A 41,291-nucleotide genomic window follows, 5' to 3' on the forward strand; every position below is an offset into this window, starting at 1 on the left:
CCGAGTGTTGAGTGTTCTTCCGTTATGGGGTCGTAGACTGCGTTCAGTGAGTTGAAGGCCCCCTTCACGACGTTCGAGAGGCGTTCGCGACGTGCAGGACCCGGCTGCTTCGACAGGCGGGAGGTCCGGAGCGTGGCTACTCTCCGAGCGTGCTCCGCAAGATTTCGCGCCTGGTCTCCAGGTTCATCGAGGGTTCGCTCGTCATCCTGGGCATCGTCATCGCGGTCGTGAACGACGAACTGCTCTACCTCGCGCTGTGGGATCTGCTCGCCGTCGTCTACCTGGCGATCCGCGTCGGCCATCTCCGCGCGGGCAAACGGCAGGCCGGGGAGCCCAGCGAATGGCTCAAGGATCTGCCCGACCGCCGCAGCGCCCTGCTGTTCACGTTGTTCGCCAGTTTCACCGGCGTCGGCGCGGCGCTGACGATCGTGGTCGGCGGGGACACCGCCGAGGAGGCCACGGCGGCGAAGGTCTTCGCCGTGCCCGCGGTGCTGCTCGCCTGGGCGATCCTGCACTTCGGCTACGCGGAACGGTACGCGCGCGACTACTACGCCGCCCTGCCCGAGCGGATCCTGGACTTCCCGGGCACGGAACGCCCTGCCTACCCGGACTTCGTCTACTTCTCGTTCACCCTCGGCACTTCCTTCGCCGTCTCGGACGTCGAAACGCTGACCACGAAGGTGCGGCGGCGGGTGCTCGCGCACACCGTGCTCGCGTTCCTCTACAACACCGCGACGCTTGGCGTCGCGGTCGGCGTCATCACCGGGAAGTAGTCGCGCCGGTCACCTGGGCACGCACCGCGCGCAGCGCCTCATGGTCCACAGTGGACGGTTCGGCCGACAGCCAGGCGCCGATCTCGTGCAGGAACGCCTCCGGCGTCATCGGCGGGGAGGGGAGGTCACCGGGGTCCTCGGTGGTCAGCTCGCCGGAGCGGCTCGGATAGACCACCATCGCGCCGCGCAGGGTGATCCCCGGCAGGAGGTCGCGGTAGGCGGCGAGGCTTTCGGCGAGCCTGCTGCCGCCGCCGAGGAAGGTCCGGCCGTTGCGCAGCAGCCGTCCGTCGTCGTCGGTCTCGTAGTGCCCCGGCAGCCACGTCTTCGACTCGATCAGCACCAGCCGTTTCCCGCACAGCACGGCGTGGTCGACGTCGGCGAACACCGATCCCGGCCACGCGAGACCGTGGAAGATCCGCGCGCCGGGCAGCCGGGTGAAGTACCGCGCGAGCAGGTCGGCGGTGAGCCGCTGGGCGAGTTCGTCCGGTTCGCCGCCCGGCGTGCCGAACACCAGCCGCCCGCCGAACTCCTCGGCGTACGCCTCCCGCGCGCGGGACACCCGCAGGTAGCCGCGGGCGAGGTGACCGATGAGCACCGCGGTGCCCGCGGTCAGCAGCAGCCACACGATCAGCATCGGCGCCGAGAACTCGACCCCCGTCAGCAGGGGGAGCAGGACCAGCACCATCCCGCCCACCGCGAGGACCACCGGCGTGTGTCCCGGCCCGCGACGGCGGCCGTGCCGGACACGGGCGTCCTGACCGGCGAAATCCCACCAGTCCAGCTCTTCCGGGGCGAGATCGGGGGTTTCCGGGACAAACCCGGGCTCCTCGCCGAACCGGCGTCGCGGCCGGGGCCGCGCGGGAACGCGGATCGTGCGCGCCACGGCGGCGCCCGCGTCGTACCCGGCGCGCAGGGCGGGGTCACTCAGCGTGTCGTAGGCCTCCCGGAGCATCCGGAACGTGCCGACCGTGCCGCCCGCGTCGGGGTGCATCGTCTTGGCCAGCCTGCGGTAGGCGCTCTTGATCTCCGTGGGCGACGCCGTCCTGCCCACGCCGAGCACGTCGTAGTAGTCGACCTCGGGCACGTTTCGGGTTCACCTCCGGGTGGCAGCCGCGAAAACCCTATGGGGTCACCGAAACCGGGCGCCAACCGCCTCCTCGGCACGCCGGGGTGAAATCTCCCGTGCTACGCCCCGCGCGCGGCGCGGCGTTGTTCGCGCCGGTCGAAGACGAGGTCGCGCGCGGTGTCCAGCGCGGTCGCGATCGCCCCGGCCAGCACGGCGTCCTCGCCGAGCTGACCCGCCACGATGTCCGGGGCGAACGGCGTCGTCGCGGCGAGCGCCTCGCGCATCGGCCCGGCGAGCAGATCGGCGTTGCCGCCGATGCCGCCGCCGAGCACGATCAGCCCGGGATCGAGCACCGCCGTCACCGAGGCGACGACGTAGGCCAGCTTGACCGCCTCCTGCTCGACCACCTCCAGCGCGGCCGGGTTCCTGGCGCGGGCGAGCGCGAAGACGTCCTTCGCGCTGCGAGCCTTGGCGAGACCGCGTGCCTGCGCCGCGGCGACGACGGCGTGCCCGGCCGCGGCGTCCTCCATCGGGCCGGGCCGCCGCGCTCGTGCCGTGGAATCCTGACCGTAGGGCAGGTCGGCGATCTCGCCCGCCGCGCCGTTCGCGCCGCGGAACAGCTTGCCGCCGATCAGCACGCCGAGGCCGAGGCCGGTGCCGACGGTGAGGCACACCAGGACGTCCACGCCCAGTGCCGCGCCGAGCGCGTGCTCGCCGACCGCGGCGAGGTTGGCGTCGTTCTCCACCACCAGATCCGGCCCGAGCGCGGATTCCAGTTCGCGCAGCAGCCCCTTGCGTTCCCACCCGGGCAGGTTCGGCGCGCGGTGGACGGTGCCGGTGCGCGGGTCGGGGATGCCCGGGGTACCGACGACCGTCGACACGACGTCGGCGGGGGAGAGCCCGGCTTCGGCCACCGCCTTGGCCGCGCTGTCGCGGACGGTCCTGATCAGCGCCCCCGCCGAACGGCAGCGGTTGGGCTCGTCCAGCCGGGCGACGATGCTGCCCTCCAGATCGGCCACCGCGATCCGGATCGAGCGCCTGCCGATATCGACGCCGACGACGTGCCCGGCGTCCGGCGCGGCCTGGTAGACCACCGCGGCCCGGCCGGGGCCCGGCACGCTGTGCCCCGCCGCGCGCACCAGCCCGTGCTGTTCGAGATCGAGCAGCGCCTGCCCGACCGTGGGTTTCGACAGACCGGTGTCCCCGGCGATCCGCGGTCGTGTCGCCGCGCCCTGTTTGCGAAGTCTTTCCAGCACCAGGCGCTGGTTCAGCTCGCGCATCCCGGCCGGCGTCCCCACCTGCGGCCCCTTGTCGGCCACGTCAGTCCCGCCCCTCGTCTCTCGCATTGCCGCAACTTTACGAAGTGAGGTCTTCCTCACCCGCATGATTTATGTTAAGAAACTTTACTAACTATCGGACGGAGGCACGACGTGAGTTCACCCACCCGGCCGGGGGACCCCGGGACGGCGGCACCACCGCCGCCCGCCGGCCTCGAGCGCAGGATCGGCCCGCTGCAGGCCACGGCCATCAACATGACACAGATGTGCGGGATCGGCCCGTTCGTCACGATTCCGCTGGTCGTGTCGGCGCTGGGTGGTCCGCAGGCGATGTTCGGCTGGATCGTCGGCGCGATCATCGCGCTGGCCGACGGCCTGATCTGGGCCGAGCTCGGCGCGGCGATGCCCGGCGCCGGCGGCACCTACATCTACCTGCGTGAGGCGTTCCAGTACCGGACCGGCCGGATGATGCCGTTCCTGTTCGTGTGGAGCGCGGTGCTGTTCATCCCGCTGATCATGTCCTCGGGCATCATCGGCCTCGTCCAGTACCTGGGCTACCTGTTCCCGGCGGTGGTCGAGGGCAACGGGGTGTCGCCGCTCGGCAAGATCGTCGGCATCGCGATCGTGCTCGTCATCGTCCTCGCGCTGTTCCGCAAGATCGGCCAGATCGGCAAGCTGACCACGGTGCTGTTCGTGGTCATGCTGTTCGCCGCGCTGGCCGTCATCGTGGCCGCGTTCTCGCACTTCGACGCCGGCCAGGCGTTCGCGTTCACCCCCGGCGCGTTCAGCTTCCCGAGCGGCGCGTTCTGGGCCGGTCTCGCCTCCGGCCTGCTGACCGCGGTGTACGACTACCTCGGCTACAACACCGCCGCCTACCTCGGCGGCGAGGTCCGCGCGCCGGGTAAGACACTGCCGCGCGCGATCGTGTTCTCGATCCTCGGCATCATGAGCCTCTACTTCCTGCTCCAGGTCGGCGTACTCGGCTCGATCCCGTTGGAAGAGCTGAAGAGCGCGACGTCGGTCGCGTCCACGGTGCTGGAACAGGCGTGGGGCTCGGGTGTCGCCAAGACGCTCACGATCCTCATCGTCGTCGCCGCGATCGGCTCGGTGTTCGCCGGGCTGCTCGGCGGTTCACGGGTGCCGTACGAAGCGGCGCGGGACAAGGTGTTCCTGCGTGCCTTCGGCAAACTGCACCCCAAGCTGCACATGCCGACGCTCGGCGTGATCACCATGGGCTTCCTGACAGCGCTGTTCTCGCTGTTCTCCCTCTCCGAGGTGATCAACGCGGCGCTGGCCTGCCTGATCCTGCTCCAGTCGCTTTCGCAGGTAGCCGCGATCGTCGTGCTGCGGCGCAGGCAACCGGGGCTGAAACGGCCGTACCGGCAATGGCTGTACCCCGTCCCGACGATCGTCGCCGCCATCGGCTGGCTCTACATCTTCGTCTTCTCCAACGATTCGTTCAGCAAGTACCTCGCCATCGGCTGGGTCGTGTTCGGCCTGCTGATCTTCCTGGTCTGGGCCAGGGCGGAGAAGACGTGGCCGTTCGGCCCCAAGGAGATCCGCGAAACGTTCCTCACCGCCGGTGTCACCGAGAACAAGGGAACCGAAGCATGACAAGGACATTCAAGGCACGGGTCGCGGCCTGCGCCGCGCTGATCCTGGTGCCGGGGGTGCTGTCCGTGGCCGCTCCGGCGTCCGCCGACACCTCCGGCAAGGATCAGGGCGACGCCGTCGCCGCGGTCAGGCAACAGCCTGCCAAGATCGGCACCGAAGGCTGGCAGGTGCTCACCACGGCGAGCGTCAAGGACGGCGGGGACAAGGTCTCCACGCCCGGCTACGCGACCCAGGGCTGGCTGCCGGTGAAACCCGATGACGAAGGCGCGCCCGGCACCGAGATCAACGCGCTGGTACAAAACGGCAAGTGCCCGGATGTGTTCTACGCGGACAACATGCGTAAATGCTTCGGGTACATCGACAAGCTCGGCCCCGTCACCACGGCACCGTTCAAGGATCCGTGGTGGTACCGCACCGACTTCACGCCCGCGTTCAAGCAGGGGCAGAACGCGAAGCTGACCATCCCTGGCATCGTCGGTGAGGGCGACGTCTGGGTCAACGGCACGCAGGTGGCGGGCAAGGACCTTGTCAGCGGTGCCTTCGCCGGGCACACCTTCGACATCACGAAGCTGCTGCGGCAGGGCAAGAACACCTTGGCGGTCAAGGTGTACCCGAACGACCCGAAGACGATGTACACCGTCGACACGGTCGACTGGGGCCAGCTGCCGCCGGACAACAACACCGGCATCCAGTTCGCTCCCCAGTTGCAGATCTCCGACGCGCTCACCGGTGACAACGCCCACGTCGTCCAGGCGAACGCCGCCGACATGAGCAGTTCGTCGCTGACGGTGAAGGTCGACGTCACCAACAACTCGCCTGCCGCGCAGACTGGTGACGTGTCCGCGACCGTCACGCCGCCCGCCGGTGGGGGAGCGCCGATCGTCGTCAAGCAGACCGTGAAGGTGCCGGCGAACTCGAAGCAGACCGTGACGTTCACTCCGGCGAAGTTCGGCGCGCTGAAGATCAGCAAACCGAAGCTGTGGTGGCCTTACTCGATGGGGGAACAGCCCCTGTACGGACTGTCCACTTCGGTCTCCCAGGACGGCGTGGTCTCGACGTCGTCGCAGAGCACCTTCGGTATCCGCACGGTGAATTCGCGGTTGGTCGGCAAGTCCCCGCAACTGCCGCAGGGCGCGCGTCAGTTCGGGATCAACGGCAAGGACTTCGTGTTCCGCGGTGGCGGGTACGCGCCGGACCTGTTCCTGCGTTACGACAAGGCCGACGCGGCGCACCAGATCGCGCTGATCAAGAACCTCGGCCTCAACGGCATCCGGCTCGAAGGCCACGACATGCCGCAGGACTTCTACGACCAGGCCGACCGCGCCGGGCTGCTGATCATCGGCGGGTTCCTGTGCTGTGACGCGTGGCAGCCGGAGGACGCGGCGAAGCTGACCGACCGCGACTACCGGATCATGCACGATTCGGCTTACACGATCGGGCAGATGGAACGGAACCACCCCAGCGTCTTCAACTACGGCTGGAGCGACAACGAACCGGTGCCGCGCCAGGAAAGCGAGACGCTGAAGGCGTTCAAGGAGTCGGACTTCGACGTCCCGCTGGTGGCGTCCGCGGAATACAAGAGCACGCCGACGCTCGGGGTGTCCGGGGAGAAGGAAGGACCGTACGACTGGGTCCCGCCGACCTACTGGTACTCCACGAACTACTCGAAGAAGGACAAGAGCCGCACCAACGCCGGTGGCGCGTGGGGTTTCGCCAGCGAGCAGAGCGCCGGGCACACGGTGCCCACTTTGGACTCGTTGAAGCGGTTCCTCTCGCCCGAGGAACAACGGAAACTGTGGACCGATCCGGAATACAACCAGTACCACGCCAACTTCGAATCCGGGCACGGCGGCTACGCCTTCGGCACTCTGTACACTTTGGACAAGTCGATCACCGAGCGGTACGGCAAGTGGGACTCGCTCGAGTCGTACGTGAAGCTCGCCCAGCTGGCGAACTACGAGAACACCCGCTCGCAGTTCGAGTCGTTCCTGCACCACTCGACGGACAAGAAGAACCCGGCGACCGGTGTCGTGTACTGGCAGCTGAACAAGGGCTGGCCGACGCTGCTCTGGTCGCTGTACAACAACGACGGTGACCAGGCCGGTTCGTTCTACGGCGCCAAGAAGGCGAACAAGCCGCTGCACGCGCTGTACGGCTACGACACCGGCACGGTGACCGTGGACAACCTGGGCACGGGCCACCAGGGCGGCGTTTCGGTGCAGGCCAAGGTGTACGACACCGCGGGCAAGGTGCTCGACGACCAGACCGCGGACGGGATCTCGCTGGGCAGCCAGGCCGTGAAGACCGGCGTCCTCAAGCCGAAGGTCCCCGCCGAGACCAAGCCACCGGCGAAGGCGCAGACGTACTTCGTGGAGCTGCAGGTCAAGCAGGGCGGGAAGGTCGTCGACCGGAACGTGTACTGGATGTCCACCCAGAAGGACGTGGTGGACTGGGCCAAGACCCTCGAAGGCCCGAACGACGCGCAGCCGCAGGCGACGATGAGCCAGTACGCCAACCTGCAGGCGTTGCAGGACCTGCCGAAGTCGCAGGTGAGCGCGAAGGCCGTGACGAAGGCCGCGCCGGGCCCGAACGGGGACGACACCGTCACCACGGTCACCGTCACCAACACGTCGAAGACCCCGGCGGTCGGGTTCTTCCTGCGGGCCGACGTGCGCCGCGGGACGGCGGACGGGCACGAGGCGTCCGGCGACAACCAGCTGGCGCGGGCGACGTGGGACGACAACGACATCACGTTGTGGCCGGGCCAGTCGCAGACGCTGACGGTGACCTACAAGGCGGCCGATCTCAAGGGCGCGGTGCCGGTGGTCAGCGTCGACGGGTTCAACACAGGCCGGATCGTGGTCGGCGCGGGCGGTTCCGGCCATCATGACGAACAGGGCGCGGCGCTGGCGCCGCGGATCGAGGGGACCAGGGAGTGACAGGCGCGGACTTGATTCTCGGGATCGACTTCGGCGGCACGAAAGTGGCGCTGGGGCTTGCCGACCGGGACGGGACCCTGCTGGCCACGCGCCGGCTGGACACCGACGCGGAGGCGGGGGCCGATCAGGTGGTGACGCGCGCGCTCGCCGGGGCGAAGAGCCTGCTGGCCGACGAGGGCGCGACGGACCGGATCACCGCGATCGGTGTCGTCAGCCCGGGAATCGTGCTGCCGGAGGAGATCCTGCTCGCGCCGAACGTGCCGGGCTGGGAACGGCTGCACCTGCGTGAGCTGGTGGCCGCCGAGTTCACCGGGGTGCCGATCGCGGTCGGCACGGACGCGAAGGCGGCGGCGCTGGCGGAGTGGAAGTGGGGAGCGCTGGCCGGGGCCGACCCGGCCGTGTTCCTCTCGCTGGGGACCGGGATCGCCGCGGCGGTACTGGTCGGCGGCCGGTTGCTGACCGGCGCCAACGGGGCTGCGGGCGAGATCGGGTACAACCTGCTCTCGCCGCAGGACACCGAGGGTTTCGCCGGCGGAGCGGCGCCGCTGGAGGAAGCCGTCGGTGGACGCGGGCTGGGCGGCCGGGCGAGCATCCTGCTCGGCCGTCCGGTCACCGCGGGCGAGCTGTTCGGGCTGGCCAGGGAGAACACGGAGGCCAAGGAACTGGTGACGGCGGCACTGGACGAGCTGTCCATGCACGTCGCCAACCTGGCCATCGCGCTCGACCCGCAGCGGATCGCGGTCGGCGGCGGCCTGGTCCGCTCGGCGGATCTGCTGCTGCCCGCCCTGCGCGACCGCCTCACCCACGCCGCGCCGTTCCCGCCGGAACTGGTGGCCGCCCGGTTCGACCAGGACGCGGCGCTGCTGGGCGCCGTCGCCCTCGCCCTCGGCGATTCCGCGCAGAGCGGCTGAGACGCCTGGGTGACGTGCCGTGCCCCGACCCGGCACGTCATCCGGGAACCAGCCCGGGCCACCGCCCACGCGCCGGATGTCCTTCGTGGAGTGTGGTGCCGTGAAGGGGTCCTTACCGGCGCTGAGCGCTGTGAAGGGGTCCTTCACGGCGCTCGGCGGGTCTGGGAAGGTGTGGCTTTTGGGGTGTGTGTGGGGCTCGTCGTGGCGGCGGGGGCTTCGTGCGGTGGCCTCGCCTGTCGCGAACGGAGCGTTCGCGACATGGGCATGGCGACCTCTTCTGGTGGGCCGGTGTCCTGAACGACGCGTTCGGGACGCTCAACGTCTCCAACGGAGCGCTCGCGACATCGCGGTGGCGGACTGGCGCACCCCGCCGGGTGCTGAAGGACGCATTCAGTGCGTTGGCCGTGCTGAAGGGCGCCTTCAGCGCATCGAGTGCACCGAAGGCGTCCTTCAGCACATCGGAACCCGCGCACCCACCGCCGGCGTGCTCAGAGGCGGATGCGGGTGGATTCGCGGACGACCAGTTCCGGGGCGAAGACCACGCCCTGGTGCTCCACCGACGCGCCGTCGGAGGTCTCCGCGAGCAGTAGTTCGGCGGCGGTGCGTCCCAGGCGGCGCGCGGGCTGCCGCACCGACGTCAGCGGCACCGCCGCCGCTCCGGCGAACTCGATGTCGTCGTAGCCGACGATCGCCATCTCTCCGGGGACCTTGACCCCGGCCCCGACCATCGCCTGGAGCACCCCCAGCGCCAGGAGGTCGTTGGCGCAGAACACCGCCGTCGGCCGGGGGCTCATCCCGAGCAGCCGCGCCCCGGCGTCCCGGCCGGAGGCGAAGTCCAGGCCGGATGCCTCCAGCACCGACAGGGAAACCGAAGCACCGTCCAAAGCGGACCGGAGTCCGGCCTCCCGGTCCCGGCACTGGGCCAGAAACGTCGGTCCGTTGACGAACGCGATCCGCCGATGTCCGGTTTCGGCGAGGTGACGTCCCGCCAGGGCGCCGCCCGCGACGTCGTCGACCGACACCGAGCTGGCCTCGTCGGCGGGCACCTTGCGGTCCACCAACACGTAGGGGATTCCACTGCGCCGGAAGGCCTGCAATGCCTCGCCGGAGGTGTCGACCGGGCTCAGCAGGACACCGCGGACGCGTTGTTCCGCGAGCATCGCGAGGTAGGAGGCCTCCAGCTCGGTCCGCTGGCCGCTGTTGCACGTGATGATGTTGAGCCCGTGGGCATGCGCGGCCTCCTCGGCCCCGCGTGCCACGTCGACGAAGAACGGGTTGCCCAGGTCCAGCACCACCAGCGCCATGATGCGGCTGCGCCCGGCGCGCAGCTGCCGCGCCGATTCGTCGCGGACGTAGCCCAGTTCCTCGATGACCGAGAGCACCCGGTTGCGGGTGGCCGCCGAGACGACCTCGGGCCGATTGACCACATTGGACACCGTGCCGATCGAGACGCCCGCGCGTTTCGCGACATCCTTGATTCCGACCATCTGGCCCCTTGCTCTGGAGGAGAGCGCGAGCCTACCATGCGAGTGAAACGTTTCAAAACACGAAGACCGGGGTGAGCGGACCATGGTGGTACCGGCGACGGTGGTGAAGGAACGGCTACGGGGACAACGGATCGAGACCCCTTCGTGGGCGTACGGCAACTCGGGCACGCGGTTCAAGGTGTTCACACAGCCCGGCGTGCCGCGGACCGTGGAGGAGAAGATCGACGACGCCGCCCAGGTGCACGCCTTCACCGGGGTCGCGCCGACCGTGGCACTGCACATCCCGTGGGACCGCGCCGACGACTACGGCAGGCTCGCGAAATACGCCGAGTCCGCCGGAATCCGCCTCGGCACCGTCAACGCGAACGTGTTCCAGGACGACGACTACAAACTCGGCAGTGTCGCGAACCCGGACCGGGTGATCCGGCGGAAGGCGCTCGACCACCTGCTCGACTGCGTCGACATCATGGACCGGACGGGCTCGCGCGATCTCAAGCTCTGGGTCGCCGACGGCACCAACTATCCGGGCCAGGACGATATCCGCACGCGTCAGGACCGCCTCGCCGAGGCGCTCGCCGCGGTCTACGAACGGCTCGGCGCGCATCAGCGGCTCCTGCTGGAATACAAGCTGTTCGAGCCCGCCTTCTACACCACCGACGTCCCCGACTGGGGCACCGCGTACGCGCACTGCCTGCGGCTCGGCGACCGCGCGCAGGTCTGCGTCGACACCGGGCACCACGCGCCGGGCACCAACATCGAGTTCATCGTCGCGGTGCTGCTGCGCGACGGCAAGCTCGGCGCGTTCGACTTCAACTCCCGTTTCTACGCCGACGACGATCTCATGGTCGGGGCCGCCGACCCGTTCCAGCTGTTCCGGATCATGGCCGAGGTGGCCCGCGGCGGCGGGCTCGACCCGGAGACCGGCGTCGCCTTCATGCTCGACCAGTGCCACAATATCGAGGCCAAGATCCCCGCCCAGATCCGCTCGGTGTGCAATGTCCAGGAGGCCACCGCCAAGGCGCTGCTGATCGACCGCGACGCGCTCACCGCCGCGCAGTACTCGGGTGACGTGCTCGCCGCGCACGACGTGTTCATGGACGCCTACCACACCGACGTCCGGCCGATGCTCGCCGAACTGCGGTCGGAGCAGGGCCTCGACCCGGATCCGGTGGCGGCCTACCGGCGGTCCGGGTACGGCGAGCGCATCGCCGCGAACCGCGTCGGCGGGAACCAGGCGGGGTGGGGCGCGTGACACCGAGGCCTGTCGAAGAACTGCTCGCCCGCTCGCACCGGCTCGGCGCCGACCCGGCCAACACGAACTACGCCGGAGGCAACACCTCGGCGAAGGGGTCCGCGGTCGACCCGGTGACCGCGCGACCCGTGGAATTGTTGTGGGTCAAGGGATCCGGGGGAGATCTCGGGACGCTCACCGAGGCCGGGCTGGCGGTGCTGCGGCTGGACCGGCTGCGCGCGCTGCCGGACGTCTATCCTGGCGTCGAGCGTGAGGACGAAATGGTCGCCGCGTTCGACTACTGCTTACATGGCAAGGGTGGCGCGGCGCCGTCGATCGACACCGCGATGCACGCGCTCGTCGACGCGCCGCACGTCGATCACCTGCATCCGGACTCCGGGATCGCGCTCGCCACCGCCGCTGACGGCGAGAAGCTCACCGAACAGTGCTTCGGCGATCGCGTCGTCTGGGTGCCCTGGCGGCGGCCGGGTTTCCAGCTGGGCCTGGACATCGCCCGCGTCAAGGCCGGGAATCCGCAGGTGATCGGCTGTGTCCTCGGCGGCCACGGCATCACCGCCTGGGGCGAAACCAGCGACGAGGCCGAGGCCCGCTCGCTCGAAATCATCCGCACCGCCGCGGAATTCCTGGCGGAGCACGGAAAACCGGAGCCGTTCGGGCCGGAACTCGACGGCTACGGCGCGCTCCCGGAGGCTGAACGCCGGGGACGTGCCGCCGAGCTCGCCCCGGTCCTGCGCGGGCTCGCGTCCACCGACCGGCGGCAGATCGGGTACTTCGCCGACACCGAGCCGATCCTCGATTTCCTTGCCCGCTCGGAACATCCGCGCCTGGCCGCGCTCGGCACGTCGTGCCCCGACCACTTCCTGCGCACTAAAGTCCGCCCGCTCGTCCTCGATCTGCCGCCCACCGCGCCACTGGACGAGGCGATCACGCGGTTGAAGGAGCTGCACGAGCGTTATCGCGAGGACTACCGCGCCTACTACGAGCGCTACGCCGAGGCGGACTCGCCGCCGATGCGAGGCGCCGATCCGGCGATCGTGCTGGTGCCCGGCGTCGGGATGTTCTCCTTCGGCGCCGACGCGCAGACGGCGCGGGTCGCGGGGGAGTTCTACCTCAACGCGATCAACGTCATGCGTGGCGCGGAAGCGGTGTCGACGTACGCGCCGATCGACGAGCGCGAGAAGTTCCGCATCGAGTACTGGGCGCTGGAGGAGGCCAAACTTCGCCGCCGTCCCGCCCCGAAACCGCTGACCGGCCGGGTCGCGCTGGTCACCGGCGCCGGTTCGGGCATCGGCAAGGCGATCGCCCGGCGGCTCGCGGCCGAAGGCGCCTGCGTCGTCGTCGCCGATCTCGACGCCGAGGCCGCGAGCAGTGTCGCGGAAGAGCTGGGCACAGCCATCGCGGTCACCACGGACGTCACCGACGAGGATCAAGTCAGGAACGCGTTCGCGGCGGCGGCCTTGGCTTTCGGCGGCGTCGACCTGGTGGTGAACAACGCGGGGCTGTCCATCTCGAAACCGTTGCTCGAAACGTCCGCAAAGGACTGGGACGTCCAGCACGACGTGATGGCGCGCGGGTCGTTCCTCGTCGCCAGGGAAGCGGCCAGGACGATGGTCGCCCAGGGCATCGGCGGCGATCTCGTCTACGTCGTCAGCAAGAACTCGGTGTTCGCCGGGCCCAACAATGTCGCCTATGGGGCTGCCAAAGCGGATCAAGCCCATCAGGTGCGGCTGCTGGCCGCGGAACTGGGGGAGCACGGCATCCGCGTCAACGGCGTCAACCCGGACGGCGTCGTGCGCGGATCCGGGATCTTCGCCGGCGGCTGGGGCGCGCAACGTGCGGCGGTGTACGGCGTCGAGGAGTCCGAACTGGGCGCGTTCTACGCCCAGCGCACGATCCTCAAACGCGAGGTGCTGCCCGAGCATGTCGCGAACGCCGTGTTCGTGCTGGTGGGCAAGGAACTGTCGCACACCACCGGGCTGCACGTGCCGGTGGACGCCGGGGTCGCGGCGGCGTTTCTACGATGACGGTCCTGCGATGAGGTTCGCGGCGGTCGATCTCGGCGCGTCCAGCGGCAGGGTGATGGTCGGCGACCTGACGCGGGGGCTGGGACCGACCGAGGCGCACCGGTTCCCGAATCGCCCGGTCGAGGTCCGCGGAACACTGCACTGGGACATCCTGGCGCTGTACCGGGAGGTCCTCGAAGGGCTGCGTGCGGCGGAGCCCGTCGACGCGATCGGGATCGATTCCTGGGCGGTCGACTACGGCCTGCTCGACGACGACGGCGTGCTGCTCGGCAATCCGGTGCACTATCGCGATCGCCGGACCGAGCACGTCGCCGGCGCGGTGCTGGCGAAGGTGCCGGACCTCTACGCCGCCACCGGGATCCAGTTCCTGCCGTTCAACACGGTGTTCCAGCTCGCCGCGGACCGCCGTGCCGCCGAGGCGGCGCGGATCGTGCTCATCCCGGATCTGCTGACCTACTGGCTGACCGGCGAGCTGGGCACCGAGCGGACCAACGCGTCCACCACCGCGCTACTGGATCCGCGCACCGGGAACTGGGCGGCCGCGGTGGCGGAGCGGGCGGAGATCGACGTCGGCAAGTTCCCGCCCTTGCGGTCGCCCGGCGACCGGGCGGGGACGACGAGGGAGGAACTCGGCTCGACACCGGTGTACGCCGTGGGGTCCCATGACACGGCATCGGCGGTCGCGGCGGTCCCGGCGGTCACGGACCGGTTCGGCTACATCTCTTCCGGCACCTGGTCGCTGGTCGGCGTCGAGCTGGCCGCGCCGGTGCTCACCGAGGAAAGCCGGAAAGCCAACTTCACCAACGAACTCGGTGTCGACGGCACCGTCCGGTACCTGCGGAACGTGACCGGTCTGTGGTTGCTGCAGGAATGCCAGCGGGTCTGGGGAATCGCCGAGGTCGAACCGTTGCTGGAGGCGGCTTCACGGCTGCGCAGAAAGTCCATTGTGGACGTCGATGATCCGCGTTTCCTGCCGCCGGGCGATATGCCGGGCCGGATCGCGGCGACCTGCCGGGAGACCGGGCAGCCGGTGCCCCGCGACCCGCCGGAGTTCACCCGGTGTGTGCTCGACAGCCTCGCCGAGGCCTACCGCCGCGCACTGGCCGACGCGGTTCGCTTGTCCGGCAAGGACATCGACGTCGTTCACGTCGTCGGTGGCGGCGCCCGCAACGCCCTGCTGTGTCAGCTGACGGCGGACGTGTGTGGCCTGCCGGTGCTCGCCGGTCCGGTGGAGGCGACGGCGCTGGGCAACGTGCTCGTCCAGGCCCGCGCGCACGGCGCCGTCGAGGGTGATCTGGCCACGATGCGTGCCCGGATCGCGCGAGTCCGGCCGCCACGGCGGTACGAGCCGCGATGATGTGACGGTGTCTTCGGCGCCGTTCGCTTCCTGCTTCCCGGGAGAGGTTTCATCGTTACCTGGGTACACCTTGTCCGCTGCGAAAACAGTGGTTACTCTCGTGCGCACCGGACGATTGATACGTTTCAAAAATGATCAGGCCTAGCTCAACGGCGACTAGGAGATCCCATGACTTCCCCCGAAGCAGTCGGCGTCACTCCGGCCCCTGACGGCGAGGTGGTCAGCCGCAGGCACTGGAACTGGACCGTCCTGGCCGGGATGGCGTCCTATCTGGACGCCGGGTCGATCGTCGCGCTCGGCGCGGGGCTGGCGTTGTTCCAGGCGTATCTCGGACTGTCCGCCGGCGCGGTGGGCGCGCTGGCGGCGATCGGGCCGAACGCGCTGGGCTGCGCGGTGGGCGCGCTGATCGGTGGCAGGCTGGGCGACAAGCTCGGCCGTAAGCGGATCTACAAGTACGACCTGCTGGTCTACGCGGCGGGCATTCTGTGCATCGCGCTGTCGGTCAACGCGCCCATGCTCTTCATCGGCACGTTCGTGGTCGGCGTCGCCGTCGGCGCCGACGTCCCGACGTCGCTGGCACTGGTCGGCGAGTTCTCCCCGGCGAAGGCGCGGGGCAAACTGCTGGGGCTCACCCAGGTGGCGTGGAGCGTGGGGCCGATCGTGGTGCTGCTGCTCGCGCTCGCGCTGTCCTCGCTCGGCCTGCTGGGCATCCGGATCGTGTTCGCGCATCTGCTCGTGGTCGCGCTGGTGACCTGGGCGCTGCGCCGCAACCTGGCCGAGTCCGCGCGCTGGCGGACGGCGGCGGAGATGTCCACTTCGGACAGCGCCGTGCGGCACCGGCTGCGGAGCCTGTTCACCGGCGCCCACCTCAAGGCGCTCGTCTGGACCGCGACGATCTACCTGTTCTGGAACCTCGCCGCGGGTACCGCCGGGATCTTCACCCCGTACATCATCAAGACGCTCAACGCCGGGACGCAGGCGGCGAGCGTGGCGCTGTCGTGTTCCAGCTTCGTGGTCACCGCGATCGTCACCGCCGCCGGGTTCATGCGGTTCGCGGATCGCGGCTACCGCGCGCGCCGCGTGATGTGGGCGGCTGGCGCGGTCACCGAGTTCGTCGCTTTCGTGCTGTACCTGGTGTTCCCGTTCACCGTGCCGGTGATCATCGCGAACATGGTGATGTTCGCGGTCGGCGGCGCGCTCGCCGGCGAGGCCTTCTACAAGGTGTTCAGCCAGGAGCTGTTCCCGACGATGCTGCGTGGCACGGCGCAGGGCATCACCTTCGGGGTGGCTCGCGCCATCCTCGGCGTCTGGAGCTTCTTCGTGCCGGTGCTCGCCGAGGCGGGGATCGGCCCGGTCGCCGCGCTGCTCGCGCTGTTCCTGCTGATCAGCGGGCTGGTCGGCTACCTGTTCATGCCCGACACCTCCGGCAAGTCGCTGGAGCAGATCGAAACCGAACGCGCCCTCGCGTAAAGGAGAATCCCTTGCTCGTCACCCGAGTCCGCTTCGAACACCACGAGGACGCGCTGGGCGTCGGCACCGCGGCACCGCGGCTGTCCTGGCAGGTGCGTACCGACGACCCCGGATGGGCCCAGACCGCCTACGAGGTCGAACTGTGCCGATGCGTTCTCGGCGGTAAAGAGTGCCTCGAATCGAACGGTCACACCGTGGTACGGGTGGACTCGGCCGAACAGGTCCTCGTAGCCTGGCCGTTCGCCCCGCTGGCGTCCCGGACCCGCGCCGCCGTCCGGATCCGGGTCGCCGCGGGTGAGCGGTGGAGCGAGTGGAGCGCACCGTCCACAGTGGAAACCGGACTGCTCGCCGGGGATGACTGGTCGGCGCGGTTCGTCGCCCCCGCCAGGATCGGCGGAATCGGGGAACGCGCGCCGATACTGGGCCGGACCTTCACCCCGCGCGGTGCGGTCGCGTCCGCGCGGCTCTACGTCACCGCGCACGGGGTCTATTCGGTCACCCTGAACGGCGTCCGTGTCGGGGACGAGGTGCTGGCGCCGGGGTGGACGAGCTATCCGCACCGGCTCCGGTATCAGACTCACGACGTCACTGCGGCGCTGAAACCCGGCGAGAACACGCTGGAAGCGTTGCTGGGCAACGGATGGTACCGGGGACGGCTCGGCTGGACCGGGAACCGCGGCGTCTACGGTGACCGCGTCGCGCTGCTCGCCCAGCTGGAGGTCACCTACGAGGATGGGGCGAGCGAGGTGATCGGCACCGACGAGCGGTGGATCGCGCGGGAGAGCGGCGTCCTCGACAACGATCTCTACGACGGGCAGCACACCGATCTCCGGACGCATCGGTCCGTTGTGGACGGAGTGGAGGTCGTCGAGGCTGATCTGTCCACTTTGGTCTCTCCGGACGGGCCGCCGGTGCGGGTCACCGAGGTGGTTCCCGCGGTGTCGGTCTCGACGTCGCCGTCGGGCCGGACGCTCGTCGACTTCGGCCAGAACCTCGTCGGCTGGGTCCGGCTGAAAGCGGGGAAAACCGTTGCGGGACAGGAGATCGTCGTGCGGCACGCCGAGGTGCTCGAACACGGCGAACTCGGTGTGCGGCCGCTGCGCGGCGCGAAGGCCACCGACACCTACGTGCTCGCGGACGCCGATGACGTGGTGCTCGAACCCAGCCTGACGTTCCACGGGTTTCGCTACGCCGAGGTCACGGGCGTCCCGGAGCTGGCGCCCGCCGATGTCGAGGCCGTCGTGATCGGCAGCGATCTGCGGCGCACCGGCTGGTTCGGCTGCTCGGACCCGACGCTGGAACGCTTCCACGAGAACGTCGTCTGGAGCATGCGCGGCAACTTCCTCGACCTGCCCACCGACTGCCCGCAGCGGGACGAACGGCTGGGCTGGACCGGCGACATCCAGGTGTTCGCGCCGACCGCGAGCTTCCTCTACGACACCGCCGGGTTCCTCGGTTCGTGGCTCGCCGACCTCGCGGCCGAGCAGCACGAGGACGGTTCGGTGCCGTTCGTGATCCCGGACGTGCTGTCGGACGTGCTGTCCATCGAAACCCCGGCCGCCACCGCCTGGGGCGACGCGGCGACGATCGTGCCGTGGGTGCTGTACCGGCATTACGGGGACGTCGAGATCCTGGCCCGGCAGTTCGCGAGCATGCGGGCGTGGGTGGACCGGATCACCGCGGTGAGCACCGACGGCCTCTGGGTGGGCGGGTTCCAGTTCGGCGACTGGCTCGACCCGTCGGCGCCACCGGACGATCCCTTCGCGGCGAAGGCGGACCCCGACGTCGTCGCCACGGCGTACCTGGCGAGGTCGGCGCAGATCGTCGCGGACACCGCCGAACTCCTCGGCAAGACCGAAGAGGCGAAGGACTACGGCGCGCTGGCCGAGCGGACCCGTGCCGCGTTCGCGAACGAGTACGTCACGGCGGCGGGCCGGGTGCTGAGCGACGCGCAGACGGTGTACGCGCTGGCACTGGAGTTCGCGCTCCTGCCGACGGCCGGGCAACGGCGGAAGGCGGGGGAGCGGCTCGCGGATCTGGTGCGGGGCAACGGTTTCCGGATCGGCACCGGGTTCGTCGGCACTCCGCTCATCGCCGACGCGCTCACCTCGGCAGGCTTCCCGGACCTGGCCTACCGCCTGCTGCTCGAACGGGGCTGCCCGTCGTGGTTGTACCCGGTCACGATGGGCGCCACCACGATCTGGGAACGCTGGGACAGCATGCTGCCCGACGGCACGATCAACCCCGGCCAGATGACCTCGTTCAACCACTACGCGCTGGGCGCGGTGGCCGACTGGATGCACCGCACGGTGGCCGGGCTCGCGCCCGGCGCTCCCGGGTACCGCGAGATCGTCGTGCGGCCGGTGCCGGACGCGGCGCTGGCGCACGCCTGGGCACGGCACGAAACACCCTACGGCGAGGCGTACGCGGGCTGGCACCGCGCGGACGGGAAGTTCGTCCTCGACGTCGAGATTCCGCCGGGAACGACGGCGACGGTGCATTCGCCCGCCGGTGAACGGATCGCGGTGGGACCCGGGAGGCACACGTGGGCCTGGGCGGACCCGTGCGTGCCGGGCGAGCGTGCGGTCAAGACGGTTCGCGACGTGATCGACGCGTCCGAGCTGTGGGCCGAGGTCGTCGACGTCTTGGTCGAGCACGGGCTGGGCACCGACGCCGCCGACATCGCCCGCCGTTCCGCGCCCTACCTGGACGCCGAGCCCGCCGAACTGCCGGTCTTCCTGGCGCGCAAGGACATCGGCGGCAAGGGAAGTCAGGCGAAGGCGATCCTGGCGGAGCTGCTGGGCTGAACGGGTAACGATCACCGTTCGTCGGACCGTGTTCTGGCTAGGCTTCGCGCGTGAAGAGATTCGCGGTCCTGCTCGCCGCCCTCCTGCTGCTGTTCGCCCCGACGGTCGCGTCGGCGGATCCCGTGCTGGAAGGGGACACGGACAATCCGGTCACCCCGGCGCCCGCGGTCACCCGGCCGGACACCGCGCACTGCACCGTGACACTGGCCGAGAAGTTCCGGTCCAACGCGCCGGACGGCTCGCAGCGCTTCTACGAAGGCACGCTCGCGCCACCGAAGGAGTGCGCGGGCCCGTGGTCGAAGGTCGTGCTCGACCAGACGGTCACGGTCAGCGGGCGGCAGTACGACCGGATCGGCGATCTCTCGATCGGCGGTACCGAGGTCTGGTGGGGTACCACAGAGGAGCCGAGCGGGGAGGGCAGGCGGCCCATCACCTACCACTTCGACAAGGACCTGACAGCCTACAGTTCGCTGCTGCGCACGCCGCAGCCGTTCCGCGGCGGGATCGGGAACTACACCTCGGCGGTCTACACCGGGGTGTACGAGCAGACCGTGACGATCACCTACTACCGGGCCGACGGCGCGCACCCGGCGCCCGCGGTGCCCGACCGCGTCGCGGGCTTCGGCCACGCCGACGCGAATGTCGGCGCGGGTACGGTCCACTTCACCGCGAAGGACCTGCCGCGCAACATCACCCGCGCCTACCTCGAGGTGACGCTGGAAGGCGGTGCCTGCGACGAGCAGTGGTTCAGTGCCGTCCCGGACGAGGTCGTCGCGAAGTACCCGAAGGCGGGACTGTGCGGGCACGGTCCGTTCCGTGAAGCCAACGCGTCGCTCGACGGCGCGCCGATCGGCGGCGTGCACACCTTCCCGCACATCTACTCCGGCGGCGTCGTGCCGACGCTGTGGCGGCCGATCGTGGCGATCGACACGTTCAGCCTGCACGCCGAGACGTTCGACATCACGCCGTTCGCCGGGCGGCTCGTCGACGGTGGCAGCCACGACCTGTCGTTCACCGTGCCGGACATCGGTGGTAGCTGGAGCATCGTGCCGACGCTGTTCCTGTACACCGATCAGCACGCCGAACGGACGTCCGGGGCGCTGACGCAGGACGACGTCGCCCCGGTGGCGGACAAGACGACCGTGGTGAAGGACACCGCTGACGGCGTCAATGCCACTGTGACCGCGAAGCGCCACGACGTCACGGCCGGGTACCTGGACACCTCCGCCGGGCGCGTCTTCACCCGCGTCGAACGGACTCGCGACTACCGCAACAGCGACGACATCACCCGGAACGCGAACGCCCAGCACCTGGTCCAGGCCGACCACGGGCAGCAGACCTCGGTGTCCCGGGTGGACGGGCGGGTGATCGCGGCCGACCGGCATTCCTGGTCCTATCCGCTGACCGTGGACGCTTCGCCGCTCACCCTGACCGACGACCAGAACTTCGAACTCGGCGGCACGGTGGACATGACGAAACAGCTGACCGACGAGACGGGTGACGGGAGTCACTGGCGCCCGAAGTCGTCGTCGCGGGAATGGCTGTGGTCCACCGGGACGCTGACCAGGACGAACGGCGTCACGACCGGGTCGGACGGCAGCTCGCGGACCCTCTACACCGGACCGGACGACCGGGGACGGCCCTACTTCCACTACGTCGCGAGCAAACACGGGCTGATCACCGCGGACCACGAGATCGGCGGACGCTGAAGCCCTGGTGAGCGGGCCTCGTAGGCCGTACGGGCTAGTGGGGTAGTGTCGGGTCCATGGGGAGTCTCCGCACGCGTGTCCTCGGCTGGGTGGGGCGTCGTTACCTTGCGCGCCAACAGAAGAAGGGCTTCGACCTGTCGAAGATGGCCTTCCTGCCCGACGCGGCGCTGATGCCGTTGAAGCGGGAGGGCCTCGATCCGCTGCCCGAGCTCGGCGCCAAGCGGGCAGAGGCGCCGATCAGCAAGCTCGACCTGCCGTTCGGGATGAACGCCTGGCTGGTGACCGGGTACGAGGAGGCGAAGGCCGTCCTCGGCAAGGCGAACGGTTTCAGCAGCGACTTCACCAACCTCGTCGGGAACGCCGGGGTGACCGAGGACCAGAACCCCGGTGGCCTCGGCTTCGCGGATCCGCCGGTGCACACGCGGCTGCGGAAGCTGCTCACGCCGGAGTTCACCATGCGGCGGCTGTCCCGGCTGACCCCGCGCATCGACGAGATCATCGCCGAGCAGCTCGACGCGATGGACGCCGCCGAGGGCCCGGTCGACCTGTGGACGTCGTTCGCGCTGCCGATCCCGTCGCTGACCATCTGCGAGCTGCTCGGGGTGTCCTATGAGGACAGGGCGGATTTCCAGCGGCTGAGCACGGCCCGGTTCGACCTGTTCGGCGGAGCCGGGGCCTCGCTCGGTGCGATGTCGGAGTCGCTGACCTACCTGCTCGAGATCGTCAAGAAGCAGCGGGAGCAGCCGGGCGACGGCCTGCTCGGCATGCTGATCAAGGAGCACGGCGACGAGATCGACGACCGCGAGCTGGCCGGGCTCGCCGACGGCGTGCTGACCGGCGGCCTGGAGACGACCGCCAGCATGCTCGCGCTCGGCGCGCTGGTGCTGCTGCGCGACGAGGGCGCGATGGCCGCGGTGCGCGGGGACGACGACGCGGTGCACCGGTTCGTCGAGGAGCTGCTGCGCTACCTCACGGTGGTGCAGATGGCTTTCCCGCGGTTCGCCAAGGAGGACATGGAGATCGGCGGTGTCTCCGTCAGCGAGGGCGACATCGTGATCGTGTCGCTGTCCGGTGCCAACCGCGACGCCGCGCTCGGTGACGGCATGGAGAGTTTCGACGCGGCCCGTGACCCGTCCTCGCACCTCGCGTTCGGCTACGGCATCCACCGGTGTGTCGGCGCCGAACTGGGCCGGATGGAGCTGCGGGCCGCGTATCCCGCGCTGATCCGCCGGTTCCCGAACCTGCGCCTCGCAGTGGAACCGGACGAACTCGCGTTCCGGAAGGTGTCGATCGTCTACGGCCTCGACGCGCTCCCGGTGCTGGTGGACTGACCGGCCGGGCTACCGCACGCCGCGCGGCCGGAACTGGACGCTGATGCGCGGCCCGGCCGTTTTCGCGGTCTTCGGGATGGCGTGTTCCCAGGTGCGCTGGCACGAGCCGCCCATCACGATCAGATCGCCGTGCCCGAGCGCGTACCGGTGCGTTTCGCCGCCACCGCGGGGCCGCAGCGCGAGCTGCCGCGGCGCGCCGACCGACACGATCGCGACCATGGTGTCCTCGGTACGGCCGCGACCGAGGTCGTCCCCGTGCCAGGCGACGCTGTCCCGGCCGTCGCGGTAGTAGCAGAGCCCTGCGGTGCGGAACGGTTCACCGAGTTCGTCCGCGTAGTGCGCGGACAGCGCGTCCCTCGCCTCGGCCAGGATCGGGTGGGGGAGCGGCGCCTGTTCGCCGTAGAAGCACAGCAGACGCGGCACTGCCACGACGCGGTCGTACATCCGGCGTCGTTCCGCCTGCCACGGCACGTCCTCGGCCAGCCGGTCGAAGAGCTGCTCGGCACCGGTCAGCCAGCCGGGCAGCACGTCGATCCACGCGCCGCGGCCGAGCGTGGTGCGGCGTGCGGGGGCCAGCGGCCCGAGGGTGATCGGGCCGGGCTCGTCGAACAGTGACGTCTGGAGCGGGTGAGCCATGGCCTCACTGTAACCGACGAATCGAATGTATGTTCGATCGGCGCGGGTTGCTCAGCCCTGGCGGGTAGGCCGGATGGTCAGGTCCCCGATTTCGACGTCGTCGGGCTGGTCGATCGCGAACGCGATCGCCCGCGCCACCGCCGCGGGCTCGATACCGAATTCGGCCATGTTCTTCCTCACTTGCTCGCGCACGGCCGGATCATCGACGGCGTTGTCGACGAGTTCGGTGCGGACGTAGCCCGGGGAGATCGACGTCGTCCGCGGGACGCCGTCGGTGCTCTCCTGGCGCAGGCCCTCCAGGAGCGTGCGGACCGCGTTCTTCGTCCCGGCGTAGACCGCCTGGGTGGGGACGATCTTCAGCCCGGCGGTCGAGACGACGGTGACGAGGTGACCGCTGCCCTGGCGGCGGAACACCGGCAGGGCAGCGGCGATCCCGTGCAGGATCCCCTTGACGTTCACGTCGACCATCGCCGACCAGCCTTCGACGTCCAGGTCGGCGACGGGGCCGATCCGGCCGATCCCGGCGTTGCCCACCAAGACGTCCAGGCGGCCGAAGCGCTCGACGGCGAGGGTGACGAGCGACCGCAGGTCGGCCGGCTCGGTGACGTCCACGCGCGTGGCGGCCGCCTCTCCGCCGGTGGCTTCGATCTCGCCGACGAGCCGGTCCAGCCGCTCGGTGCGGCGGGCGCCGAGGATGACGGCGGCGCCGAGCGAGGCGAGGTGGCGGGCTGTCGCTTCGCCGATTCCGCTGCTGGCGCCGGTGATGGCGACGACCTTGCCGTGGATGGTCATGAAGTGCCTCCGGTTAGAATGGACACATGTCCGGTTACCCCGACCAGCTTAGCGGACACGTGTCCGATTCCGTCGAGAGCAGTGGGACGCGACGTGCCGACGCGCAGCGCAACCGTGAACGGATCCTGCGCGCGGCACGCGATCTCGTGCGTGAGCCGGGAGAGCTGAAGCTCAACGCGGTCGCGAAGGCCTGCGGCATCGGGCAGGGCACGCTGTACCGGCACTTCCCGACCCGTGAAGACCTGCTCGCCGAGGTGTACCGCGGCGAGGTGGAAGAGCTGGTCGCCGCGGCTCCGCGGCTGCTGGACGCGCACCGGCCGCTGGACGCGCTGGCGGCGTGGTTCGACCGGGTGGCCGCCTACGCCCGGGTCAAACGCGACGTGTTCGCCGCCGTCGAGGCATCGACCTGGCGTGACCTGGCCGCGCACAGCCTCGGCCCGATCGGGGAAGCGGTGGAACTGCTGCTGGCGGCGGGCCGCTCGGACGGCAGTGTCCGCGCCGACGCCGAAGCCCGCGACGTCATCGTGCTCATCAGCTGGCTGTCGCGGCTGGACGACGCCGAACTCGACGCGCGAGGGCCGCGGTTGCTGTCGATCCTCGTCGACGGTCTCCGCGCATCTCGCCACTGATGCGAAGTTTCCGTCAGCGGAGAACCAGAGTGAGGAACAGCGCGGCGATGACGACGCTGGACGCGGAGTGGACCGCGATGCCCAGCCAGGCACTGCGGAATCGCCGGGTGGGATAGGCGAACAGAAGCGTGTGCGCGAGGAGACTGCGCGGGATCGACCACGGCTGGTGCAGGTGGTAGAGGCCGGTGAGGATCCCGTTGACGATCCAGTCCGCCCGGCCGAACGCGCCGCGCATCCGGGGCAGCAGCAGACCGCGGAACAGCAGCTCCTCGCCGAGTACGGTGTTGAACAGCAGCATGACGACCACGAGGGCGAACAATCCCCAGTTCCCGCTCAGGACCTCCCGGCCGCTGGGAGAAGCGAGCAGGGCGTTCAGATCGTGCCCGGCCGGCGCGGGGAAACTGAGCGGAAGCAGTTGCAGCACCGCATATCCCGCCACGAACACCGGTATCCACCACCACATCCGGCCGCCGCGGCGCCCCGCGGTGTCCGTCGGCGCGTGCAGCCACAGTGCTTCCCGGACCACCCGCCAGCGCAGGCTGCGCTGCTCGACGGCGACCAGCACCACGACGAGGACGCACTGCCAGACCAGGCCCGCGGTCAGCGCGGCCACCAGTGCCGGGATCGAGCGCCGGTCCCCGGCCCCGGCTCCGGCCAGCGCGGGCGCGATCACCCAGGCGAGCAGACCCATCGGCACCGCCGCCGCGGCCCACACCGCCAGCACCGCTGCCCGGGAGTACTGGCGCGGCGCCACGCCGGCCCGTTCGGACACATCCACGCTCACGCCGGCTCCCCACGCCGCGGTGACCACGCTTCGGACTTCTCACGGTGGCCCCGTCGTCCGCCGGTGTCACTGCGGGACATCCCCGGCTTCGCCCTGAACTCTCCCCTTACGGGTCCGGGTGCCGGCGAAAGGCGCTGGGGTTAAGCGAAAGAAGCCGTCCGGCCCCTTGCCGGTGTGCCGTGCGTCTCGTACAGTCTGCTCCCGGGTCCCGTCCGTGAATGGTCTGGACCCTTGACCACAAACCCGCCGCCCTGAGTTGTCCAGGAGGTTGGCACGTGCGCAAAAGGCTTCGCGCAGGCGGGGTTCTCATGGCGGTGATCGGTGGTCTGGCGGTGGGCGCTCCCGTGGCGTCGGCCCAGGTCGGCGGGGGCGGCTGGATCGCCGATTCGCCGTCCTACAGCACCCAGCAACGGGGCTGCGGCAAGGCATCCGGGTCGACGTTCTCCCTGACCTGTTCGGACACCAGTGGCGATCAGCGCGCCGAACGCCGGTACGCGACCTACACCGGTGGCACGCATCAGTTCGAGGGCTACTTCAAGATCACCAGCATGGGCGGTTCGCGGATCAGTCTCAAACAGACCTTCCGCGACGCCCCCACCGCGGGCCCGTATTTCATGCTGGCCGTGGAAAAGGGCGGCAGGCTCTACGCCGTGCACGGCGGGGACACGATCGCCAGTGGCGCCACCGTCGGCACGTCCGTGCGGGTCAACACGATCAACCAGGTGGGCAAGAACCATCAGGTGTACATCAACGGCTCGCTGAAACAGACCGTGGACAGCCCGGACGGGAGCTACTACGACAAGTTCGGCACCTATCGCACGGCGAGCGGGGCGGGCCCGATCACCGCGGAATGGAGCAACATCAGGTTCTGGCACAAGTGAGCCGAGTGAGGGAAGCGCGGGCGGCGCCGCCGGTCACGACGGCGGTGCCGCCCATTCCGCCAGCGACGTCCACGCGCGCAGTTCCAGGCCGCTGGTGAAGCGGCGGGGTTTCCCGCTCACCGGGTCGTCGAATTCGAGCGTTTTCGCCAGCAGCTGCAACGGCCGCGTGAAATCGTCGAGCGGAGTTTCGGTGAGGTCCGGATAGAACGTGTCGCCGAGGATCGGGACGCCGAGACCGTTCATGTGCACCCGGAGCTGGTGGGTGCGGCCGGTCGCGGGGGCCAGCCGGTACCGGCCGAGCCCGTCGCGATGCTCCAGCAGCTCGATGTACGTCTCGGCGTTCGGCTCTCCCGGAATCTCTTGTGCGGCAAGGACTCCGCGCTCCTTGACGATCCGGCTGCGCACGGTCGCCGGCAGGCGCAGCGCGGGGTCGTACCGTGCGATCGCCTCGTATTCCTTGCGTACCTTGCGATCCCGGAACAGTGTCTGGTACGCGCCGCGGGTTTCCGGGGTGATCACGAACATCACCAGGCCCGCGGTGACCCGGTCCAGCCGGTGGGCGGGACTCAACTGGGGCAGGTCGAGTTCGCGGCGCAGCCGCACGAGCGCGGTCTCCAGGACGTGCCGTCCGCGCGGGATGGTCGCGAGGAAATGCGGTTTGTCGACCACCAGCAGATGTTCGTCGCGGTGCACGACGGTGACGTCGAAGGGGACCGGCACCTCGTCGGGCAGGTCGCGGTGGAACCAGATGAACGAGCCGGGGGCGAACGGCGTGTCGACACCGAGCGGCCCGTCCTGGCCGAAGATCCGTTCCTCGCGCAGCATCTGTTCGATGCGGTCCGGTTCGAGCCGGGGCAGCCGTTCGACGAGATGCTCCAGCAGCGTCCGCCACGGGCCCTCGTCGGGCAGTTTGAGCCGAGCCGGGTCCAGCCCGTGGCGGGGCGGCAGCGGCGGGCGGAGCTTACGTCTCATCGTGGGACGAGGATAACCGGGCGCGTGATCAGCCCTGCCGGTAGCGGGCGACGTAGCGGGCCTTCGCCTCGGCGTCGGCGGCCTCGGCGAGTTCCGCCCGCCGCCGTCGCCCCGTGCCGTGCGGGAAGCCGTGCTTGGTGAGCCGGTGCTCGGCGCTTTCCTCCATGTAGGCGCAGGAATAGAAGTACGCGACGAGCGCGGCCATCAGCACCAGCGAGAGCCGGAGGGTGAGCGAACCCGGCAGCAGGAGCCACACCAGGCACAACGGGGCGATCCCGACGGTGCTGCGGGCCACGTGGCGCGTCTTCCAGCGCGGGCCGGTGATGTCGTGCAGCACCCAGGGCGCGTACCGCTCGGGCAGGCGGCCGCCCACCGCGTACCAGAACCAGCGGAACACACCCGGTCGTGGCCGATCCATCGGGATCCTCCTCTCGCTACGGTTTGATAATACGCTAATAGTTAGCACACTAATCATTAGTGTCGCCAGAACCACGGTAGGGTGGGGCCGCAGCACTGATGACGAGGACCGAGAGGTACGTGGTGGCGGACATCGACCTGGGTGAGGACCCGCTGAAGCTGGACCGGCAGGTGTGTTTCGCGCTGTCGGTGGCGTCGCGCAGCGTCATCGCCGTCTACCGGCCGCTGCTGGAGCCCTACGGCCTGACCCACCCGCAGTACCTGGTGATGCTCGCGCTGTGGGAGCGCGAGCCGCGTTCGGTCAAGGAGCTGGGCACGACGTTGCGGGCCGAACCGGCGACGCTGTCGCCGCTGTTGAAGCGGCTGGAGGCGATCGGGTACGTCACACGGGGCCGGAGCCGTTCCGACGAGCGGCAGCTGACCGTCGAGCTCACCGCGAAGGGGCGCGAACTCCGCAAGGAGGCGGAGAAGATCCCTTACCGCGTGGTCGAAACGCTCGGTATGGAGGTCGGTGAGCTGGAGGCGCTGCACGCCGTGCTCACCCGCGTCATCGACGCGACCGCCTGAGCTACCGCGCGAGCGACCCGAGGGTCGAGGTGACCACGCCGCACACCGTGGCCTCGTGCGCGGTGAGGTAGAAGTGGTCGCCCGGGTAGACGTGCCGGGTGAACGGCCCGGTCGTGTGCTCGCCCCAGCGGTCGAGGAGACCGACGTCGACGTGCGGGTCGGCGTCGCCGGTCAGCGCGACGACCGGGCAGCTGAGGTCGGGCCCTTCCTGGTAGACGTACGTCATCGCGGCGTGCCAGTCGTTGCGCAACGCGGGCAGCACGAGTTGCAGGATCTCGGGATGGTCGAGTACCTCGGGGTCGGGGCCGCCGAGCGCCTTCGCCGCCGCGATGAGGTCCTCGTCGTTGTCGAACGACCGCCCGCTCAACGGAAGACGCGGCGCGCGCCTGCCGGACACGAACAGCGCCACCACCCCGAGCCCGCGCTTTTCGAGCAGCCGCGCCGTCTCGAACGCGACGCTCGCGCCCATGCTGTGGCCGAACAGCGCGGGTGGTTCGTCGAGTTCGGCGACGAGGACGTCGGCGATGCGCTCCGCCATGCCCCGCACGTCCGGGATCAGCGGTTCGGCGAACCGGTCCTGCCTGCCGGGATACTGCACCGCGAGGACCTCGGCCGCGGGCGCCAGCGCAGTCGCCATGCCCCGGTAGAACCGCGCCACCCCACCGGCGTGCGGGAAGCACACCAGGCGTGTCCCGGCCTCCGGTGCGGGCAGGTACCGGCGCAGCCACTTCGCGCTGTCGGCGACAGCCGTCATCTTCGTCCCCCTGTCCCGAGCCGTCTCGCCCATTGTGCCGAAGACGGGTGCGGAATTCCGTCCGGCGTGGCGCGTTGCACCGTGCGGGGGCCGCGAGGGGCGCGGCTCCGCGAGAGGAGCCTGCGACGTGGCGGAGCTGAAGATCAGGCTGGGGGTCGCGCCCGCGGCGGGGACCGGACCGGACGGGTTCGCCGGGCTGGCGGAAGTGCTGGAGGAGGCCGGGGTCGATTCGCTCTGGCTGTCCGAGCTGATCTATTCGCCCGAGGTCGATCCACTGATCGGGATGACCCACGCGCTGGCCCGCACCAGCAGGCTCAAGGTCGGCACCGGCGTCGCGATCCTGCCCGGCCGTCATCCCGTCCTGGTCGCGAAGCAGTTGCTCACGCTGGCCGGGCTGGCGCCGAAGCGGGTACTGCCGGTGTTCGGGCTGCGCCCGGCGCGACCGGCCGAGCACGACCTCTTCCCGGTGCCCGCCGGACGCCGCGCGGCGGTGTTCGACGAATCGCTGACGTTGCTCCGCGCGTTGCTGGAGCAGGACGAGGTGACGTTCTCGGGGGAGTTCTTCCAGGTCGACGGCGTCCGGCTGGGGCCGCGTCCCGTCAAACGGCTGGATGTGTGGCTCGGTGGCACCGCGCCCGCGGCGCTGCGGCGCGCGGGCAGGCTCGCCGACGGGTGGCTGGGCAGTTTCCACACCCCGGAGCAGGCACTCGCCGCGCGCCTGGCTATCCAGAAGGCCGCCGCGGAAGCGGGCCGGGAGATCGAGGAGGACCACTTCGGGCTCAGCATGGTCGTGGCGGCCAAGGGCAGGCCGGACGAGCTGACCGAGGTGGCCGCGCGCCGCCGTCCCGGCGTCGATCCGGCGGAGCTGGTGCCGGCGAGTTTCGCCGACGCGCGGCGGCTGATCGAGCGGCACATCGAAGCGGGGATCACGAAGTTCGTCATCCGGCCCGGGTACGGCGGCGACTACCGGTACTTCCTCGACGACTTCCTGACCGAGTTGGCGCCGTTGCAGAACTAGCGCGCCGGGTCAGTTCACGCCGTCGAATGTCAGTTGCCGGGTGCGCCGCGGCATCAGCAGCAGCGCGACCACGATCAGCGCGCCGACGGCGACGAGCGCGAGGAACACGTGGTGGGTCGCGTCGGCGAGCGCGCCGCGGACGTATCCGGCGGCGGGGGAGTTCCCGGCGTGGCCGCCCAGCACCAGGCTCGTGGCGTCCACACTGGACGGCAGGTGCCCGGCGACGTCGGCGGGCGGATGGGCGAAGCGGGCGGCGAGGGTGGCGTTGGCGATGGCGCCGAACACCGCCGCGCCGACCGCGCTGCCCAGCGAGCGGCTGAACATGTTCGTCGCGGTCACCACGCCGCGGCGGTCCCAGCCGACGGTGGACTGCACGGCGACGACGGTCGGGCTCGAGCAGAGGCCGAGCCCGATGCCGAGCACGAACGCGGCGGCCGCGGCCTGCCAGATCGACGAATTCGCGTCGAGGAACGTCGTCGAGACCACGCCGGCGATGACGAAGACGCTGCCGATCAGCGCGGTGTCGCGGAAGCCGATGCGCATGTAGATCCGGCCGGACAGCGACGCGGCGATCGGCCAGCCGATGGTGAGCGCGGCGAGCGCGAATCCGGCGACGAGCGCGCCCTTGCCGAGCACGCCCTCGGCGTAGGTCGGCAGGTACGAGCTGAGCCCCATCATGAGCGCGCCGACGACCACGGCGACGAGGTTGCCGCCGACGAGGGTGCGGCGGGTGAACACCCACAGCGGCAGCACGGGTTCGGCGGCGCGGCGTTCGACCAGGACGAACACGACGAGCAGGACGATCCCGGCGCCGAAGATCGCCAGGCTCGGGACCGAGGCCCAGCCCCACGCGACGCCGCCTTCGAGCAGGCCGAGGATGATCAGGGAGCAGGCGGCGGTCAGCAGCGCGGCCCCGGGGTAGTCGATGCGGCGCTCACGGCGTTCCACCTTTTCGGTGAAGTTCCGGTACAGCATCCACGCCGCGGCGGCGCCGAGCGGCAGGTTGATGAAGAAGATCCAGCGCCAGTCGAGGTACTCGGCGAACACCCCGCCCAGCGTCGGCCCGACCACGGAGGCGACCGCCCAGACGCCGGCCACGTAACCCTGAACCCTGGCGCGTTCCTCGACGGTGTAGAGGTCGCCGACGATGGTCATGCTCATCGGCTGGACCGCGCCGGCGCCGATGCCCTGCACCGCGCGGGCGGCGATGAGCACCGGCATGCTCCACGCGGCGCCGCACAGCACGGAGCCGAGCAGGAACGTCGCGATGCCGAAGAACATCACCGGGCGGCGGCCCAGCACATCGGCGAACTTGCCGTAGAGCGGGACGGTGACGGCCTGGGTGAGCAGGTAGATCGAGAACAGCCAGGGGAACTGGGAGAACCCGCCGAGGTCGCTGACCACGGACGGGACCGCGGTGGCGATGATGGTGCTGTCCAGCGCGACGAGGCCGGTGCTCAGCATGACGGAGGCGAGGACGGGGCCACGCTCCGAACGGAGACCGACCGCTTTCCGTGTGGCTGGTGCCTCGGTGGTCATCGGCGATGTGCTCCTCGGGGCCATGGCTGGACTAACTACTTTGGCTAAGCAAGCATTCCACGAGACACCCGGTTGGCGGCACTGATTTATCGGCTTCATCGGCGGCCTTCCGGTCAAGATGGAGGGATGCGTACTTGGGTGCGGGCGATCGGGCGGGGCTGGGTCGTGCGGGACGGGGTGCCCGGTCCGGACGTCGACGAGTTCGCCGAACCGGACCGGGTGGTCGCCGCGCTCGCCGGGCCGGACGCGGCGGGGGACACGCTGCTGGCGGTCCAGCACCCGGCGCGGACCCCGGCCGCGCTGGCGCACGGCCACACCGTGGCGGAGGCCCTTCCCGCGGCGCGGGCGGCGCTGAAACGGCTGATCGCCGAGCACTACGTGCCGATGTCCGATTTCGTGGCGCTGTACCGGATCGAGGGGCCGGACGGGGCCGCGGCGGGGGTGCTGTGCCTGGTGGATCCGGCGGAGGTGGGCGCGGACGGGCTGGCGAGGGTCCGGCACACCGAGGAGGTCTACCCCGAGGTCGTGGCGGAACGCGCCGCGATGCTTGCCGGGCTCGGCTGCGCGACCAGCGCGGCGATGCTGGTCCCGGCGTCGGACGGTGCCGAGCTGACGGCGCGGGTGGAGTGGGCGTGCGAGTCGCTCGGCTCGCCTCGTCTGTCCACTTCGGACCAGGCGGGTCGGCGGCACGAGCTGTGGGTGGTGCCCGGCGGCGCGGTGCAGGAGTACCTGCTGGCCTCGATCGCGGCCGGGGAACTGCTGGTGGCGGACGGTAACCACCGCGTCGCCGCGGCCAGGGACGCCGGCCGGGGCGCGTTGCTCGCGCTGGTGACCGCCGGGCCGCGGCTGGAGATCGGCGCGATCCACCGGGTGCTCGCCGGCACCGGTCTCGACGTGGCGGCGCTGTCCGCGCGGTGGCGTGCGGCCGGTCTCGACGTCCGCCCGTCGGACGGGGCCGCGCCTTCGTGCCCCGGCGCGGTGGTGGCGGTCGCGGGGGAGACGGCGGTGCGGGTGACGCTGCCGGTGCCGGACGGGCCGGGGCCGGTGATCGACCACGACGTCGTCGAGCGGGTGCTGCTCCGCGAGGCACTGGGTGTGGACCCGGACGGCCCGTCGGTCCGGCCGCTGCCCGCGGGACGTCCGGTCCCGCCGGACGCCGACGTCGTGCTGTTGCTGGCCCCCGTGCCCTTCGCCGACGTCCTCGCCGTGCACGCCGCCAACCGCCGGATGCCCCGCAAGGCCACCTACTTCACCCCGAAACCCCGTAGCGGCCTAGTCCTCGCCGACCTCTGAGCCCTCCCCGCCCCGGATGCCGTCAAGGCCACCTTACGGGCGTCAGACGCCCGTAAGGTGGCCTTGACGGCATCGCTTTCCCTTGCCTGCGAACGGTTTCCCGGTGTGTGTTGGCGGTTGTCCACAGGGGAGTCGTGCTGGGGCGCCATTGTGGACAACTCGCCCCGCGTCCCACCCGAGCCCCGCTTTTTGTCGTACCCGGGCGATAGACTGGCCCAGGGCCGTCCCCCGGAGAGGGTGGGGGAAGCCCTATACGATGGCAGGGCGCCGAGCCGGTGCGATGCGCCGTGGGGTCTTGCTCCACGTAAGTCCACAATGGACGCGTAAACGGGAACCTCCCGCCGTACTCCAAGGGCTACCCGGGCTCCCTCTCGCCGCCTACGCTTCCGGCATGATCACTTGTGTCGTCGAGTACGTCATCGATCCGCGCAGGATCGACGCGTTCGAGCGCTTCGGCCGTCGCTGGATGGAGCTGGTGAACGCGCACGGCGGAACCCATCACGGATACTTCCTCCCCGCCGAAGGCGCGAGCGACAAGGCATTGGCGTTGTTCACCTTCCCCAGTCTCGCCGCCTACGAGCAGTACCGGACCCTGTTCGGCAAGGATCCCGACTTCGTCGAGGCCGACAGGATCCGGGACGAGAGCGGCTGCGTCCTGCGCTACGAACGCAGCTTCATGCGACCGCTCCTGCCGGACTGACCTCCGAACTCACCGGACACCGAGAAGATGTTCCAGCGCCAGCTGGTTCAACCGCGTGAAGTGGTACCCGCGCCGCCCGGCGGCCTCGACGTCGAACGAATCCGCTTCGAGATCGTCCAGGTTCTCGCCGGGCGCCAAGGTCGGCACGCCGAGCGACGGAACACGCGCGGCGTCCAGTAGTTCGGCGACTTCGCGGTCTTCCCGGAACGCCTGGGATTTCGCCTTCAAGATCAGGTACATCCGCATGTTGGCCGCCGCCGTGGTCCAGACGTCGTCCGGGTCCTCGGTCCGCGCGGGTTTGTAGTCGAAATGGCGCGGGCCGTGATAGCCGCCGTGCTCCAGCAGGTCCACAAGGAAGAACGCGCTCGCCAGATCGCCGTGGCCGAAGATCAGGTCCTGATCGAACTTCGGGCCCCGCTGGCCGTTGAGGTCGATGTGGAACAGCTTCCCGTGCCACAGCGCCTGCGCGACCCCGTGCACGAAGTTCAGCCCGGCCATCTGCTCGTGCCCGACCTCCGGGTTCACCCCGAACAGTTCCGGCCGCGCCAGCCGCGAAATGAAAGCCAGCGCGTGCCCGATCGTCGGCAGCAGGATGTCCCCGCGCGGCTCGTTCGGCTTGGGCTCCAACGCGAACCGGACGTCGTAGCCCTGCGAGACGACGTACTCCGCCAGCACGTCCAACGCCTCTTGGTAGCGCGACAACGCCGCGCGGACGTCCTTGGCGGCATCGGATTCCGAACCCTCCCGGCCGCCCCACAGGACATACACCCGCGCGCCGAGTTCGGCCGCGAGGTCGAGGTTGCGCCGCACCTTCCGTAGCGCGAACCGGCGCACGTCGCGGTCGTTGCTGGTGAACCCGCCGTCCTTGAACACCGGATGCGTGAACAGGTTCGTCGTCGCCATCGGGACTTCCAGCCCGGTCTCGGCCAGCGCCTTCCTGAAGCGCACCACCGCCTTGTCCCGGTCCGGCTCGGTCGCCAGCAGGTCGTCGTCGTGGAAGGTCACACCGTAGGCGCCCAGCTCGGCCAGCCGGTGCACGCTTTCCACGGGATCGACGGGTGCCCGCGTGGCGGCCCCGAAGGGGTCGTTCGCCTGCCACCCGACGGTCCAGAGTCCGAAGGAGAACTTGTCGCCCGGCACCGGGACGAACGCGCTCATGACGGCTCCTCCATTTAGTTCGCGTTGTAGACTAAATATGCTGGCATGGGCCACCGCTCGTCAAGGGCGGCTAGAGTGCGGGACGGGAGGAACTCCGTCATGACGCAGCCGGTCCGTCACGATTCGATGCGTGCCCGCAACCTGGGCGTGGTGCTCGACGCCGTCCAGCGAGGCGGGCCGCAGACGCGCGCCGCGCTCGCCGAACGCACCGGGCTGACCAAGTCCACAGTGTCCAAAATGGTCGGTGATCTGATCGAGGCGGGAATCCTCGCCGAGTCCGGCCCCGCCCGCGCCGGGGAACGCGGGCGCCCCGGCGTCGAGGTCGTGCTGAGCGGTGACAGGGTCGCGGCGCTCGGGTGCGAGATCAACGTCGACTACATCGCCGTGTGCCTGCTCGACCTCGCGCAGCGTGTCCGGTTCACCAGACGACGTGGGCAGGACAACCGGGGCAAGCCCGCGATGCGCGTCATCGCCCAGTTGCGGACGCTGGCGATCGAGGCGATGGCGGAGGCCCGTCGCCTCGGCCTCGACGTCGCCGGAGCGGGCCTGGCGATGTCCGGGCCGGTCGCCGGCGGAGTGCTGCTCAACGCGCCGAACCTCGGCTGGCACGACGTCCACGCCGTCGAGATGCTACGGCTCCCGGTGGAGACGGTACTCGGCAACGAAGCGAACCTCGCCGCGCTCGGTGAGCTGTGGTTCGGCGCCGGTGAACGGGATTTCCTTTATGTATCAGGGGAAATCGGCATCGGCGCCGGACTGGTCGTCGGCGGCGAGCTGTTCCACGGGGCACGCGGGCTGGCCGGCGAACTCGGTCACGTCGTCGTCTCGCCCGGCGGGCCGAGGTGCCGGTGCGGGGGAGCGGGGTGCCTGGAAACCGCCGCCGGTCAAGAGGCGATCCTCACCGCGGCGGGCGACGTCGAGACGGTCGCGGAGCTGCTGACCCGGTTGGAGCGCGGGGAAGACCTGGCCGTGAAGGCGTGCGGGGAGGCGGCGCGGGCGCTCGGCATCGCCCTGACCTCGACGGTCAACCTGCTGGATTTCGACCGTGTCGTGCTCGGCGGGATCTACGCGCCGTTGTTCGACTGGCTGGCTCCGCCGATCGAACGCATTCTCGCCGACCGCCTGGTCAAGCTGCGCACCACGCCGCCCACTCTGATCCCTTCCCAGCTCGGCGGCCAGGCCGCGACCCTGGGCGCCGCAGGCCTCATCGTGCACCAAGTCCTCGCCACTCCCACCAGGTTTCTGTCCCGCACACGCTGACGCACCCGAAGTGGCGCACCGGGAACCAAGAAACGCCCCCCGGATCGTCGAGCACCGGGAACCAGGAAACGTCCCCACGCTGGTTCCGCCACCAACCGCACCGTGGGGGTGTGGGGGCTCGGCCCCCACAAGGAAACAGAGCACTGGGAGGAGGCCGCCAGGCCTCCGAACAAAACTCGAGCGGCAACCGAGGGAGTCGAACCCTGCGCGGCTTGTGAAGGCGGCGCTCCTAACCGGCCCTGACCCTTCGGCGGGCGACGGCTGCCATGTTCTTCATGTACTTCAATGCATGGGATACCCGGAAAATTCCGGAATCCCACGGATTGCCGCTCGTGTTCACCCGATCGGACTGGCAGGCTGTGGCCATGGACGATCTTCTGCTGCGCCGGGTGCGGCCGGGACTCGGCGGTGAGCCGGCGGACGTGCTGATTTCGGACGGCCGGATCGCCGCGATCACCGGCCCCGGCGAGGGTTCGGCGACGCGGGTGATCGACGGGCACGGCGGAACGCTGCTGCCCGGCCTGGTGGATGCCCATGTACACGTCGTGCAGTGGTCGACGTTCCGCCGCCGGATTTCCCTCGACGCCGCGAAATCCGCGGCGGAGGCGGTCGAGCTGCTGCTCGCGCATCTGCTCGCGACGCCGGGGCGTCCCGAGGAACTCGTGGTGGGCGCCGGATTCCGGGACGGCCTGTGGCCGGACAAACCACACAAGGATCTGCTGCAGCACGCGCTGCCGGGGCGCCCGGTCGCGTTGTTCAGCGCGGATCTGCACACGCTGTGGCTCAGCCCGGCGGCGTTGCGCCTGATCGGGCGGGATCATCCGACCGGGGTCCTGCTGGAGAACGACTGCATGAGCGCGACGGCCGAACTGCCGTCGGCTCCGGTGGACGTCCAGGACGCTTGGGTCGCCGAGGCCGTCGCCGCGGCCAACGCGCGCGGTGTGACCGGGATCGTCGACTACGAATACGCCGACACGGTCACGGACTGGACCAGACGACTCGGGGACGGCCCGCTGAACGCGCGCATCGGCTGCGTGATCGCACGGCATCTGCTCGACACCGCCATCGAACGCGGGCACCGGACCGGCGACGTCCTCCCGGGTTCGGACGGCCTGCTCAGGGTGGGCCCGTTCAAGTTGTTCGTCGACGGCTCCCTCAACACCCGAACGGCCTACTGCCACGATCCCTATCCGGAAGGGGATACGGTGGGGTTACTGGAGCTTCCGCCGGAGGAACTCGTGCCGCTCATGCGCAAGGCCGCGGAGAACGGCCTCGCGCCCGCGGTGCACGCGATCGGGGACCAGGCCAACACGATCGCGCTCGACGCGTTCGCCGAACTCGGCTGCACGGGACGTATCGAGCACGCGCAGCTGCTCAGCCCCCGCGATGTGCCGCGGTTCGCGCGACTCGGCGTCGTGGCGAGCGTGCAGCCCGCTCACCAGCCCGACGACCGCGACGTCGCCGACCGCCACTGGCACGGCCGCACCGACCGCGCCTTTCCGTACCGCGCGCTGCTGGAATCGGGCGCACGCCTGGAAATCGGCTCGGACGCGCCGGTCTCCCCGCTCGACCCGTGGGACGGCATCGCCTCCGCCGTCGGCCGCACCGACGACGACCGCCCCGCCTGGCACCCCGAACAAGCCATCCCCTTGGCCGACGCGCTCGCCGCCGCGTCCGGCGGGCGCCGGGGGATCGCGGTCGGCGACGTCGCCGACCTCATGATCACCGCGGCCGACCCGTCGCACCTGTCCCCGGCCGACCTGCGCGCGATGCCGATCACGGCGACCCTGCTCGCGGGGCGCCCCACCCACGTCAGCGCTTGACGCGGTTGCGCACGGCCAGCAACGCGAGCCCGAGGAAGAGCGGAGACCCGATCCGTACGAGCATCCGCAGGATGTGGCCCGGCCGGCTGAGCGTCTCGGGCTTGACGACGTCCAGCCCCATCGCGGAGCCGATGACGTCGAGCAAACCGTCCCCATAGGACAGTGACACGCCGATGATCCCGAAGTGCTGGAAGAAGAACCCGGACAGCAGAAGGAGAACGACGAGAAAGACGAACGCCCTGCTCGCGCGAAGCCCGTAACCGGACGTGGCCCAGTAGAGGGTAAGGATGGCACGTTCGGCCAGTGACGCGAGGCGGTCGTTGCGCCGCATTTCCATTTCGCCGTAGTAGAAGTCGGCCGCTCCGGGCTCGTCCTTGCTGTCCTCCCGCGCTTTGCGGAGCTGCCGGTACAGATTCGCGATCCGCTTGGCGTTCAATGCGGGCCCGTAGTCGGCCCATCCGATTCCTTTGGCTGTCGTGGCACGCCAGACGGCCTCCTCGGCGATGACCGCTCGCCATGTCCAGCGCCAGACCGGAAACCACGCCCGTCCGACGTGGATACCCGGGGGCGGTTCGCCGAATCGGCAGTCGCCTTCCAAACGGAGTTTGTCGAGATGAAGGGCGCCGCCGAATGCGCAGACCCGCAGATCGACATCGATGATCGTCAGATTGCTCACATCTACGTCACGCAACGAAAACAATCCCGGCTCGTACCTGTCGACCGCCGGCGTGGCGGGTGCCGCGGTGATCGATGACGGGGCAGTGAACACCGCGCGATCCATGGTCGCGGCCGTATTCCGCAATTGCACGGTGGTCGAGCCCTCGAATCGGGTGGCTACGCACGACACCGTACCGGCCTTGATCTCGAGCACGACAGGGTTCTTGAAGGTCGCCAGATCAAAGCTCAGATCTGCCGCGTCGAGCAGTAGTCTTTGCCGTTCGCCGAGGTCGAATGTCGCCTTGTCGAACACCAAAGAATTGAATGCCCGCGCTTGATCGAAGATGACCTCTCCGTCGAAGCTTGCCTCGGTGAACACGCCGTGGCCACCGAAGCTGCCTGCCTGGAATTCGGCTTTCTCGTTGAATTTGGCCTTCGCGAACGACGCTCCTACGCGAAAATCCACACCGTCGAATCTGGCTTCCCGGGAGAATTCGGCGCGGTCGAATGACGGGCTCTGTTCGAACGTCGCGTGAGAGAATTTCGCCTCTCCCGTGAACTTCGCATCGACGAACGACACCCAGCCCGGGAACCTGGCCCACCGCACGTCGACATCGCCGAGCGAAAACTGTGTGACGGCGAGGATTCGGTCCCACCACTCGGGGAGCAGGCGGGTACCTGGTGCCGCGAGGGGTGCGCCCGGAGACAGCCGAGAGAGGAATCGGTCGAGTTGCTCCGGCGTCAGGTGGTTCAGGCATCGGCCGATGTCTTCGGTGCGGAAGCCGACGCAGGGCTCGCCCTGCTCGTCCACCTGATCGCAGGTCGGCCAGTCCGGCTCCGGTCGCTCCATGGACTCTTTGTAGTGCATCCGTCACGACCAACGTCGGGATTGACGGAATCGTATCCATCGGTGAGGATCGATGGATACGCGTCATGACAACGTTGTCAGAGAGGAACCATCGCGATGAGAGCGCGAAACCGGGTCTTCGCCGCCGTGCTCGCCTGCACGCTCGGGGCCGCCACGGTGGCGGCGCCCGCGGCGTCGGCCGAGAGTGGCCCGAAGTTCGCGGACGATCCGACGAAGCTGGTGGACACGTCGATCGGCAACAACGGCGACGGGACGACGTTCCCGGGCGCCTCCTCGCCGTTCGGGATGGTGCAGCTGTCCCCGGACACCCAGCTCAAGAAGTACGCCTCCTACGACTACGCGCAGGACAAGATCCTCGGCTTCAGCCACACCCACCTCTCCGGCGTCGGCTGCCAGACCATGGGCAACTTCCGCTTCATGCCGACGACCGGCGCGGTCACCTCGTCCGACCCCGCGCAGTACGGCGCGAAGTTCAACCATGCTAACGAATCACGTGAACCGGGCTATTACGGTGTGAAACTGGACAACGGCATCAACGCCGAGCTGACCACCACCGAACGCACCGGCCAGCACCGGTACACCTTCCCGGCCGGCGCCACCGCTGACAACGTTCTCATCGAGGCCACCGAGAGCAACGGCTACAGCTACGCGGGCGAGGTGCACGTCGTCGGCGACGACACCGTCGAAGGCTGGCTCCAGGGCGGCAACTTCTGCTGGGAAACCCAGAAGGAACGCTACAAGATCTTCTTCAGCGCCAAGTTCGACCGCAAGTTCGCCTCGTTCGGCACCTGGGCCGACGGGAAGCTGACGCCGAACCAGCGCGACGCCCAGTTCGGCGCGGGACGTACGGGTGCGTGGCTGAGCTTTGACCCGAAGGCGGGTAAGCAGGTCGGCGCCTCGGTCGGGATTTCGTACACCTCGATCGACGGTGCGCGCGGCAACCGCGTCGCCGAGCAGCCGAGGTCGTTCGACAAGGCCCACAAGGCCGCGAACAAGACCTGGCGCGAGGAACTGGACCGTATGCGCGTCGCGGGCGGCACCACCGCCGACCAGCGGACGTACTACAGCGCGCTCTACCGCTCGTTGCTCCATCCGTCGCTCGGGTCCGATGTGGACAACAAGTACCGCGGTTTCGACGACAAGATCCACAAGAGCGATTCGCCTTACTACCAGATGTTCTCGCTGTGGGACACCTACCGCTCACAGAACCAGCTCGTCGCGCTGCTGCATCCGGACAGGGCCGCGGACATGACGAAGTCCGTGCTCAAGATCTACCAAGACGGTGGCTGGGTGCCGCGCTGGGCGCTCGGTCAGGGCGAGACGAACGTGATGAGCGGCGATCCGGTGACGCCGTGGGTGGTCGACAACTACCGCCGGGGACTGCTCGACGACAAGACCGCGCGTCAGCTGTTCGACGCGCTGTGGAAGAACGTCAACGAGGTCCCGAAGGACCAGTCGATTTTCCGCGGCCGTGACGGTAACCCGACGTACGTCAAGAACGGCTGGATCGGCTACCAGGACGTCCCCGGCTACCAGTTCGGCGACACGCGGCAGGCGGGATCGGCCACTTTGGAGTACGCGCTGGCCGACTGCGCACTGTCCACAATGGCCGCTGGCCTTGGTGAGAAGGACAAGGCGAAGACGCTCGCCGCGCGCTGTGACAACTTCACGAAACTGTGGGACACCGGCGTGCAGTCCAAGGGCTACACCGGATTTCCGCGGACCAAGGCGGCGGACGGCACCGGCGTCGGCGACCCCGATCCGGCCAAGTCGACCGGCTTCCACGAGGGCACGCCGTGGCAGTACCAGTGGCTGGCGCAGCAGGACACCACGAAGCTGTTCGGCCTGATGGGTGGCGCGGCGCAGGCGGAGAAGCGGCTCGACACGTTCTTCGACATGCCGCTGCTCCTGCAGAACCCGGCGAAGGCCGCCAAGGACTCGTGGGTCCACGGCGCGTACGACTATCACAACAACTTCGCGTTCAACCCCAACAACGAGCCGGACCTGCACGCGCCGTGGATGTACGCGTGGACGGGCGCGCCGTGGAAGACGTCGGCCGTGATGCGCGCGGCGCGGACGTTGTTCACCGACACGCCGTACGGCATGCCCGGCAACGACGACCTCGGCACGATCTCGTCGTGGCTCGTGTTCGCGATGGCGGGCGTGTTCGAGGCACAGCCCGGCTCGGGGACGTACCTGCTGAGCGCGCCGATGTTCGAGAAGGTCGAGATCCGGCCGGACGGCGGCAAGAAGCTGAAGATCGACGCGCCGGGCGCGAGTGCGTCGAAGCTGCAGTATGTGTCCTCTGTGGACGTTCACAATCGCTCGCTCGCGAAGAGCTGGCTGAGCCACGAGGATCTGCTCGGCGCCGGGAAGATCCGCTTCACCCTGAGTGGCAAGCCCACCTCGTGGGGCACGTCCGCCCAGGCCGCGCCCCCGGCCCTGCTGGGCGCGCGCTGAAGTTCCGTTAAGGCCACCTTACGGGCGTCAGACGCCCGTAAGGTGGCCTTAACGGCATTGCTACTC

General features: G+C 69.6%; 32 protein-coding genes. 20 read left to right on the forward strand and 12 right to left on the reverse strand.

Features of this window, described 5'->3' with window-relative positions; all coding sequences use genetic code 11:
* Positions 1–149 precede the first annotated feature (149 nt).
* A complete protein-coding gene (locus ACFW0G_RS39610) occupies positions 150–773 on the forward strand; it encodes a DUF1345 domain-containing protein (protein ID WP_378330667.1) in 624 nt (207 codons plus the stop codon).
* On the opposite strand, the gene ACFW0G_RS39615 is transcribed toward ACFW0G_RS39610, so the two are convergent.
* A complete protein-coding gene (locus tag ACFW0G_RS39615) occupies positions 760–1,857 on the reverse strand; it encodes a DnaJ domain-containing protein (RefSeq protein ID WP_378330668.1) in 1,098 nt (365 codons plus the stop codon). The two genes, ACFW0G_RS39610 and ACFW0G_RS39615, sit on opposite strands and share 14 nt — an antisense overlap.
* Positions 1,858–1,958: 101 nt before the next feature.
* Positions 1,959–3,185: an ROK family protein gene (locus ACFW0G_RS39620; RefSeq protein WP_378330669.1), complete on the reverse strand. Its 1,227-nt coding sequence runs from the start codon at positions 3,183–3,185 to the stop codon at positions 1,959–1,961.
* Positions 3,186–3,269: 84 nt separating this feature from the next.
* Between ACFW0G_RS39620 and ACFW0G_RS39625 the strand changes: the two genes are divergently transcribed.
* From ACFW0G_RS39625 to ACFW0G_RS39635, 3 genes are read left to right on the forward strand one after another with little or no spacing between them, the layout of a single operon-like run.
* Positions 3,270–4,730 (forward strand): APC family permease, encoded by a 1,461-nt coding sequence (locus ACFW0G_RS39625; RefSeq protein ID WP_378330670.1) that lies wholly within the window; start codon positions 3,270–3,272, stop codon positions 4,728–4,730.
* Positions 4,727–7,669, forward strand: a complete 2,943-nt coding sequence (locus ACFW0G_RS39630) for a beta-mannosidase (protein ID WP_378330671.1) — start codon at positions 4,727–4,729, stop codon at positions 7,667–7,669. Before ACFW0G_RS39625 ends, ACFW0G_RS39630 begins: the two co-directional genes overlap by 4 nt.
* Positions 7,666–8,580, forward strand: a complete 915-nt coding sequence (locus ACFW0G_RS39635) for an ROK family protein (RefSeq protein WP_378330672.1) — start codon at positions 7,666–7,668, stop codon at positions 8,578–8,580. The genes ACFW0G_RS39630 and ACFW0G_RS39635 overlap by 4 nt, the downstream gene beginning before the upstream one ends.
* Before the next feature lie 488 nt (positions 8,581–9,068).
* Here ACFW0G_RS39635 and ACFW0G_RS39640 read toward each other — a convergent pair whose 3' ends face one another.
* Positions 9,069–10,067 (reverse strand): LacI family DNA-binding transcriptional regulator, encoded by a 999-nt coding sequence (locus ACFW0G_RS39640; RefSeq protein WP_378330673.1) that lies wholly within the window; start codon positions 10,065–10,067, stop codon positions 9,069–9,071.
* A gap of 82 nt (positions 10,068–10,149) precedes the next feature.
* Between ACFW0G_RS39640 and rhaI the strand changes: the two genes are divergently transcribed.
* The 7 genes from rhaI to ACFW0G_RS39675 all read left to right on the forward strand — a co-directional run bounded on the left by rhaI (position 10,150) and on the right by ACFW0G_RS39675 (position 22,017).
* Positions 10,150–11,319, forward strand: coding sequence for an L-rhamnose isomerase (gene rhaI, locus ACFW0G_RS39645; protein WP_378330674.1), 1,170 nt, complete (start codon positions 10,150–10,152; stop codon positions 11,317–11,319).
* Complete coding sequence (locus tag ACFW0G_RS39650) at positions 11,316–13,343, forward strand: bifunctional aldolase/short-chain dehydrogenase (RefSeq protein ID WP_378330675.1); 2,028 nt, start codon at positions 11,316–11,318, stop codon at positions 13,341–13,343. The genes rhaI and ACFW0G_RS39650 overlap by 4 nt, the downstream gene beginning before the upstream one ends.
* 10 nt (positions 13,344–13,353) lie before the next feature.
* Entirely contained in the window at positions 13,354–14,700 is a 1,347-nt protein-coding gene (locus ACFW0G_RS39655; protein WP_378330676.1) for a rhamnulokinase family protein, read from the forward strand.
* Between the two features lie 168 nt (positions 14,701–14,868).
* Entirely contained in the window at positions 14,869–16,170 is a 1,302-nt protein-coding gene (locus tag ACFW0G_RS39660; RefSeq protein ID WP_378330677.1) for an MFS transporter, read from the forward strand.
* Between the two features lie 11 nt (positions 16,171–16,181).
* A complete protein-coding gene (locus ACFW0G_RS39665; RefSeq protein ID WP_378330678.1) occupies positions 16,182–18,977 on the forward strand; it encodes a family 78 glycoside hydrolase catalytic domain in 2,796 nt (931 codons plus the stop codon).
* 50 nt (positions 18,978–19,027) lie between these two features.
* Positions 19,028–20,686: a peptide-N4-asparagine amidase gene (locus ACFW0G_RS39670; protein WP_378330679.1), complete on the forward strand. Its 1,659-nt coding sequence runs from the start codon at positions 19,028–19,030 to the stop codon at positions 20,684–20,686.
* 56 nt (positions 20,687–20,742) lie between these two features.
* Complete coding sequence (locus ACFW0G_RS39675; protein WP_378330680.1) at positions 20,743–22,017, forward strand: cytochrome P450; 1,275 nt, start codon at positions 20,743–20,745, stop codon at positions 22,015–22,017.
* 9 nt (positions 22,018–22,026) lie between these two features.
* On the opposite strand, the gene ACFW0G_RS39680 is transcribed toward ACFW0G_RS39675, so the two are convergent.
* Together ACFW0G_RS39680 and ACFW0G_RS39685 are read right to left on the reverse strand one after the other, a co-directional pair.
* On the reverse strand, positions 22,027–22,653 hold the full coding sequence (locus tag ACFW0G_RS39680; protein WP_378330681.1) for an alpha-ketoglutarate-dependent dioxygenase AlkB family protein: 627 nt from the start codon (positions 22,651–22,653) through the stop codon (positions 22,027–22,029).
* Between the two features lie 51 nt (positions 22,654–22,704).
* Positions 22,705–23,445: an SDR family oxidoreductase gene (locus ACFW0G_RS39685; protein WP_378330682.1), complete on the reverse strand. Its 741-nt coding sequence runs from the start codon at positions 23,443–23,445 to the stop codon at positions 22,705–22,707.
* A gap of 26 nt (positions 23,446–23,471) precedes the next feature.
* Between ACFW0G_RS39685 and ACFW0G_RS39690 the strand changes: the two genes are divergently transcribed.
* Positions 23,472–24,074: a TetR/AcrR family transcriptional regulator gene (locus ACFW0G_RS39690; protein WP_378330683.1), complete on the forward strand. Its 603-nt coding sequence runs from the start codon at positions 23,472–23,474 to the stop codon at positions 24,072–24,074.
* A gap of 13 nt (positions 24,075–24,087) precedes the next feature.
* Here the strand turns inward: ACFW0G_RS39690 and ACFW0G_RS39695 are convergent, their stop codons facing one another.
* Complete coding sequence (locus tag ACFW0G_RS39695; RefSeq protein WP_378330684.1) at positions 24,088–24,858, reverse strand: CPBP family intramembrane glutamic endopeptidase; 771 nt, start codon at positions 24,856–24,858, stop codon at positions 24,088–24,090.
* A gap of 308 nt (positions 24,859–25,166) precedes the next feature.
* Between ACFW0G_RS39695 and ACFW0G_RS39700 the strand changes: the two genes are divergently transcribed.
* Positions 25,167–25,739, forward strand: coding sequence for a hypothetical protein (locus ACFW0G_RS39700; protein WP_378330697.1), 573 nt, complete (start codon positions 25,167–25,169; stop codon positions 25,737–25,739).
* Positions 25,740–25,772: 33 nt separating this feature from the next.
* On the opposite strand, the gene ACFW0G_RS39705 is transcribed toward ACFW0G_RS39700, so the two are convergent.
* Together ACFW0G_RS39705 and ACFW0G_RS39710 are read right to left on the reverse strand one after the other, a co-directional pair.
* Positions 25,773–26,711, reverse strand: a complete 939-nt coding sequence (locus tag ACFW0G_RS39705; RefSeq protein WP_378330685.1) for an RluA family pseudouridine synthase — start codon at positions 26,709–26,711, stop codon at positions 25,773–25,775.
* Between the two features lie 28 nt (positions 26,712–26,739).
* Positions 26,740–27,129: a DUF5313 domain-containing protein gene (locus tag ACFW0G_RS39710; protein ID WP_378330686.1), complete on the reverse strand. Its 390-nt coding sequence runs from the start codon at positions 27,127–27,129 to the stop codon at positions 26,740–26,742.
* Between the two features lie 98 nt (positions 27,130–27,227).
* On the opposite strand from ACFW0G_RS39710, the gene ACFW0G_RS39715 reads away from it, so the two are divergent.
* Positions 27,228–27,695 carry a MarR family winged helix-turn-helix transcriptional regulator gene (locus ACFW0G_RS39715; protein WP_378330687.1) on the forward strand — a complete coding sequence of 156 codons (468 nt, stop codon included), beginning with the start codon at positions 27,228–27,230 and terminating at the stop codon, positions 27,693–27,695.
* Position 27,696: 1 nt separating this feature from the next.
* Here ACFW0G_RS39715 and ACFW0G_RS39720 read toward each other — a convergent pair whose 3' ends face one another.
* Positions 27,697–28,449 (reverse strand): thioesterase II family protein, encoded by a 753-nt coding sequence (locus tag ACFW0G_RS39720; protein ID WP_378330688.1) that lies wholly within the window; start codon positions 28,447–28,449, stop codon positions 27,697–27,699.
* A gap of 136 nt (positions 28,450–28,585) precedes the next feature.
* Here ACFW0G_RS39720 and ACFW0G_RS39725 point away from each other — a divergent pair, with 136 nt between their 5' ends.
* On the forward strand, positions 28,586–29,467 hold the full coding sequence (locus ACFW0G_RS39725) for a TIGR03854 family LLM class F420-dependent oxidoreductase (protein ID WP_378330698.1): 882 nt from the start codon (positions 28,586–28,588) through the stop codon (positions 29,465–29,467).
* A 9-nt stretch (positions 29,468–29,476) separates the two neighbouring features.
* Here the strand turns inward: ACFW0G_RS39725 and ACFW0G_RS39730 are convergent, their stop codons facing one another.
* Complete coding sequence (locus ACFW0G_RS39730) at positions 29,477–31,006, reverse strand: MDR family MFS transporter (RefSeq protein WP_378330689.1); 1,530 nt, start codon at positions 31,004–31,006, stop codon at positions 29,477–29,479.
* 126 nt (positions 31,007–31,132) lie between these two features.
* Here ACFW0G_RS39730 and ACFW0G_RS39735 point away from each other — a divergent pair, with 126 nt between their 5' ends.
* Together ACFW0G_RS39735 and ACFW0G_RS39740 are read left to right on the forward strand one after the other, a co-directional pair.
* A complete protein-coding gene (locus ACFW0G_RS39735) occupies positions 31,133–32,299 on the forward strand; it encodes a DUF1015 family protein (protein ID WP_378330690.1) in 1,167 nt (388 codons plus the stop codon).
* A gap of 391 nt (positions 32,300–32,690) precedes the next feature.
* Entirely contained in the window at positions 32,691–32,999 is a 309-nt protein-coding gene (locus ACFW0G_RS39740; RefSeq protein ID WP_378330691.1) for an NIPSNAP family protein, read from the forward strand.
* Between the two features lie 9 nt (positions 33,000–33,008).
* Here the strand turns inward: ACFW0G_RS39740 and xylA are convergent, their stop codons facing one another.
* A complete protein-coding gene (xylA, locus tag ACFW0G_RS39745) occupies positions 33,009–34,157 on the reverse strand; it encodes a xylose isomerase (protein WP_378330692.1) in 1,149 nt (382 codons plus the stop codon).
* Between the two features lie 99 nt (positions 34,158–34,256).
* Here xylA and ACFW0G_RS39750 point away from each other — a divergent pair, with 99 nt between their 5' ends.
* Positions 34,257–35,417 (forward strand): ROK family protein, encoded by a 1,161-nt coding sequence (locus tag ACFW0G_RS39750; protein ID WP_378330693.1) that lies wholly within the window; start codon positions 34,257–34,259, stop codon positions 35,415–35,417.
* 365 nt (positions 35,418–35,782) lie between these two features.
* A complete protein-coding gene (locus ACFW0G_RS39755; RefSeq protein ID WP_378330694.1) occupies positions 35,783–37,240 on the forward strand; it encodes an amidohydrolase in 1,458 nt (485 codons plus the stop codon).
* Here the strand turns inward: ACFW0G_RS39755 and ACFW0G_RS39760 are convergent.
* The gene (locus ACFW0G_RS39760; protein WP_378330695.1) at positions 37,230–38,747 is read right to left on the reverse strand and encodes a pentapeptide repeat-containing protein; all 1,518 of its coding nucleotides are present in this window, start codon (positions 38,745–38,747) and stop codon (positions 37,230–37,232) included. The two genes, ACFW0G_RS39755 and ACFW0G_RS39760, sit on opposite strands and share 11 nt — an antisense overlap.
* A gap of 114 nt (positions 38,748–38,861) precedes the next feature.
* Here ACFW0G_RS39760 and ACFW0G_RS39765 point away from each other — a divergent pair, with 114 nt between their 5' ends.
* Positions 38,862–41,225: a GH92 family glycosyl hydrolase gene (locus tag ACFW0G_RS39765; RefSeq protein ID WP_378330696.1), complete on the forward strand. Its 2,364-nt coding sequence runs from the start codon at positions 38,862–38,864 to the stop codon at positions 41,223–41,225.
* Positions 41,226–41,291: the final 66 nt, after the last annotated feature.

The organism is Amycolatopsis sp. NPDC058986, from assembly GCF_042741125.1.
In the GTDB taxonomy this organism is placed as follows: Bacteria; Actinomycetota; Actinomycetes; order Mycobacteriales; family Pseudonocardiaceae; genus Amycolatopsis.

Excerpts from the sequence above, each read along its gene's own strand:
- ACFW0G_RS39620 (WP_378330669.1), bottom strand. The coding sequence starts at position 3,185 with ATGCGAGAGACGAGGGGCGGGACTGACGTGGCCGACAAGGGGCCGCAG.
- ACFW0G_RS39630 (WP_378330671.1), top strand. The coding sequence starts at position 4,727 with ATGACAAGGACATTCAAGGCACGGGTCGCGGCCTGCGCCGCGCTGATC.
- ACFW0G_RS39640 (WP_378330673.1), bottom strand. The coding sequence starts at position 10,067 with ATGGTCGGAATCAAGGATGTCGCGAAACGCGCGGGCGTCTCGATCGGC.
- rhaI (WP_378330674.1), top strand. The coding sequence starts at position 10,150 with ATGGTGGTACCGGCGACGGTGGTGAAGGAACGGCTACGGGGACAACGG.
- ACFW0G_RS39655 (WP_378330676.1), top strand. The coding sequence starts at position 13,354 with ATGAGGTTCGCGGCGGTCGATCTCGGCGCGTCCAGCGGCAGGGTGATG.
- ACFW0G_RS39660 (WP_378330677.1), top strand. The coding sequence starts at position 14,869 with ATGACTTCCCCCGAAGCAGTCGGCGTCACTCCGGCCCCTGACGGCGAG.
- ACFW0G_RS39675 (WP_378330680.1), top strand. The coding sequence starts at position 20,743 with ATGGGGAGTCTCCGCACGCGTGTCCTCGGCTGGGTGGGGCGTCGTTAC.
- ACFW0G_RS39680 (WP_378330681.1), bottom strand. The coding sequence starts at position 22,653 with ATGGCTCACCCGCTCCAGACGTCACTGTTCGACGAGCCCGGCCCGATC.
- ACFW0G_RS39685 (WP_378330682.1), bottom strand. The coding sequence starts at position 23,445 with ATGACCATCCACGGCAAGGTCGTCGCCATCACCGGCGCCAGCAGCGGA.
- ACFW0G_RS39690 (WP_378330683.1), top strand. The coding sequence starts at position 23,472 with ATGTCCGGTTACCCCGACCAGCTTAGCGGACACGTGTCCGATTCCGTC.
- ACFW0G_RS39700 (WP_378330697.1), top strand. The coding sequence starts at position 25,167 with ATGGCGGTGATCGGTGGTCTGGCGGTGGGCGCTCCCGTGGCGTCGGCC.
- ACFW0G_RS39705 (WP_378330685.1), bottom strand. The coding sequence starts at position 26,711 with ATGAGACGTAAGCTCCGCCCGCCGCTGCCGCCCCGCCACGGGCTGGAC.
- ACFW0G_RS39710 (WP_378330686.1), bottom strand. The coding sequence starts at position 27,129 with ATGGATCGGCCACGACCGGGTGTGTTCCGCTGGTTCTGGTACGCGGTG.
- ACFW0G_RS39715 (WP_378330687.1), top strand. The coding sequence starts at position 27,228 with ATGACGAGGACCGAGAGGTACGTGGTGGCGGACATCGACCTGGGTGAG.
- ACFW0G_RS39720 (WP_378330688.1), bottom strand. The coding sequence starts at position 28,449 with ATGACGGCTGTCGCCGACAGCGCGAAGTGGCTGCGCCGGTACCTGCCC.
- ACFW0G_RS39730 (WP_378330689.1), bottom strand. The coding sequence starts at position 31,006 with ATGACCACCGAGGCACCAGCCACACGGAAAGCGGTCGGTCTCCGTTCG.
- ACFW0G_RS39735 (WP_378330690.1), top strand. The coding sequence starts at position 31,133 with ATGCGTACTTGGGTGCGGGCGATCGGGCGGGGCTGGGTCGTGCGGGAC.
- ACFW0G_RS39740 (WP_378330691.1), top strand. The coding sequence starts at position 32,691 with ATGATCACTTGTGTCGTCGAGTACGTCATCGATCCGCGCAGGATCGAC.
- xylA (WP_378330692.1), bottom strand. The coding sequence starts at position 34,157 with ATGAGCGCGTTCGTCCCGGTGCCGGGCGACAAGTTCTCCTTCGGACTC.
- ACFW0G_RS39750 (WP_378330693.1), top strand. The coding sequence starts at position 34,257 with ATGACGCAGCCGGTCCGTCACGATTCGATGCGTGCCCGCAACCTGGGC.
- ACFW0G_RS39755 (WP_378330694.1), top strand. The coding sequence starts at position 35,783 with ATGGACGATCTTCTGCTGCGCCGGGTGCGGCCGGGACTCGGCGGTGAG.
- ACFW0G_RS39760 (WP_378330695.1), bottom strand. The coding sequence starts at position 38,747 with ATGGAGCGACCGGAGCCGGACTGGCCGACCTGCGATCAGGTGGACGAG.
- ACFW0G_RS39765 (WP_378330696.1), top strand. The coding sequence starts at position 38,862 with ATGAGAGCGCGAAACCGGGTCTTCGCCGCCGTGCTCGCCTGCACGCTC.